Source organism: Kitasatospora sp. NPDC050543 (assembly GCF_044457565.1).
Lineage (GTDB): Bacteria > Actinomycetota > Actinomycetes > Streptomycetales > Streptomycetaceae > Kitasatospora.
On the sequence record NZ_JBITGZ010000002.1, the window covers coordinates 1 to 56,200 of the forward strand.

53 protein-coding genes, 2 rRNA genes and 1 pseudogene are annotated in these 56,200 nt (G+C 70.7%); 33 read left to right on the top strand and 23 right to left on the bottom strand.

Annotation, left to right across the window (positions count from 1 at the left end):
* From ACIBH3_RS02320 to ACIBH3_RS02350, 7 genes are all read left to right on the top strand, one after another.
* A 23S ribosomal RNA gene (locus ACIBH3_RS02320) occupies positions 1–93 on the top strand; the annotation flags it as partial.
* A gap of 87 nt (positions 94–180) precedes the next feature.
* Positions 181–297: ribosomal RNA gene (gene rrf, locus ACIBH3_RS02325) — 5S ribosomal RNA — on the top strand.
* Between the two features lie 247 nt (positions 298–544).
* Positions 545–628, top strand: coding sequence for a putative leader peptide (locus ACIBH3_RS02330; protein WP_396310341.1), 84 nt, complete (start codon positions 545–547; stop codon positions 626–628).
* A 365-nt stretch (positions 629–993) separates the two neighbouring features.
* Positions 994–2,040 carry an ABC transporter substrate-binding protein gene (locus ACIBH3_RS02335; RefSeq protein WP_396309958.1) on the top strand — a complete coding sequence of 349 codons (1,047 nt, stop codon included), beginning with the start codon at positions 994–996 and terminating at the stop codon, positions 2,038–2,040.
* A gap of 5 nt (positions 2,041–2,045) precedes the next feature.
* Complete coding sequence (locus ACIBH3_RS02340) at positions 2,046–2,909, top strand: ABC transporter ATP-binding protein (protein ID WP_396309959.1); 864 nt, start codon at positions 2,046–2,048, stop codon at positions 2,907–2,909.
* Positions 2,906–3,793: an ABC transporter permease gene (locus ACIBH3_RS02345; RefSeq protein WP_396309960.1), complete on the top strand. Its 888-nt coding sequence runs from the start codon at positions 2,906–2,908 to the stop codon at positions 3,791–3,793. The genes ACIBH3_RS02340 and ACIBH3_RS02345 overlap by 4 nt, the downstream gene beginning before the upstream one ends.
* A 98-nt stretch (positions 3,794–3,891) precedes the next feature.
* Complete coding sequence (locus tag ACIBH3_RS02350) at positions 3,892–4,803, top strand: TauD/TfdA dioxygenase family protein (protein WP_396309961.1); 912 nt, start codon at positions 3,892–3,894, stop codon at positions 4,801–4,803.
* Between the two features lie 115 nt (positions 4,804–4,918).
* Here ACIBH3_RS02350 and ACIBH3_RS02355 read toward each other — a convergent pair whose 3' ends face one another.
* From ACIBH3_RS02355 to ACIBH3_RS02365, 3 genes are all read right to left on the bottom strand, one after another.
* On the bottom strand, positions 4,919–5,056 hold the full coding sequence (locus ACIBH3_RS02355) for a hypothetical protein (protein ID WP_396309962.1): 138 nt from the start codon (positions 5,054–5,056) through the stop codon (positions 4,919–4,921).
* Between the two features lie 340 nt (positions 5,057–5,396).
* Positions 5,397–6,752 (bottom strand): LLM class flavin-dependent oxidoreductase, encoded by a 1,356-nt coding sequence (locus ACIBH3_RS02360; protein ID WP_396309963.1) that lies wholly within the window; start codon positions 6,750–6,752, stop codon positions 5,397–5,399.
* 175 nt (positions 6,753–6,927) lie between these two features.
* Positions 6,928–8,148, bottom strand: coding sequence for an ROK family protein (locus tag ACIBH3_RS02365; RefSeq protein ID WP_396309964.1), 1,221 nt, complete (start codon positions 8,146–8,148; stop codon positions 6,928–6,930).
* 223 nt (positions 8,149–8,371) lie between these two features.
* Between ACIBH3_RS02365 and ACIBH3_RS02370 the strand changes: the two genes are divergently transcribed.
* The 4 genes from ACIBH3_RS02370 to ACIBH3_RS02385 all read left to right on the top strand — a co-directional run bounded on the left by ACIBH3_RS02370 (position 8,372) and on the right by ACIBH3_RS02385 (position 12,915).
* Positions 8,372–10,987, top strand: a complete 2,616-nt coding sequence (locus ACIBH3_RS02370; protein WP_396309965.1) for a DUF4118 domain-containing protein — start codon at positions 8,372–8,374, stop codon at positions 10,985–10,987.
* Between the two features lie 29 nt (positions 10,988–11,016).
* Positions 11,017–11,697, top strand: a complete 681-nt coding sequence (locus ACIBH3_RS02375; protein WP_396309966.1) for a response regulator — start codon at positions 11,017–11,019, stop codon at positions 11,695–11,697.
* Positions 11,698–11,758: 61 nt separating this feature from the next.
* Positions 11,759–12,166, top strand: a complete 408-nt coding sequence (locus ACIBH3_RS02380) for an OB-fold nucleic acid binding domain-containing protein (RefSeq protein WP_396309967.1) — start codon at positions 11,759–11,761, stop codon at positions 12,164–12,166.
* A complete protein-coding gene (locus tag ACIBH3_RS02385; RefSeq protein WP_396309968.1) occupies positions 12,163–12,915 on the top strand; it encodes a DUF3159 domain-containing protein in 753 nt (250 codons plus the stop codon). Before ACIBH3_RS02380 ends, ACIBH3_RS02385 begins: the two co-directional genes overlap by 4 nt.
* Positions 12,916–13,029: 114 nt before the next feature.
* On the opposite strand, the gene ACIBH3_RS02390 is transcribed toward ACIBH3_RS02385, so the two are convergent.
* A complete protein-coding gene (locus ACIBH3_RS02390) occupies positions 13,030–13,701 on the bottom strand; it encodes a potassium channel family protein (protein ID WP_396309969.1) in 672 nt (223 codons plus the stop codon).
* Positions 13,701–14,369: a potassium channel family protein gene (locus tag ACIBH3_RS02395; protein WP_396309970.1), complete on the bottom strand. Its 669-nt coding sequence runs from the start codon at positions 14,367–14,369 to the stop codon at positions 13,701–13,703. Before ACIBH3_RS02395 ends, ACIBH3_RS02390 begins: the two co-directional genes overlap by 1 nt.
* Positions 14,370–14,606: 237 nt before the next feature.
* On the opposite strand from ACIBH3_RS02395, the gene ACIBH3_RS02400 reads away from it, so the two are divergent.
* Complete coding sequence (locus ACIBH3_RS02400) at positions 14,607–16,688, top strand: APC family permease (protein ID WP_396310342.1); 2,082 nt, start codon at positions 14,607–14,609, stop codon at positions 16,686–16,688.
* A gap of 422 nt (positions 16,689–17,110) precedes the next feature.
* Complete coding sequence (locus ACIBH3_RS02405; protein WP_396310343.1) at positions 17,111–18,406, top strand: class I SAM-dependent RNA methyltransferase; 1,296 nt, start codon at positions 17,111–17,113, stop codon at positions 18,404–18,406.
* Positions 18,407–18,537: 131 nt separating this feature from the next.
* On the opposite strand, the gene ACIBH3_RS02410 is transcribed toward ACIBH3_RS02405, so the two are convergent.
* The 4 genes from ACIBH3_RS02410 to ACIBH3_RS02425 form a co-directional block, all read right to left on the bottom strand.
* Entirely contained in the window at positions 18,538–18,669 is a 132-nt protein-coding gene (locus ACIBH3_RS02410) for a DUF6126 family protein (protein ID WP_396309971.1), read from the bottom strand.
* A 97-nt stretch (positions 18,670–18,766) separates the two neighbouring features.
* Entirely contained in the window at positions 18,767–19,114 is a 348-nt protein-coding gene (locus tag ACIBH3_RS02415) for an ArsR/SmtB family transcription factor (RefSeq protein WP_396309972.1), read from the bottom strand.
* A gap of 2 nt (positions 19,115–19,116) precedes the next feature.
* Positions 19,117–19,311 (bottom strand): hypothetical protein, encoded by a 195-nt coding sequence (locus ACIBH3_RS02420; RefSeq protein ID WP_396309973.1) that lies wholly within the window; start codon positions 19,309–19,311, stop codon positions 19,117–19,119.
* A 160-nt stretch (positions 19,312–19,471) separates the two neighbouring features.
* Positions 19,472–20,050, bottom strand: a complete 579-nt coding sequence (locus tag ACIBH3_RS02425) for a TIGR03086 family metal-binding protein (protein ID WP_396309974.1) — start codon at positions 20,048–20,050, stop codon at positions 19,472–19,474.
* A 73-nt stretch (positions 20,051–20,123) separates the two neighbouring features.
* Here ACIBH3_RS02425 and ACIBH3_RS02430 point away from each other — a divergent pair, with 73 nt between their 5' ends.
* Positions 20,124–20,927: a DUF6597 domain-containing transcriptional factor gene (locus tag ACIBH3_RS02430; protein ID WP_396309975.1), complete on the top strand. Its 804-nt coding sequence runs from the start codon at positions 20,124–20,126 to the stop codon at positions 20,925–20,927.
* A 39-nt stretch (positions 20,928–20,966) separates the two neighbouring features.
* Here the strand turns inward: ACIBH3_RS02430 and ACIBH3_RS02435 are convergent, their stop codons facing one another.
* On the bottom strand, positions 20,967–22,838 hold the full coding sequence (locus tag ACIBH3_RS02435) for a protein kinase (RefSeq protein ID WP_396309976.1): 1,872 nt from the start codon (positions 22,836–22,838) through the stop codon (positions 20,967–20,969).
* A gap of 497 nt (positions 22,839–23,335) precedes the next feature.
* Between ACIBH3_RS02435 and ACIBH3_RS02440 the strand changes: the two genes are divergently transcribed.
* Positions 23,336–24,040 (top strand): DUF3800 domain-containing protein, encoded by a 705-nt coding sequence (locus ACIBH3_RS02440; protein WP_396309977.1) that lies wholly within the window; start codon positions 23,336–23,338, stop codon positions 24,038–24,040.
* A 207-nt stretch (positions 24,041–24,247) separates the two neighbouring features.
* Here ACIBH3_RS02440 and ACIBH3_RS02445 read toward each other — a convergent pair whose 3' ends face one another.
* The 4 genes from ACIBH3_RS02445 to ACIBH3_RS02460 are packed head-to-tail and all read right to left on the bottom strand — an operon-like array spanning position 24,248 to position 29,385.
* The gene (locus tag ACIBH3_RS02445) at positions 24,248–25,405 is read right to left on the bottom strand and encodes a TniB family NTP-binding protein (protein WP_396309978.1); all 1,158 of its coding nucleotides are present in this window, start codon (positions 25,403–25,405) and stop codon (positions 24,248–24,250) included.
* A gap of 4 nt (positions 25,406–25,409) precedes the next feature.
* A complete protein-coding gene (locus tag ACIBH3_RS02450) occupies positions 25,410–27,539 on the bottom strand; it encodes a transposase (protein ID WP_396309979.1) in 2,130 nt (709 codons plus the stop codon).
* Positions 27,536–28,306, bottom strand: coding sequence for a TnsA-like heteromeric transposase endonuclease subunit (locus tag ACIBH3_RS02455; protein WP_396309980.1), 771 nt, complete (start codon positions 28,304–28,306; stop codon positions 27,536–27,538). The genes ACIBH3_RS02450 and ACIBH3_RS02455 overlap by 4 nt, the downstream gene beginning before the upstream one ends.
* A complete protein-coding gene (locus tag ACIBH3_RS02460; RefSeq protein WP_396309981.1) occupies positions 28,303–29,385 on the bottom strand; it encodes a TniQ family protein in 1,083 nt (360 codons plus the stop codon). Before ACIBH3_RS02460 ends, ACIBH3_RS02455 begins: the two co-directional genes overlap by 4 nt.
* Positions 29,386–29,575: 190 nt before the next feature.
* On the opposite strand from ACIBH3_RS02460, the gene ACIBH3_RS02465 reads away from it, so the two are divergent.
* Positions 29,576–29,815 carry a helix-turn-helix domain-containing protein gene (locus ACIBH3_RS02465; RefSeq protein WP_396309982.1) on the top strand — a complete coding sequence of 80 codons (240 nt, stop codon included), beginning with the start codon at positions 29,576–29,578 and terminating at the stop codon, positions 29,813–29,815.
* 696 nt (positions 29,816–30,511) lie between these two features.
* On the opposite strand, the gene ACIBH3_RS02470 is transcribed toward ACIBH3_RS02465, so the two are convergent.
* Together ACIBH3_RS02470 and ACIBH3_RS02475 are read right to left on the bottom strand one after the other, a co-directional pair.
* Positions 30,512–32,380, bottom strand: a complete 1,869-nt coding sequence (locus ACIBH3_RS02470; RefSeq protein WP_396309983.1) for an ATP-dependent nuclease — start codon at positions 32,378–32,380, stop codon at positions 30,512–30,514.
* A gap of 288 nt (positions 32,381–32,668) precedes the next feature.
* Positions 32,669–34,015, bottom strand: a complete 1,347-nt coding sequence (locus tag ACIBH3_RS02475) for a transcriptional regulator (protein ID WP_396309984.1) — start codon at positions 34,013–34,015, stop codon at positions 32,669–32,671.
* Between the two features lie 161 nt (positions 34,016–34,176).
* On the opposite strand from ACIBH3_RS02475, the gene ACIBH3_RS02480 reads away from it, so the two are divergent.
* The 8 genes from ACIBH3_RS02480 (at position 34,177) to ACIBH3_RS02515 (ending at position 41,745) form a co-directional block, all read left to right on the top strand.
* Positions 34,177–34,392: a hypothetical protein gene (locus ACIBH3_RS02480; protein ID WP_396309985.1), complete on the top strand. Its 216-nt coding sequence runs from the start codon at positions 34,177–34,179 to the stop codon at positions 34,390–34,392.
* A gap of 73 nt (positions 34,393–34,465) precedes the next feature.
* Positions 34,466–35,509, top strand: coding sequence for a UDP-glucuronic acid decarboxylase family protein (locus ACIBH3_RS02485; RefSeq protein ID WP_396309986.1), 1,044 nt, complete (start codon positions 34,466–34,468; stop codon positions 35,507–35,509).
* Positions 35,506–36,381 carry a glycosyltransferase family 8 protein gene (locus ACIBH3_RS02490; protein ID WP_396309987.1) on the top strand — a complete coding sequence of 292 codons (876 nt, stop codon included), beginning with the start codon at positions 35,506–35,508 and terminating at the stop codon, positions 36,379–36,381. The genes ACIBH3_RS02485 and ACIBH3_RS02490 overlap by 4 nt, the downstream gene beginning before the upstream one ends.
* Positions 36,378–37,934, top strand: coding sequence for a glycosyltransferase (locus ACIBH3_RS02495; protein ID WP_396309988.1), 1,557 nt, complete (start codon positions 36,378–36,380; stop codon positions 37,932–37,934). The genes ACIBH3_RS02490 and ACIBH3_RS02495 overlap by 4 nt, the downstream gene beginning before the upstream one ends.
* On the top strand, positions 37,931–38,575 hold the full coding sequence (locus tag ACIBH3_RS02500; protein ID WP_396309989.1) for a hypothetical protein: 645 nt from the start codon (positions 37,931–37,933) through the stop codon (positions 38,573–38,575). The genes ACIBH3_RS02495 and ACIBH3_RS02500 overlap by 4 nt, the downstream gene beginning before the upstream one ends.
* Positions 38,572–39,540, top strand: a complete 969-nt coding sequence (locus ACIBH3_RS02505) for a Gfo/Idh/MocA family protein (protein WP_396309990.1) — start codon at positions 38,572–38,574, stop codon at positions 39,538–39,540. Before ACIBH3_RS02500 ends, ACIBH3_RS02505 begins: the two co-directional genes overlap by 4 nt.
* Entirely contained in the window at positions 39,527–40,495 is a 969-nt protein-coding gene (locus tag ACIBH3_RS02510; RefSeq protein ID WP_396309991.1) for a phosphotransferase family protein, read from the top strand. The genes ACIBH3_RS02505 and ACIBH3_RS02510 overlap by 14 nt, the downstream gene beginning before the upstream one ends.
* A gap of 41 nt (positions 40,496–40,536) precedes the next feature.
* Positions 40,537–41,745, top strand: a complete 1,209-nt coding sequence (locus ACIBH3_RS02515; protein ID WP_396309992.1) for a DegT/DnrJ/EryC1/StrS family aminotransferase — start codon at positions 40,537–40,539, stop codon at positions 41,743–41,745.
* Here the strand turns inward: ACIBH3_RS02515 and ACIBH3_RS02520 are convergent.
* From ACIBH3_RS02520 to ACIBH3_RS02540, 5 genes are all read right to left on the bottom strand, one after another.
* Positions 41,735–42,796 carry a homoserine kinase gene (locus ACIBH3_RS02520; RefSeq protein ID WP_396309993.1) on the bottom strand — a complete coding sequence of 354 codons (1,062 nt, stop codon included), beginning with the start codon at positions 42,794–42,796 and terminating at the stop codon, positions 41,735–41,737. The two genes, ACIBH3_RS02515 and ACIBH3_RS02520, sit on opposite strands and share 11 nt — an antisense overlap.
* A 237-nt stretch (positions 42,797–43,033) precedes the next feature.
* Positions 43,034–43,747: a restriction endonuclease gene (locus ACIBH3_RS02525; RefSeq protein WP_396309994.1), complete on the bottom strand. Its 714-nt coding sequence runs from the start codon at positions 43,745–43,747 to the stop codon at positions 43,034–43,036.
* Positions 43,744–44,412, bottom strand: coding sequence for a restriction endonuclease (locus tag ACIBH3_RS02530; RefSeq protein ID WP_396309995.1), 669 nt, complete (start codon positions 44,410–44,412; stop codon positions 43,744–43,746). Before ACIBH3_RS02530 ends, ACIBH3_RS02525 begins: the two co-directional genes overlap by 4 nt.
* Positions 44,412–44,618: a hypothetical protein gene (locus ACIBH3_RS02535; protein ID WP_396309996.1), complete on the bottom strand. Its 207-nt coding sequence runs from the start codon at positions 44,616–44,618 to the stop codon at positions 44,412–44,414. Before ACIBH3_RS02535 ends, ACIBH3_RS02530 begins: the two co-directional genes overlap by 1 nt.
* Positions 44,619–45,022: 404 nt before the next feature.
* A complete protein-coding gene (locus tag ACIBH3_RS02540; RefSeq protein ID WP_396309997.1) occupies positions 45,023–45,157 on the bottom strand; it encodes a hypothetical protein in 135 nt (44 codons plus the stop codon).
* Between the two features lie 406 nt (positions 45,158–45,563).
* Between ACIBH3_RS02540 and ACIBH3_RS02545 the strand changes: the two genes are divergently transcribed.
* The 3 genes and pseudogenes from ACIBH3_RS02545 (at position 45,564) to ACIBH3_RS02555 (ending at position 48,390) form a co-directional block, all read left to right on the top strand.
* Positions 45,564–46,859, top strand: a complete 1,296-nt coding sequence (locus tag ACIBH3_RS02545) for an HNH endonuclease (protein ID WP_396309998.1) — start codon at positions 45,564–45,566, stop codon at positions 46,857–46,859.
* A 176-nt stretch (positions 46,860–47,035) separates the two neighbouring features.
* Positions 47,036–47,161 (top strand): annotated as a pseudogene (locus tag ACIBH3_RS02550) (metallophosphoesterase); the annotation flags it as partial.
* A gap of 116 nt (positions 47,162–47,277) precedes the next feature.
* Positions 47,278–48,390: a TniQ family protein gene (locus ACIBH3_RS02555; RefSeq protein WP_396309999.1), complete on the top strand. Its 1,113-nt coding sequence runs from the start codon at positions 47,278–47,280 to the stop codon at positions 48,388–48,390.
* A 35-nt stretch (positions 48,391–48,425) separates the two neighbouring features.
* Here the strand turns inward: ACIBH3_RS02555 and ACIBH3_RS02560 are convergent, their stop codons facing one another.
* A complete protein-coding gene (locus ACIBH3_RS02560; protein ID WP_396310000.1) occupies positions 48,426–49,604 on the bottom strand; it encodes a TniQ family protein in 1,179 nt (392 codons plus the stop codon).
* Positions 49,605–49,811: 207 nt separating this feature from the next.
* On the opposite strand from ACIBH3_RS02560, the gene ACIBH3_RS02565 reads away from it, so the two are divergent.
* Positions 49,812–50,054 carry a toxin-antitoxin system HicB family antitoxin gene (locus ACIBH3_RS02565; RefSeq protein WP_396310001.1) on the top strand — a complete coding sequence of 81 codons (243 nt, stop codon included), beginning with the start codon at positions 49,812–49,814 and terminating at the stop codon, positions 50,052–50,054.
* A complete protein-coding gene (locus tag ACIBH3_RS02570) occupies positions 50,051–50,473 on the top strand; it encodes a fic family toxin-antitoxin system, toxin component (protein ID WP_396310002.1) in 423 nt (140 codons plus the stop codon). The genes ACIBH3_RS02565 and ACIBH3_RS02570 overlap by 4 nt, the downstream gene beginning before the upstream one ends.
* A 10-nt stretch (positions 50,474–50,483) precedes the next feature.
* Here ACIBH3_RS02570 and ACIBH3_RS02575 read toward each other — a convergent pair whose 3' ends face one another.
* The gene (locus ACIBH3_RS02575) at positions 50,484–51,395 is read right to left on the bottom strand and encodes a GNAT family N-acetyltransferase (protein ID WP_396310003.1); all 912 of its coding nucleotides are present in this window, start codon (positions 51,393–51,395) and stop codon (positions 50,484–50,486) included.
* A gap of 238 nt (positions 51,396–51,633) precedes the next feature.
* Between ACIBH3_RS02575 and ACIBH3_RS02580 the strand changes: the two genes are divergently transcribed.
* From ACIBH3_RS02580 to ACIBH3_RS02595, 4 genes are all read left to right on the top strand, one after another.
* On the top strand, positions 51,634–52,650 hold the full coding sequence (locus ACIBH3_RS02580) for a RimK family alpha-L-glutamate ligase (protein ID WP_396310004.1): 1,017 nt from the start codon (positions 51,634–51,636) through the stop codon (positions 52,648–52,650).
* Positions 52,647–53,492, top strand: coding sequence for a RimK family alpha-L-glutamate ligase (locus ACIBH3_RS02585; RefSeq protein WP_396310005.1), 846 nt, complete (start codon positions 52,647–52,649; stop codon positions 53,490–53,492). The genes ACIBH3_RS02580 and ACIBH3_RS02585 overlap by 4 nt, the downstream gene beginning before the upstream one ends.
* A gap of 231 nt (positions 53,493–53,723) precedes the next feature.
* A complete protein-coding gene (locus ACIBH3_RS02590; RefSeq protein WP_396310006.1) occupies positions 53,724–54,572 on the top strand; it encodes a putative RNA methyltransferase in 849 nt (282 codons plus the stop codon).
* A 138-nt stretch (positions 54,573–54,710) separates the two neighbouring features.
* Complete coding sequence (locus tag ACIBH3_RS02595) at positions 54,711–56,156, top strand: AAA family ATPase (RefSeq protein WP_396310007.1); 1,446 nt, start codon at positions 54,711–54,713, stop codon at positions 56,154–56,156.
* Positions 56,157–56,200 lie beyond the last annotated feature (44 nt).

Consider the following 56,200-nt stretch of genomic DNA (forward strand, 5'->3'; position numbering starts at 1 on the left):
GGCTCCCAGTAGACGACTGGGTTGATAGGCCGGATGTGGAAGCCCTGTAAGGGGTGGAGCTGACCGGTACTAATAGGCCGAGGGCTTGTCCTCAGTTGCTCGCGTCCACTGTGTTGTTCTGAAACAACGACCCCACACCTAAGGCTACGGGTGTGGTGCGGTCGGACAGTTTCATAGTGTTTCGGTGGTCATAGCGTGAGGGAAACGCCCGGTTACATTCCGAACCCGGAAGCTAAGCCTCACAGCGCCGATGGTACTGCAGGGGGGACCCTGTGGGAGAGTAGGACGCCGCCGAACAATCATTCACAGAGAACCCCCACCCGATTCCGGGTGGGGGTTCTCTGCGTTTCTGGGCTCTGCTGCGTGCAGGGGTTCAGAAAGCACCGTCCGGCGCGGAACTGCGGCGCCGCCGGATCTCCGGGCGGCAGTGGGGCGGGTGCCGGATCCGGCCTCGGGATACCTTGCCGACCTGCCATCGGACCGGTTTCTTCCACCGGGTGAACATTCGTTGACCCGGTAGCCCGCCACTGCCAGGCTGTGACACGTGAGCCAATTCGAGCGCCTTGTGGGCCGCCTGCACGTCGATCTGCGACGTCACGCAAGCGCCATCTGTGCTGTCTGCCGCTGACTGACCGGCACCGCTGACCGGCACCTGCGCCGACGCGCAGTCGCGCGCACGCCTCACCGTCTCTGACAGTCGCTCACCAGGCCGCCATGGCCTTGCGCCGGTGCCGGTAGCCGTCCGCGCCCCTTCCCGGCCGCGTCCCGGCATTCCGTCCGCCCGCATGGCACCCCTCCGCTCCGGTCTCCCCCTCCCCGGCCCCTCTCTCCGGTCGCATCGTCGTACCCACACCCAGAACGCGTCCTCGCCCGCCCGTCGGCCCCGCCGGCACGCAGCCCCGCGCTGCGCTGCCATGGCGACCGCACGCGTACGGCGCGCTGCCCGTTCTGGTCGGCGTACCCGGTTGTGGCCGCCTTCGCAAAGGATCTCGCATGTCCGTCGTCGCCTCGCGCCGCCAGTTCCTCGCCCTGACCGCCATCGCTGCTGCCGCCGCTGCCTGCGGCGAGGCCACCGCGTCCGGCGGCGGAGGGGGCGGCGAGACCAGGAGACTCAGATACCAGGGATCGGTCGGGCAGGTGACACTCGCCGAACTCGCCGAGGATCTCGGCTACTTGGGTGATGTGAAGCTTGAGTGGGTCGGCAACACGATCAGCGGTCCGCAGGACATCCAGTCCGCGGCGACCGGCCAGACCGACTTCGGCGGCGCGTTCAACGGGGCCGTGGTCAAGCTGATCGCGGCGGGGGCGCCGGTGAAGGCGGTGATCAGCTACTACGGCGTGGACGCCAGTGTGTTCAGCGGCTTCTACGTGCTGGAGGACAGCCCGATCCGCACCGCGCGGGACCTGATCGGCAAGAAGGTCGGGATGAACACGCTCGGCGCCCACCACGAAGCGGTGCTCGACACCTATCTCCAGCGCAACGGCTTCTCGCCCGCCGAACTGGGCAAGGTCGAGCGGATCGTGGTCCCACCGGTGAACACCGAGCAGTCGCTGCGGCAGAAGCAGATCGAGGTGGCCGTGCTCGGCGGGATCCTGCGGGACAAGGCCCTGGTGACGGGCGGCATCCGGCCGCTGCTGAGCGACTTCGAGCTGCTGGGGGCCTTCAGCGCCGGCTCGTACGTGCTGACCAACAAGTTCCTCAAGCAGAACCCGAACACCTCCAGGACCTTCGTCACCGGTGTGGCCAAGGCCATCGAGTGGGCGAGGACGACACCGCGCGAGGAGGTGATCGCCCGCAGCGTGGAGATCATCAAGAAGCGCGGCCGCAATGAGGACACCTCGGCGCTCCAGTACTGGAAGTCCTTCGGCGTGGCCGAGCCCGGCGGGCGGCTCACGGACGGGACGTTCCAGGTCTGGATCGACTGGCTGACCACGCACGGCGATCTCAAAGCCGGCCAGATCAAGGCCGCAGCACTCTACTCCAACGACTACAACGGCTACAGCGCGGCCGCCGCCTCGCCTGCGGCCAGCGGGAGTTGAGCCCGATGACAGCGCACATCAGCTTTCGCGGGGTCACCAAGACCTTCCCCGTCCGCGGCGGGTCCGGTGGGTCCGGCAGGTCCCGCCGCGCAGGTGAGCCGGGTGGTCGCGGCCGGAGCACCGAGTTCACCGCCCTGGACGGCATCGATCTCGACGTCGGCGCGGGTGAGTTCGTGGCCGTGGTCGGACCGAGCGGCTGCGGCAAATCCACCCTGCTCGACCTGCTCGGCGGACTGGCCGCGCCCACCTCCGGCGAGATCCTGCTCGACGGCCGGCCGGTCACCGGGCCGGGGCTCGATCGCAGCATCGTCTTCCAGCAGTACGCCCTGCTGCCCTGGCGGACGGCTCAGGGCAACGTCGAGTTCGGTTTGGAGGCCACCGGGGTGCCCAGGCGCCAACGGGCGGCCAGGGCGAGGGAGTACCTCTCCCTGGTCGGTCTCGACGGCTTCGAGGAGCGCCACCCACACGAGCTGTCCGGCGGCATGAAGCAGCGCGTGGCGATCGCCCGCAGTCTCGCCTACGACCCCGATGTGCTGCTGATGGACGAGCCGTTCGCGGCGCTCGACGCGCAGACCCGCGAGTCGCTCCAGGACGAGCTGCTGCGGATCTGGCGGCGTACCGGCAAGACCGTCGTGTTCATCACACACGGCATCGAGGAGGCCGTCTACCTCGGCGGCCGGGTCGCCGTGCTCACCTCGCGTCCGGGCCGGGTGAAGGAGGTGGTCCCGATCGAGCTGGGTGAGCGGGCGGCCGGCCGGGACCTGCGCTCCAGCCCCGAGTTCGCCCGCTACCGGCACGAGATCTGGAGCCTGCTGCACGACGAGGTCAGCCGCGCCCAGCAGTTGGAGAGAGAGGTCAGCCAGGTATGAGCACCGATCTGAATCCCGCGCCGTTGGCCGTCCGGGACCGCCCGGTGACGGTGCCCGGGCCGGAGGTGGTGGTGACGGCCGCCCCGCCGCCCCGCACGCGCACCGCGTTCCGCCGGCTGACGGGGCTGTTGCTGGCCGGCGCGGTGAAGTCCGTGGCGGTGCTCGGGCTGTTGCTGCTGTGGGAACTCGCCCCGCGCTTCGCCCTGGTGGACCGCACGTTCCTGCCGCCGTTCTCGGAGGTCATGGCGGCCTGGTTCGAGCTGCTGCGCAGCGGCCAGCTCGCCGACAACGCCGGGGCCAGCCTGACCCGTTCGTTGAGCGGGTTCGGCCTGGCGGTGGTGATCGGGGTGCCGCTCGGTCTGCTGATCGGGTGGTACCGGCCGGTGGCCAACCTGCTGAGCCCCCTGCTGGAGCTGTTCCGGAACACGGCCGCGCTCGCGTTGCTCCCGGTCTTCGTACTGATTCTCGGGATCGGCGAGACATCCAAGATCTCGATCGTGCTGTACGCGTGCCTGTGGCCGATCCTGCTGAACACGATCAGCGCGGTGCGCAGCGTGGATCCGACGCTGATCCGGCTGGCCCGCTCGCTGGATCTGCCGGCGCACCGGCTGTTCCAGAAGGTGATCCTGCCCGCGTCGGTGCCGATCATCTTCACGGGCATCCGGATGGCCGGGGCGTTCTCGATCCTCATCCTGGTGGCCGCCGAGATGGTGGGTGCCAAGGCGGGGCTGGGCTATCTGATCAACGCCTCGCAGTACAACTTCGCCATTCCGCAGATGTACGCGGGCATCGTGACCATCTCCGCGATCGGGGCGGCGTTCAACCTGCTGCTGATCTCGCTGGAACGCCGGTTCACGGCCTGGCGCGCGCCGCTCGGCGGCTGATCGCGCATCGGCCCGATCCGGACCGCACGCCCCACGTCCCCCCATCGCCCCTTCTCCCCATCTCTCCATCCCGCCACATCTGTCTGAAAGGAAGTCCGATGGCCAGCACCTTCGAGATCCGCAAGATCGGCGGCCGGATCGGCGCCGAGATCCTCGGCTTCGACGCCTCCGCCGAGCTCGGCCCCGACACCGTGGGGCGGCTCAACTCCGCGCTGGTGGAGCACAAGGCGCTCTTCTTCCGGGGCCAACACCTGGACGACACGGGTCAGACCCGGTTCGCCGCGTACTTCGGCACGCTCACCACCGCCCACCCGACCGTGCCGGCGCTGGACGGTCGGCCCAACGTCCTGGCAGTGGACAGCGCGGACGGTGGCCGGGCCAACCGGTGGCACACCGACGTCACGTTCGTCCGTACGCCGCCCAAGGCGAGCACGCTGCGCAGCCTGGTCGTCCCGCCGTACGGTGGCAACACGTTGATCGCTAACACACAGACCGCCTACCAGGATCTGCCCGAGCCGTTGCGCGAGCTCGCCGACCGGCTGTGGGCGGTGCACACCAACGCCTTCGACTACGCGGAGGGCAAGCAGCTCGACGAAGCGGAGCAGGAGCGTCGGCGGGTGTTCACCGCGCGCAGGTATCGGACGGCGCATCCGGTGGTGCGGGTGCATCCGGAGAGCGGTGAGCGGGGTCTGTTCATCGGCGGGTTCGCGCAGTCGATCGTCGGCCTGCCGGGTGCGGAGTCCGGCGACCTGCTGCGCAGTCTGCAGGCCTACGTCACCCGGCCGGAGAACGTGGTCCGCTGGCGCTGGGAGGTGGGGGACCTGGTGCTCTTCGACAACCGTGCCACCCAGCACTACGCGCCGGACGACTACGACGACCTGCCGCGGCGGCTGCACCGGGTGACGGTGGCCGGCGATGTGCCGGTGGCGGTCACGGGAGAGCCGAGCTACTCGATCGAGGGCGACGACGCGGCGCACTACACGGGCACACCGGAGCCGGGCGCCGGCTGAGCCACCGGGTGAGGGCCGGCCGGGCCGCCCACCGCGTCACTCGCGGTGGGCGGCCCGGCCGGTGTCTGCGCCGGTGTCTGTGCCGGACCGTCCGATCGGAGGGTGCGGAGGCCGACTACGGGGAGCGCAGGTCGAAGGCGTCGGCCATCGCCCGGTACCCGGTGGCGTTCGGGTGCAGGTGGTCCTCGATGACGAGGTCGGCCCGAGCCCGCTCGGGGCGGTCCGGGGCGGCCAGGACCCGGTCGAAGTCCACGACGGCGTCGTACGTACGTCCTGGATGTCACGGATGGATTTCTTCGTTCGCGGGAGGAGGACCGACCGTTGCCACTCAGGGGCGGAGCGGTGCGCTCGGTCGTCACCGCACTGACGGAACGCGGCAGGACGATGTGACACGGGTGTCCCGGCCTGCGCGGTGGTGGTCGGAGTGCCCCCGTCCCGTCCCGTCGCGTACCGTCCCTCCCGTCCCGTGCTGTAACCGGCGCCGAGGCCAGGGGCGGACAGCACTGCGCCGCGAGCTCCGTCAGGATCTCGCGGCGCAGGGGCAGGTACATGCCTGACAGGTTGGTGCAGAGGCGCTCCGCTGCCGGGCCGGGCTACGCGGCGGCGTACCGTCCGGCGGGCCGGGGCAGGCCGTAGTGCTCGCGCAGGGTGCGCCCGGTGTAGCCCTCCCGGAAGAGACCGCGCTTGCGCAGGATCGGCAGCACCTGCTCGACGAAGTCGGTGAGACCGCCGGGCAGGACCGGCGGCATGATGTTGAAGCCGTCGGCCGCGCCCTGCCCGAACCAGGTCTCGATGTGGTCGGCGAGCTGTTCGGGGGTGCCCACCACCACCTGGTGGCCGCGCCCGCCGCCGAGCCGGCCGACGAGTTGGCGCAGCGTCAGGCGCTCGCGCTCGGCCAGGTCCCGGATCAGTTCGAAGCGGCTCTTGGCGCCGTTGATCTCGGCGAGCGGCGGCAGCGGCGGCAGGGGTTCGTCCAGCGGGTGGTCGGTCAGGTCGACGCCGAGGACGGTGGAGAGCACGCCGACCGCGCGGGCCGGGTTGATGAGCGCGTCCAGTTCCTCGTCCAGGGCCCGCGCCTCGGCCTCGGTCGAGCCGAGCACCGGGACGACCCCGGGGAGGATCTTCACCTGCCAGGGGTGGCGTCCGGCCTCACCCGCCTGCCGCTTGAGGTCGGCGTAGAAGGCCTGGCCCTCCGCCAGGGTCTGCTGCGCGGTGAAGACGGCCTCCGCCCAGCGGGCCGCGAAGGCCTTGCCGTCGGCCGAGGAGCCGGCCTGGACGAGCAGCGGGTGGCCCTGCGGGCTGCGCGGGATGTTCAGCGGGCCGCGTACCTGGAAGTGCTTGCCGACGTGGTCGATGTCGTGGACCTTGGTCTGGTCGGCGAAGGCGCCCCTTGCTCGGTCCAGGAGCAGCGCGCCGTCCTCCCAGCTGTCCCACAGGGCGGTGACGACGTCCAGGAACTCGTCCGCGCGCTCGTACCGGACGGCGTGTTCCTGGTTGGCGGAGCGGCTGAAGTTCTGGGCGGCGCGGTCGCCGGCCGAGGTGACGATGTTCCAGCCGGCCCGGCCGTGGCTGATGTGGTCGAGCGAGGCGAACTGGCGGGCCAGGTTGTAGGGCTCGGTGAAGCCGGTGGAGACGGTGCCGATCAGGCCGATCCGCTCGGTCACCGTGGCGAGCGCGGCCAGCAGGGTGAACGGTTCGAAGTGGCTGGTCAGGCCCCAGCCGCCGTCCGAGCGGGCCTCCACGCCGTCGGCGAGGAACACCGAGTCGAAGGACGCGGCCTCGGCCTGCTGGGCGAGGCGTTGGAAGTGGGCGATGTCGCCGGCCTGTTCCGGGTCGGTACGGGGGTGGCGCCAGGCGGCTTCGTGGTGGCCGACGCCCATCAGGAACAGGTTGAGGTGCAGCCGGCGCTCGCCCGGTTCCCGGGAGTCTTGGCGGTGAGAAGTGGGCATGACGGAACGCTCCAGGCTCGGAAGGCGGGAGAGGAAGGGAGGAAGGGAGGAAGGGGGGAAGGGGGGAGGAGGGGAGAGGGCGGAAGAGGGAGGGGGTGGTGTCGATTCTCCGGAGCCGGCGCGGGCCGGACAATGATTCACCAGGCCGTGGAATTAATGGGGCGTTGACCCGCCGTCATCGTGTGGCCGCCCTGGGCGCGCGGCGGGCGGTCCGCAGGTCCATCGGCCGCTGGTAGACGCAGTCGAGCACCCCGGCGCAGGCCGCCACCGCCAGCACGTCCACCCCGAAGCCGGTGGCGGTGACCAGCTGTTCGGGTTCGGCGTTGGAGCGGGCCCGGATCTGCTCGTACAGGTACGGGCGGAGGTGCGGTGCGACCGTCAGGGCGGCTTCGCTGATCACCAGGACCTCGGGGTTGAGCACGTCGAGCAGCAGGGCGGCGGCGGGGGCGAGCAGCAGCAGGCGTTCCTCGAACAGGCGCAGCGCGGCGGCGTCGCCGCCCCCGGCGAGGGCCAGCAGCAGGTCGAAGTCGGGGGTGGGGATGAGGCCCTGGGCGTGCGCGCGGCGGGCGATGGTGCGTTCGGAGACGGTCGCCTGGAGGCAGCCGGTGCGCCCGCACGGGCACGGCTCGGTGGAGCCGGGCACGGTGAGGTGGCCGATGTCGCCGGCCCGGGAGCGGCGTCCGCGCAGGACGCTGCCGCCGGTGGCGATGGCGGCGTCGACGACGTTCCCGACGAAGAGCTGCACCAGTTCGGTGGAGCCGCTGCCCGCGCCGAGGAGCAGCTCGGCCTGGGCCAGCGCGCGGGCGTGGCTGTCCACGTGCACGGGCAGCCGGGTGGCGTCCGAGAGCACCTCACGTACCGGTACGTCGTGCCAGCCCAGCGGGCCGTGCTCGATGACGACGCCGTGCTCGGAGTCCACCCAGCCGCCGGTGACCACGCCGAGGCCGAGCGGGGAGCGGCCGCCGGCCCGCCGGGTGAGGAAGCCCGGCAGGTGGTCGCGGATGGTGGCGAGGACGGCCGGGGCGTCGCCGCGCCGCGGGAGGCGTTCGTGTGCCACGACGCGTCCGCGCAGGTCGAGCAGGGCGAAGGTCAGCCAGGGGACGCCGATGTGCACCCCGCAGGCCAGGTGGTGGCGGGTGTCGATGTCCAGCGGCAGTTGCGGCCGCCCCGCGCGGGGTGGTCCGTCGGGTGCCGGGAGTTCGCGCAGCAGGCCCAGGCCGCCGAGGTCGGCGGTGTGGCGGGAGACGGCCGCCGGGCTGAGGGCGGTGGCCCGGCCGAGGGCGGCGCGGGTGAGCGGGCCGCCGGCCAGGACGGCGCGCAGGACGGCGCCGGCCCCGCCGCCCTCGGCGGGCGGCGCCGTCCGGCCGGGCGCGGGCGGTGCGACCAGGGAGAGCATGCGCTCGATGCTCCCAGCGGCGTGTTGCACCGGCGTGGCGGTGGCATGAAAGCAGGGGGTGAAGGGGCCCGGCGGCCGGCGGGCGCCCCGTCAATATGCCGCTAAAACTGCCTTGCGGGCCCCCTGATCTGCGGCGGATCGGCCGTCACGCCGTAGTCTCAAAGGGGGCGAGCGGGTGTTCGGGGGGTCGCCCCCCGGCGGAACCTGATCAAGAATGGTGCACATGGGACGCGGCAGGCTGCGGATCTACCTCGGGGCGGCTCCCGGGGTCGGAAAGACGTACGCCATGCTCGCCGAGGCTCACCGCAGGCGTGAGCGGGGCACCGACGTGGTGGTCGGTTTCGTGGAGCACCACGGCCGGGTGCACACCTCGGAGCTGATAGCCGGGCTGGAGGTGGTGCCGCGCCGCGAGCTGTGGCACCGGGACGCGCGGTTCACCGAGATGGACCTGGACGCGGTGCTGGCCCGCCGCCCGCAGGTCGCCCTGGTGGACGAGCTCGCCCACACCAACGTCCCCGGCTGCCGCAACGTCAAGCGCTGGCAGGACGTGGAGGAGCTGCTGGCGGCCGGGATCGACGTGATCTCCACCGTGAACATCCAGCACCTGGAGTCGCTGGGGGACGTGGTCGAGGGCATCACGGGGGTGCGCCAGCGCGAGACCGTCCCCGACGAGGTGGTCCGCCGGGCCGACCAGATCGAGCTGGTCGACATGTCCCCGCAGGCGCTGCGCCGTCGCCTGGCGCACGGCAACGTGTACGCGCCGGAGAAGATCGACGCGGCGCTCTCCAACTACTTCCGTCCCGGCAACCTCACCGCGCTGCGCGAGCTGGCACTGCTCTGGACAGCCGACCGGGTCGACGAGTACCTCCAGACGTACCGCGCCGAGCAGGGCATACAGCGCACCTGGCAGGCGCGCGAGCGGATCGTGGTGGGGCTCACCGGTGGCCCCGAGGGCGCCACGCTGATCCGCCGCGCCGCCCGGATCGCGGCCCGCGGCTCCGGCGGCGAACTGCTCGCCGTGCACATCTCGCGCTCCGACGGCCTGACCGGATCGGGCTCGGGCTCCCCGCAGACGCTGATCGAGCAGCGGGCGCTGGTGGAGAGCCTGGGCGGAAGCTTCCACACCGTGCTCGGTGACGACCCGGCGACCGGGCTGCTGGACTTCGCCCGCGGCGTCAACGCCACCCAGATCGTGCTCGGCACCAGCCGCCGCCGGGCCTGGCAGTACATCTACGGGCCCGGCGTGGGCGTCACCGTCACCCGCGACTCGGGTGACATAGACGTCCACATGGTGACCCATGAGCACGCCGCCAAGGGGCGCGGGCGGATCCCGGTCCGCAGGGTGACCGACCTGGGCCGCCCGCGGGCGGTCGCCGGGTGGCTGATCGGGGTGGGCGGCCCGCCGCTGCTGGCGCTGCTGCTCACCCATGTGAACGGTCTCGGGCTCTCCACCGACATGCTGCTCTTCCTGTCGGTGACGGTCTGCGCCGCGCTGATCGGCGGCCTGTACCCGGCCGTCGCCTCGGCGCTGGTCGCCTCCTCGGCGCTGAACTACTACTTCACACCGCCGCTGCACACCTTCACGATCTCCGAGCCGCAGAACATCCTGGCCGTGGCCATCTTCACCACCGTAGCCATCGCCGTCGCCTCGGTGGTGGACCTCGCCGCCCGGCGCACCCAGCAGGCGGCCCGAAGCCAGGCCGAGGCGCAGACGCTCAGCGCCCTCGCCGGGACGGTGCTGCGCGGCGCGCCGACCGGCGAGGGCGTGCTCACCGCCCTGCTGGAGCAGGTCCGCGAGACCTTCCAGCAGGACTCCGCCGCCCTGCTGGAGCGCGCCGACGAGCGCTCGCCCTGGCGCTGCACCGCCGCCAGCGGCCCGCAGCCGCCGGGCCGGCCGGAGGAGGCGGACGTCGACGTACCGGTGGGCGACAACCTGGCGCTCGTCCTGGCCGGGCGGGTGCTGCCCGCCGAGGACCGCCGCCTGCTCAGCGCCTTCGCCGCGCAGGCCGCCGTCCTGCTGGAGCGCCGCCGGCTGGCGGGGGAGGCCGCGGCCGCCCGCCGGGAGGCGGAGGGCAACCGGATCCGTACCGCGCTGCTGGCCGCCGTCTCGCACGACCTGCGCACCCCGCTGGCCGGCATCAAGGCCTCGGTCAGTTCGCTGCGCTCCGAGGACGTGGAGTGGGACGAGGCGGACGAGGCCGAGCTGCTGGCCGGTATCGAGGCCGGTGCCGACCGGCTGGACCACCTGATCAACAACCTGCTGGACATGAGCCGGCTGCAGACGGGCACCGTCACCCCGCTGATCCAGGAGACCGACCTGGACGAGGTGGTCCCGTTCGCCCTGGGCGGGGTGCCGCTGGAGGCGGTGAGGCTGGACGTCCCGGAGAGCCTGCCGATGATCCGCGCGGACGCCGGCCTGCTGGAGCGCTCGCTCGCCAACCTGATCGAGAACGCCGTCAAGTACAGCCCGGACGGCGTGAAGGTCCTGGTCAAGGCGGACGCGCTGGCGCCGGCGCGCGGCTCGCTGGGCGCGCCCCGGGACGGCGGCGGGCGGGTGGAGCTGCGGATCGTCGACCGTGGCCCCGGCGTCCCCGAGGAGGCCAAGGAGCGGATCTTCGCGCCGTTCCAGCGATACGGGGACGCACCGCGCGGCGCCGGCGTGGGCCTGGGTCTCGCGGTGGCGCGCGGCTTCGTCGAGGCGATGCACGGCAGCGTGGTCGCCGAGGACACCCCCGGTGGTGGCCTGACCATGGTCGTCACCCTCCCCGCCGTGGACCGGCCGCCCGAGGCCGCTCCCGGACCGGCGCCCGGGCCCGCGCCCGCCGCCTCACCCGCATGAACCCAACCACCCCGAAAGGCGGAGCCCGTATGACCCGGGTCCTCGTCGTGGACGACGAACCGCAGATCGTCCGCGCCCTGGTGATCAACCTCAAGGCCCGAAAGTACGAGGTCGACGCGGCCCACGACGGCGCGAGCGCCCTGGAGCTGGCCGCTGCCAGGCACCCCGACGTGGTCGTCCTCGACCTCGGCCTGCCCGACATGGACGGCGTCGAGGTGATCAAGGGCCTGCGGGGCTGGACCCGGGTGCCGATCATCGTGCTGTCCGCCCGGCACGCCTCCGACGAGAAGGTCGAGGCCCTGGACGCCGGCGCCGACGACTACGTCACCAAGCCGTTCGGCATGGACGAGCTGCTCGCCCGGATGCGGGCCGCGGTGCGGCGCGCCGAACCCGTCAGCGGTGAGGACGACTCGCTGGTGGTCACCGACAGCTTCACCGTCGACCTCGCGGCGAAGAAGGTCAACCGGGACGGCACCGACGTCCGGCTCACCCCGACCGAGTGGCACCTGCTGGAGGTGCTGGTCCGCAACGCCGGGCGGCTGGTGAGCCAGACCCAGCTGCTCCAGGAGGTCTGGGGGCCGGCCTACCGCACGGAGACCAACTACCTGCGGGTCTACCTGGCGCAGCTGCGCCGCAAGCTGGAGGCGGACCCCTCGCACCCGCGGCACTTCATCACCGAGCCGGGGATGGGCTACCGCTTCGAGGGGTGAGAGGTGGGGGCGGGGGTCGTGCGCCTGACGTAGGGGAGCCTGAAACCGGTACCCTTCCGACATGAGTGGTGACAACAGCAGCGACCAGCCGCAGGGCCGCTTCCGCCGAATGCTCAGCCGGTTGACCTCCTCCTCCGAGGAGCTCCAGGCCGAGGAACTGCGGCAGGAGAGCGCGGCTGAATCGGGCTGCACACCGATAGCCAGCTGCGGAGACCGCCAACTGGTCACCGTCGCCGGCACCCTGCGTACCGTGACCCTCCGACCACGGGCCGGAGTGCCCGCCCTGGAGGCGGAGCTCTTCGACGGCACCGAGGCCCTGGACATGGTCTGGCTCGGCCGGCGCTCGATCGCCGGTATCGAACCGGGCCGCAGGCTGGTGGCCAGCGGCCGGATCGGCCATGCACGCGGGCGCCGCGTGCTGTTCAACCCCCGCTACGAGCTGCGTCCGGTAGGACACGGGAGCGAATGAGCGTGAGCAACCTGCCCGGCGGCGAATCGGCCGCCCAGCTCGACCTGGCCAAGCCGGCCGAGCAGCCCGCCCGGACGAGTGCCCCGGAGAGCGCCGAGGAGGTCGCCGCCCGGGAGGCCGCCGCATCCCGGGAGGCCGCGGAGACCGTCATGCAGGCCTTCGGCGGCGTCCGGGGCATGATCGACATGACCCTGCCCGGCCTGGTCTTCATCATCGCGTTCAACATCACCCACCAGGTCTCCACCGCGGCGTGGTCCGCGCTGGGCCTGAGTGCGCTGTTCGTCGTGGCCCGGCTGGCCAAGCGGGAGACGATCCAGCACGCCTTCAGCGGCGTCTTCGGCGTCGCGATCGGTGCCTGGATCTCGATGAAGACGGGCAAGGCGGAGAACTTCTACCTGCCCGGCCTGCTGTGGAACGTCGGCTACTGCGTGGGCCTGGCGGTCTCCGCGCTGGTCCGCTGGCCGCTGATCGGCCTGATGCTGGGCCCGGTCACCGGCGAGATGTTCACCTGGCGCAAGGAGAACCCGGGCCGGCTGGCCGCGTACGTCAAGGCCACCTGGGCCTGGGTGGTCATCATGGGCATCAAGCCGGTGATTCTCTTCCCGCTGTACTTCACCGGCAACGTCAACCTGCTGGGCTGGCTCAAGGTGGCGCTCGGCATCCCGCCGATGCTGCTGGCCATGTACGTGACCTGGCAGATTCTGCTGAAGGCGCCGCCACCGATCAAGGCGGTCGTCGAGGACGAGTAGCGTCCTCAGCCACCCAGCCACCCAGCCACCGGGCCACCGGCACGGCGCAGAGCGACGCGGCAGGGGCCGTACCCGCACGGGTACGGCCCCTGCCGCGTGTTGCGGCCCCCGGGACTACTGGGCGCCGGAGCCCGGCGAGAGCAGGTCCTCCAGCTCCTCCTCGCGCTCCTGCGCGGCCACGAAGAGCAGCTCGTCGCCGCCCTCCAGGGTGTCGTCCTTGCCCGGCACCAGCACCCGGCCCTCGCGGATGATCGTCACCAGCGCGGTGTCGGCCGGCCAGGCGACGTCCCCGACCCGGGTGCCGACCAGCTCGGTGTCCCCGGCCAGGGTCAACTCCACCAGGTTGGCGTTGCCCTGGCTGAAGCGCATCAGCCGGACCAGGTCGCCGACGCTGACGGCCTCCTCGACCAGGGCGGACATCAGACGCGGGGTGGAGACCGCGACGTCCACGCCCCAGGACTCGTTGAAGAGCCACTCGTTCTTCGGGTTGTTCACCCGGGCGACCACCCGGGGCACGCCGTACTCGGTCTTCGCCAGCAGCGAGACGACCAGGTTGACCTTGTCGTCACCGGTCGCGGCGATCACCACGTGGCAGCGCTGCAGCGCGGCCTCGTCCAGCGAGGTGATCTCGCAGGCGTCGGCCAGCAGCCACTCGGCCATCGGTACCCGCTCCACCGAGATGGAGTTCGGGTTCTTGTCGATCAGCAGTACCTCGTGGCCGTTCTCCAGCAGCTCGCCCGCGATCGAGCGGCCGACGGCTCCGGCACCGGCAATTGCGACCCGCATCAGTGACCCTCTTCCTTCGGCCCCTGCGCGAACGCGGCCTCCACGGCGGTCACGTCGGAGCGGCGCAGGGTGACGTGCACCAGGTCGCCCTCCTGGACCACCATCTGCGGCGTGGGCAGGATGCCCTCGCCGAGCCGGGTGACGAACGACACGCGGGCGCCGGAGGCCTCCTCCAGGGCGCTCAGCCGGTGTCCGACCCACTCGGGCGCGTACGCGACCTCGGCGAGCTGGACGCTGCCGCTCGGGTCCTGCCAGAGCGGCTCGGCGCCGCCGGGCAGCAGCCGGCGCAGCATCTGGTCGGCCGTCCAGCGGACGGTCGCGACGGTGGGGATGCCCAGGCGCTGGTAGACCTCGGCGCGGCGGGGGTCGTAGATCCGGGCCGCGACGTTCTCCACACCGAAGTTCTCCCGGGCGACCCGGGCGGCGATGATGTTGGAGTTGTCACCGCTGCTGACCGCCGCGAACGCGCCAGCCTCCTCGATGCCCGCCTCGCGGAGGGTGTCCTGGTCGAAGCCGACGCCGGTCACCCGTCGTCCGTTGAACCCGGCACCGAGCCGGCGGAACGCCGTCGGGTCCTGGTCGACCACGGCCACCGAGTGGCCCTGTTTCTCCAACGCTCTGGCGAGGGCCGAACCCACGCGGCCGCAGCCCATGATGACGATGTGCACTGGGCGCTACCTCACCCGGTCCGTTGGGGTCTTGACCTGCGCAAACACCGCTCGTCATCCTTCCGCACCCCGCTGCTGGGGGTGAGCGTCCTCGTAGGGGCCTCGCATCGCAACTGGAGTGTTGCCCGCAAGCTCGTCATCCGACACGCTAGCCGGTCTCCCGAACACAGTCGCGACGAAGGGGGGGCCGTAAGTCGGAGCGACGAGGAACTACCCCTACGATTCCTTAACGTGCCTATGCCGACAGACCTTCCGAAACGCATCCTGATCGGGCGCGCGCTGCGCAGCGACAAGCTCGGGGAGACCCTGCTCCCCAAGCGCATCGCGCTGCCCGTGTTCGCCTCGGACGCACTCTCCTCGGTCGCCTACGCGCCCGAGGAGATCCTGCTGACCCTCTCCCTGGCGGGCGCCTCGGCGATCCACTTCTCCTGGCAGATCGGGGTAGTGGTCGCCATCGTGATGCTCGCGGTGGTCGCCTCCTACCGGCAGAACGTGCACGCCTACCCGAGCGGCGGCGGCGACTACGAGGTCGCCACCGTGAACCACGGCCCGAACTCCGGGCTGGTGGTCGCCAGCGCCCTGCTCGTCGACTACATCCTGACCGTCGCGGTGTCCACCACCTCCGGCGTGGCCAACGTGGTCTCGGCGGTGCCCGCGCTGCGCGGGCACGAGCTGGGCCTGTCGGTCACCCTGGTGATCGTCCTGATGGGCATGAACCTGCGCGGCGTGCGCGAGTCCGGGACGGCCTTCGCCGTGCCGACGTACGCCTTCATGGTCGGTGTCATCGGCATGGTCGGCTACGGCTTCGTGCGGCACTTCGTCTTCGGCGCGGAGATGCCCGCCGAGAGTGCCGGGTACCACCTGCTGCCCACGGCCGGCAACGAGTCGCTGGCCGGCTTCGCGATGGTGTTCCTGCTGCTCAAGGCGTTCTCCTCGGGCTGTGCGGCACTGACCGGCGTCGAGGCGATCAGCAACGGTGTGCCGGCCTTCCGCAAGCCCAAGAGCAAGAACGCCGCGACCACGCTGCTGCTGATGGCCTCCATCGCGGTGGTGATGTTCATGGGCATCATCTACCTGGCCCACCTGACCGGTGTGCAGATGGCCGAGGAGCCGGCCCAGCAGCTGGCCGGGGCGCCCGCCGACTACCACCAGAAGACCGCGCTGGCGCAGATCAGCGAGGCCGTCTTCAGCAACTTCACGCCGGGCTTCTTCTTCATCGCCGCCGTCACCGGCCTGATCCTGGTGCTCGCCGCGAACACCGCGTTCAACGGCTTCCCGGTGCTCGGCTCGATCCTCGCCCAGGACCGCTACCTGCCGCGCCAGCTGCACACCCGCGGTGACCGGCTGGCGTTCTCCAACGGCATCATCCTGCTGGCGCTGGCCGCGATCCTGTTCATCGTCGCCTTCGACGCCGACCCGACCCGGCTGATCCAGCTCTACATCGTCGGCGTCTTCGTCTCCTTCAACATGAGCCAGTCCGGCATGATCCGGCACTGGACCCGGCTGCTGCGCACCGAGACCGACCCGGGCAGGCGCGCCCACATGCAGCGCAGCCGGGCGATCAACACCTTCGGCCTGGTGATGACCATGGCGGTGCTGATCGTGGTGCTGGCCACCAAGATCAGCCACGCCTGGATCGCCATCGCGACGATGGTCGTGCTGTTCGTGATGATGAAGGCGATCCGCCGGCACTACGACCGGGTCTCGCGCGAGCTGGTCGCCGCCGAGGAGCCCGACGACGTGGTGCTGCCCACCCGGGTGCACGCCATCGTGCTGGTCTCCAAGCTGCACAAGCCCGCCCTGCGGGCCCTCGCCTACGCCAGGCTGGCCCGCGCCCACACGCTGGAGGCCGTCACCGTCAACGTCGACAAGGCCGACACCGAGGCGCTGCGCGAGGAGTGGGACGAGCGCGGCATCGAGGTGCCGCTGAAGGTGCTGGACTCGCCGTTCCGCGAGATCACCGGGCCGGTCCTCGACTACGTCAAGAACCTGCGCCGCAGCAGCCCGCGTGACGTCGTCTCGGTCTACATCCCGGAGTACGTGGTCGGCCACTGGTACGAGCACCTGCTGCACAACCAGAGCGCGCTGCGGCTCAAGGGGCGCCTGCTGTTCAAGCCCGGCGTCATGGTCACTTCCGTACCCTGGCAGCTGGAGTCGTCCGAGCGGCGCAAGCCGCAGAAGGCCTGGTCCGCCCCCGGTGCGGTCCGACGCGGTGAGCCTCGGCAGCCGAAGGCCGTAAAGTCGAATGTCTCAGGCTCGTCCGGCTCCTCCGACGCGACCGCCGCCTCCGCTGACTCCGGCAAGGACACCACTCCGTGACCCGCAACACCCCGCCCCGTTCCAACGGCAAGTCGGGCCAGCCCCGCAAGGGCGCCAAGCCCGGCCAGGTCGCCAGGCCGCGCTGGGGCGCCAAGCCCGCGCGGCCTGCCGCCACCGACCGTGACGGCTTCACGGCGCAGACCGCGCCGCTGGCGCCGGGTGAGGCCACCGCGCCCCGGGCCGAGCAGCCGCCGCGCGGCGACCGGCCGCAGAGCGACCGGCCGCGGGCCGAGAAGCAGCGGGCCGACAAGCCCGGGGCCGATCGGGCGCGCGCCGGGCGGCCCGCCGGCTCGGGCGCGCCGAAGGACGGCGGGGCCCGGCCGCGCAAGCAGGCCGTCCGCCCGCCCAAGGCGCTGCGTACCGCCGGCGCGCCCCGGCCCGCCAAGCCCGAGCCGGCCCCCCGGGGTCCGGGCGGCGACCCGCTGGTCGGCGAGCGCTACGAGGTCGAGGTCGGCCCGGTCGCACACGGCGGCGGGCACTGCGTGGCCCGGCACGAGGGCCGGGTGCTGTTCGTCCGGCACGCCCTGCCGGGCGAGAAGGTGATCGCCCTGGTCACCGAGGGCACCACCAAGTCCCGCTTCCTGCGCGCCGACGCCGTGGAGATCCTGGAGCCCGCCAAGGACCGGATCGCCCCGCCGTGCCCGTTCGCCGGCCCCGGCAAGTGCGGCGGCTGCGACTGGCAGCACGTCACCCCGGGCGGGCAGCGCAAGCTCAAGGTGGCGGTGCTCACCGAGCAGCTCGCCAAGCTGGCCGGCCTCACCCCCGCCGAGGCGGGCTGGGACGGCAGCGTCGAGCCGGTCGGCGGCAAACTCCCGGCGGGCGAGGTGCCGGCCTGGCGCACCCGCGTGCAGTACACGGTCGACCCGGGCACCGGAAAGGTCGGCCTGCGCAAGCACCGCTCGCACGACGTCCAGCCGATCGACCGCTGCCTGATCGCCGCGCCCGGCGTGACCGAGCTCGGCATCGAGTCGCGTGAGTGGCCGGGCGTCGCCTCGGTCGACGCGATCGCCGCCACCGGCTCCTCGGACCGCCAGGTGGTCCTGGTCCCGGCGGACGGCGCCCAGCTGCCGATCGTCGAGCTGGACAAGCCGGTCTCGATCTCCCGGATCGACGAGCACGACAACTTCCACCGGGTGCACGGGCGCACCTTCGTCCGCGAGGTGGCCGCCGGCCGTACCTGGCGGGTCAGCAACGGCGGCTTCTGGCAGATCCACCCCGAGGCCCCGGACACCCTGGTCGACGCGGTCCTGGACGGCCTGGACCCGCAGTGGGGCGAGAACGCCCTCGACCTGTACTGCGGTGTGGGCCTGTTCGCCGGCGCCCTGGCCGACCGGGTCGGCGAGGACGGCGCGGTCCTCGGCATCGAGTCCGGCAAGCAGGCCGTCCTCGACGCCCGGCACAACCTGGCCGCGCTGGAGAACGTCCGGATCGAGTGCGACAAGGTCGAGGCGCTGCTCCCGCGCACCGGGATCACCGCCACCGACCTGATCGTCCTGGACCCGCCGCGGGCGGGCGCCGGGCGCGAGACGGTGGCGCACCTGGTGGGCCTGGAGGCCCGCCGGATCGCGTACGTCGCCTGCGACCCGGCCGCGCTCGCCCGGGACCTGGCCTTCTTCCGTGAGGGCGGCTACCGACCGGTCTCGCTGCGCGCCTTCGACCTGTTCCCGATGACCCACCACTTCGAGTGCGTGGCCATCCTGGAGCCGATCGCGGCGTAGCCGGCCTGGTCGGCGGTGGACTTACGGCGGGCGGTGCGCGGGTTCATCCCGTGCACCGCCTTCGTGGTTTGCCGCGTTGCGCCCGCGTTGTTCCCGCGTCGGACCGCCGCGCGGGCCGGCGGGGGCCGGGCTCAGTGCCGGTTGCCGACGGCGAAGAGCAGGATCACGAAGCCGGCGAAGAGGTGGGTGCCGGCGATGTAGATCGAGGCGCGGATCAGCATCGCCTTGCGGCGGCTCTTCTCGTCCTTGGTGGCGTCGCTCATGGGTGGTCCGGTCCTCTTCGGGGCTGGCTGGCTGGTGGCCGGCAGGCGGGGGCGGTTGACCGGCTGCGCCGGGGCGTGGCGGGCGGGGCCGTCGCGCTCACCCGGCGGCCGTGTGGACGGCGTCGCCGCGCAGCTCGTCCAGCAGCTCACCCTGGTCGGTGATCATCTCGGTGAGGATGCCGCGGGCCGCGCGCAGCAGCTCCGCCACGTCGGGGGTGCTGAGGGCGTAGACGACCGTGTTGCCCTCGCGGGTGGCCGTCACCAGCTGGGTGCGGCGCAGGACGGCGAGCTGCTGGGAGAGGCTGGAGGCCTCGATGTCGATCTCGGCGAGGAGTTCGCGTACCGGGCGGGGGCCGTCCTGGAGCAGCTCCAGCACTCTTATCCGGGCGGGGTGCCCGAGTGTGCGGAAGAATTCCGCCTTGGCCTGGTACAGCGGGACCGCCATCGTCAGTCCTCTCCCTTCTCCTCTTCGAGGCTGTGCGGCAGCTCGATACCGTGCCCGGAGGCCAGACGCAGCAGCCCTGCCACCCGGCCCTCGTAGGCCTGGACGCCGTCGGCGTCCCCGGCCGCCCTGGCCGCCGCGAGCTCCGCGCGGGCCCGCGCGAGCTGCTTGCGAAGCTCCTGACCGAACATGTCCGTCATCGTCGACCTCCACACCGGGTGGCGCGTTCCAGGGCGCGGCGCGTTCCAGGTCAACAGCATCTATGGAGATGAAGAGTTCTTCAAGTCGTTGAAACGGCCGGGCCCGGCCACGGCCCGGTTCAGCGCGTCGTGGTCGGGCCCGGCGGGGCTGTGCGTGGCGTCACGACCTCCAGTGCGGGTCGCGCCCGCTCGTGGCCAGTGCCCGTTCGATGCTGGAGGCCGAGTCCGGCAGCGGGACGGGCGCGGCGAAGCCCTCGTACCGACGGTACGTCTCGGCGTGCTCCCCGACGGTCGCGAGGATCAGTTCGGCGAGCCCCTGCGAGCAGTGGAACTCCTGCCCGGTGGCCCGCGCGACGTCCCAGCCGTGCAGCACCGTCTCGGTGAGGAGCAGCGCGACGACCGAGGGTACGGGCAGCAGCGTGCCGCCGAGGTCGATCTCGCCCTCCCACACGGCCGGCTCCGACCAGGCGTCGACGGCACGGCGGAGCTGGGCGGCGTACGCCTCGGCCCAGTCGGGTGCGTCGGTGAAGTCCCGCCCGGTCAGTGCCTCGGGCAGCTGCGTGCGCCGGGCGCGGTGTTCCAGGCCGTGCGAGGTGTAGAGGATCCAGTGGTTCAGCAGTGCCCGGGTGTCGAACTCCTTGCACGGTGTCGGCGCCGGGAGCTGTTCGGCGGTGACACCCCGAGCGACGCGGGCCGCTTCCTCCGCGCTTTCGATCAGGTACGGGTACAGGTTCTTCATGCCGTCACGCTAGGAGGAGCCTGCCACCGCGGTCTTGAACAAACGCGACAGTGTGCGGCGCTAGCCTGGGGGCGTGATCAACCCGGAGATCGGGCGCGGGGTGCTGTACCCCGGCGCGCAGGCGGAGATCAGCAGCCTGACCAGGATCGAGCCCGCAGCGGGGCTGGCCCGTCTGGTGGAGTTCTACTGGCTGGTCCGCTGGGAGCTGCCGAGCGCGGCGGCCTACGAGACGAAGGTGCTGTCGCACCCCAACGTCCATCTGGTGTTCGAGGAGCCGAGGCCGCTGCTGTACGGGGTGGACCGGGGTCTGTTCGTACGTCGGCTGGAGGGGGCGGGCCGGGTGCTGGGGGTCAAGTTCCGCCCGGGCTGCTTCCGTCCCTTCGCCGCCGGGCCCGTGCTGCGCTTCGCCGACCGGCGGGTGCCCGCTGCCGAGGTGCTCGGCCCGGCGGTGGACGAGGTCGGCCGGGCCGTTCTCGCGGCCGACGACGACGGCGCGATCGTCCGGCCGGTCGACGCCTTCCTGCTCTCCCTGCTGCCCGCGCCGGATCCGATCGCCGAGCAGATCGCGGTGATGGTCGAGCGGATCGCCGCCGAGCCCGAGCTGGTGCGGGTCGATCAGGTCGCCGATCGGTTCGGCATCTCCGTCCGCCGGCTTCAGCGGCTGTTCGCCGAGTACGTCGGGGCGAGTCCCAAGTGGGTGCTGCGCCGGTCCCGCCTGCACGAGGCCGCGACCCGCGCGGACAGCGGCGACGGCGTCGACTGGGCGGCCCTGGCCGCCGAGCTGGGGTACGCGGACCAGGCGCACCTGACCCGCGACTTCACGGCCGTGGTCGGCGAGCCGCCGACGCGGTACGCGAGCGGTGGCGGGCGGCGCTGAGGCGGCGTGGTGTCCGCACCGAGCGGGGCCCCTCGCGCGTCAGCGGCTCACTGCCGCGGCCTGCACCGTGCCGCCGGGGAGCTTTGAGCCGTCGGCCGTGGTCAGCGTGCACATCACATACCGGAACCCTTTGTTCCAGCTGTCCTCGTCGTTCGTCCAGGATCCGAGGTCGTGGCCGTCGTGCTGGTAGGCCGCGTACTCCTGCGTGCAGAGTTTGTACGCGTCCGCCTCGCTCGCCGACTGGTAGGTCACGCCCGCGGGTGGCAGGACGAAGCCCAGGACCTGCTCCTGGTGCGGCACGTTGCAGTCGGCGAGGATGAGGCTGACGCTGTTCCCCTGCTGGTTCTGCGTGTCGATGCAGTCGCCGATCGACGTGTCGGCCAGGTAGATCTCCTGGCCGGTCCGGCGGAAGGTGCCCACCGGCCCCACGACTCCGGTGGACTTGCCGAACACCAGGCAGGGCATGGCGCGCACGCCGCTGTCCCAGCCCTGCTTGCTCGGCGGAACGGCATACGACTGGGCGTCCGCCAGCGCCTGGACGGTGGCCCGGAGCCGCGCATCGCAGATGGCGCTGCCGTTCTGCGTCGCGTCGTCCAGGGAGCTCACGTCGGCCGTGTCGACCACCTGACCGTCCGGGTTGTCCTTGACGCAGTCCAGGAGGCCGAGCTTGGGCAGCCCTTGGAACTTCGCGCCGTTCCACACGGCGGAGACGCAGTCGCCACGCTTCAGTTCCTGCTGCAGGCCCACGGCCTCCCCGTACGGCGGTACCGGGCCGGTCGAAGCCGTGGGCGAGGACGCGGCCGTGCCCGTGGTCGGGGGCGAGGACGTGTCCGAGCCGCCGAGCAGGGTCGCCCCTGCCCAGAGGGCGCCGCCCAGGACCAGTGCGGCGGCCACGACGATGGCCGCGGTACGGCCGGCCGGGATCCTGCGACGGGGTTCGGGTTCCGGTGGGCCCGGCGCGGGAGGCCGCTGCTGGACGGTCGGAGGTGGCGGAGGCGGAGGGGGCGTGGGGGTCACCACCGTCGGGGCGGGCTCGGGTGCCGCGGTGATCCCGGCGAGCTTCTCAGCCGCCTCCTCACCCGTCATGCGCTCCGCCGGGTCCTTGGCCAGCAGGCCCTGGAGGACGGGTACCAGGGGCCCCGTGACGTGGGCCGGCAGCCGAGGTTCCTCGAACAGCAGTGCGGTCAGGGCGGCGGCCTCGCTCTCCGCGTCGAAGGGGCCCTTGCCCGCGACCGCGAAGTACAGCGTGGCTCCGAGGGAGAACAGGTCGGACTCCGGGCTCGGCTCCGCGCCGCGCGCCCGTTCCGGGGCCAGGTAGCCGGGGGTCCCCACGATCCCGGAAGCCGAGGTGAGCCGCGGCTCACCCGAGGCCGGCTCCAGCGCGATGCCGTAGTCGGCCAGCAGCACCCCTCCCCCCTCCGCGGGGCGCGAGGTCCGCGGAGGGGGGTTCGTCAGCAGGATGTTGGCCGGCTTGACGTCCCGGTGCAGGATGCCGAGCCGGTGGCCCTCCGTCAGGGCATCGAGGACGGCCAGACCGATGCGCGCGACCTCCGGCGGCGGCAGCGGCCCGTGCTCGTGCACGACGGCCTCCAGGTCCGTCGCGCCGGGCACGTACTCCATGACGATCCACGGCAGGCCGTTCTCCTCGACGATGTCGTGCACCGTGGCGACATGCGGATGGGTCCGCAGCCTGGCGGCGTGCCGCGCCTCACTGCGGGCCCTGGCGACGCGCGCGCTCATCTCCCGCTCCGGCAGGCCCGGCGGGACGTCGATCTCCTTGAGTGCGACATCGCAGGCCAGCACCTCGTCATGGGCGAGCCAGACCCGCCCCATGCCCCCGGCGCCGAGCCGCCGCACCAGGGTGTAGCGCCCTGCGACCACCCGTCCGGCATCGTTCCCGGCTCCTGTCATGGGCAACAACGTAGGGTGCTCGAAATATCGGGGCAAATGGTGCATGGCGACCAGGTGACAACCCTGAGCGGCCGGCGGTGGCCCCGCTCGCTTCGGATGGCGCTCTCTCGGTCGGCCTCCGCTTCGCCCCCGTCGAGGCGAGGTGAAGCACTGCGAAGCGGCGGGGTGCGGGTGCGGGTTCGGGTTCGGGGTGTTTCGACACTGAAACCTCCGGTGCCGTCCGACAGCCGGCCAGGGGTGTCGGACGGCACGAATGACTTCAGTCGCCGAGCCGTTGACCTGGGAGCTGAAACCTTTCGTGCGGTGGATCTTGTGGCTTCCACCGCACGAAAGATTTCAGTGCGCACATGGTCATCTGAGGCAGGTAGTCAGCAGTCACGTTCGGTAATCGGCACGGCAGCCCTGGACGGGCGCCCTCCCGCCCTATCTGGGCTGAGCCGCGTGGGCCCCGACGTACGTCCGCGATGCTCACCACTCGGGAGGATTAACCTTGGTCCGTGCTGTTGACCTACGTTGACGAGAGCTACTCGGACACCGCGTACTACATCGCGGCCCTCCTGTGTCCTGACACCGAGGCGATCTCACTCGCCAAGGCTCTCGACAAGGTGGTCGCCGAGGCGGCGTGCTCCTACGACGTCCCCACAGGAGCCGAACTCCACGGCCACGACATCTTCCAGGCCAAGGGTCACTGGAAGAAGATGGGACCGCTGGTCCGAGCGAGGATTGGCGTCTACAACGGCGCCTTCCAGGCCGTAGCCGACCACGACGTAAAGATCATTATCCGCGGCGTCGACCTTGCTGGCCTCCAGAGGCGCTATGGCGATAACCATGACGCGCCTCACTCGATTGTTCTCACCCACCTGCTTGAGCGAGTCGAGGAGTACGCGCGTTCCAAAAACGAGTTCGCCTTGATGATCGCCGACGAGGTCCCCGGGCAGGACGGCTATCGCGATGAGCTGGCCTACTACAAGTCTGTGGGGACATGGGGCTATCGCGCGAAGCAGCTCACGCGCATCGTCGACACCATGCACTTTGCGCCGTCCCGGGCGAGCAGACTGGTGCAAGCTGCGGATCTCATCGCGTACCTCCACCGGCGTATCAGCAGCCAGTCGGACGTCGATGATCGCGCAAGGCGGGCCAACGAGAAGTTGTGGGAGCGAATCCAGCCGAAGGTCCAGCACAGCTTGACCTGGTACCCCTAGACGCACAAAGGCCCCGTCGCGTGGACGGGGCCTAGGGCTCACCGGAAGACTATGACGTCTCCCTGGCTCTAAGTTTAGCGATTTGCTGCTCGGTGGGAACAGCGGACAGCGTGTCCTGAGCCACTTTTGAGCCATCTGGACTATGCCTCACGGGGGCGCTGACCTGGCGCTTTAGTCCGTGATCACCTGTGGATTCCAAGCGAGGCTTCAGCTGGCGGCCGTCTCTCCGTCGTCAGGGTCGCTCGACACGATGGGCGGCTGGGGCTCCTCGTGCCATGAGGTGTCGTAGGTGGTCTGAGCGTTCTCGTTGATCACGATGCTGCTCATGAGCTTGCGGTCGACGGCTTCGGCGCCGGTCATGACGGCTTCGGCGGCAGACTCCCGGATCAGTTCGGCGAGCGAGCTGATGTTGCCTCCGGTGCGCTGGTGGAGGTACTTCCAGGCTCGCTTGAGAGTGCCGGGCTGGTGCCGGTAGAGCACGAGGGCGTCCTCCATCGACGCGATGACGCTGACCCAGTCAGCCTTGTCCTGCCGCGTCTCGATGGAGAACGGCTCGATGTGGAGCAGGGTGTTGCGGCCGGAGGTCTGGGTGACGCGGGAACCGCCGGCGCCTTCCAGGAACAGCCCGGAGTGCTTGAGGTCGACCCCGGTGTAGATGAAGGTGGCCGCGGTGTGGTTGGCGATGAACTTCAGGTGGTCGTTGACGACCTTGCCTTCCCTGAGCGAAAGGTCCATGAAGTGGGCGTCGTCGATGATCACCAGCTCCACGCCGCAGCGGCGCATCTCGTCCAGGAGCCGGTTGGTGATGGTGCTCTTGGTCGCGCCCGAGCGGTACCCCATGCCCATGTAGTCGGCCAGCGCGATGGACAGGTCCTTCGGGGTGGCCTGGGAGGGGATGTTGACGTACACGACGGGCGTGTAGTCGATCGAGCGGTTGTCGACGCGGTAGCTGCGTTCGAAGCGCTCGGGGAACTCCTGACGCAGGCTGTGCTCGAAGTCGTAGCCGAACATCTTGACCAGGGTGGACTTGCCCAAGGTGGCGGGGCCGTCGAGGACGATTCCGCGGCGGGCTCCGGCCGGCTGGTGGGCGTTGGTGACCATCCGGCGGCGGATCTGGTGGTGGATGGCTTCCATCTTGGCGGTGCGGACGATCACCAGGGCACTGTGGTGGGCGTTGCGGGCCTTGTTGTGGAGGCTCTTCTCCCGGGCGCTGAGCTGCTCATACAGCTCCAGGGAGAGCTTCTCGGGCTTGAGGGGCGGCTCGAAGTCGAGGTACGCGCGCCATTCCTCCTTCGTGCGGGGCTCGGAGAGGCCCGGGTGCTCGAAGTAGTGAGGTTCGTCGTCGGGGAAGGCTATGGCGGTCACGTGCTCAGTTCTCCTGGCGGGTGCGCGGGTTCCACACCGTCGCGGGCTGGATGGCGTCGAGATCGAGGTCGTCGTCCTCGTCCGGCAGGTCGGGGACGGCGTGCAGGCCGGTGATGGTGGGCTTGCGGGTTTCCGGAAGCGGAGCGGGCGGTGGCGCCGGCACGGCCGGGATGGAGCGCAGGGCGTCGGCGGCTTGTGCGTGGGCGCGGTGGCGGTCGCGAGTCCAGCGCTTGCGGGTTCCCTTGGTCCAGGTCTCGGGGGCGTCGGTGCGGTTCTGCAACTCCCGCAGCGCCTGGGCGATACTGGCCTGTTGGGAGGCGTCGGCTCCGCGTTGGACGAGCAAGCGCTTGGCTTCGCGCAGGGTGATGTCGGTGAACGGCTGCAGGTCGCTGAGCGCATGGGTCCACCGCAGCGTGTACCACTTCTTGTCGCGGGGGTTGTGGAAGTAGGCGTGCAGGAGATTGCGCGGGTCGTAGCGAATGGGCCACAGCTCGTTCGGGTAAGGCGACTTGGCCTTGCGGAACTGGTAGAGCACGTCGGCGTTGTAGACGAGGTGGTTGATCTCCACGCCGTAGGAGTTGATGACCCGTCCGCCGTTGTCGGCGATCGGCAGCAGTTCGTAGTACAGGTTCGGGTCCCTCGGGCAGTCGACGAAACCTGCTGAGCCCAGGGCCATCGCGTACGCCTCGTTCGGCGAAACCTCAAGGTCGGGGAAGCCGTAGAGGTGCAGTCCGGAATGCGGGTGCTGCTGGTAGACGGCCACGACATACTCGGCGAAGAACTCTGCGATCTCGTCGATGCTCCAGCGGGCCTGCTCTTCGACGGTGCGGCCGCGCGTGGCGACGTTGAAGCCCTTGTAGCCGGCGACGTGCATGGAGAACTGCTCGCGGATGGTGCCGAAGAGCCGTTCGATGTGTGGTTTGTCGGTGGGCTTGAGCTTGCGGGCGTCCTGGATGTCGATCTTCCAGGAGCGGCAGGCACGCCGTACCACGTCGGACTGGTAGGGCTTCCCGTGGTCGAAGAGCAGGGTCTCGGGATAGACGACCGGGCGGGCGGCGGCGTGGGCGAGTCGCTCGTCCAGCGAGAGCAGGCGCTCGTAGGGCACCCGGAGCATCGAGTAGCGCAGAGCGTCGGCCCATGCCGGGCGCATCGGCTCTGGCGTCATCACGTCTGCCAGCAGGAGGCCGATGTCGATGGCTTTGGTGCCGGCGGGAGTCAGTCGCCAGGCCAGGATCGAGCGGGTCGCCACGTCGAGTGCGATGGTGAGTTCGACCCCGTATGTGCTGTCGGTGGCGGCATCCCACGCCAGGACGTCGAGCGGTGTGGTGTCGAGCATGACGACCTGGCCGGGGCGGTGCGCGATGACATTGCCGAAGGTGCGGTCAGGCTGGTTGGCGGCCGACTGGCGCTGGTAGGCGGGATCGGAGGGGCGCCGGTCCAGCAGCGCCTTGACTAGGCGCCGGAAGGTGTCCTCCTTGGGCAGCAGTACCTCGCCCTCCCCGTAGTCGGCGTCGAGCCTGTTCTGGGTACGCCTCAGGAAGCGGGTGGTGACGGCGGAGGAACTGTCCATCCGCTCGGACGCCGACTGCTCGCGGATCGCCTGGATGACCCGCGGGTCGATGTTGCGGAACGGGTTGCGGATCCGGGCCTTGCGTCCGTCGACCAATGCGAACAGGCCCTTCTCGTCCCACTCGTCCAGCAGCTGCCAGATGCGGCGGGCGGTGAGACCGAGTTCCGCGGCCTTGGCCTCGATGCGTTCGGTCGCCGGAAGATCGGGGTCGTACTGCGGACGGGGCTCGCCGGCCAGGGCCTTCATCGGATCGCCGGAGCGGAAGCCCGTGGTGGCCTCCCACAGGTGGGCCTCGAGGTCCAGGGCCGCCTGACGTACCTCGCGGGGCAGGGTCGCCAGCACTCCGCCTGGATCCAACCCCACGTCCTTGCTCCCGGTGCCGGGCGGCGGCTCGGCATGAGCACGAAACGAGGGATCGGCCAGCAACTCGGAGAGCATGATGGTGATCCGGTGCCCGGTGACGGACCGCAGCCGAATCAGCGTGCCGTCGGTGGCCACGATCTGGTGGCGCTCGTCCTCGAACTCGATCCAGTCCTCGACGGCGATGCGGTAGCGCTGGTTCATCGCGTCCTTTCCGAATCAGGGGCAGCCCACACGTAGGTGTGGTCGCGAAGCGGCTGGTCGGTGTCGAACAGCAGGCGGTGGTGCCACATCAGGTGGTAGGCGACCGGACGCGCCACCTCGGGATCGCGGCGAAAGCCGACCAGGTCGCCGAGCGCGATTGGCCGGGTGGCGAGTGCGAGGATCGGACCGACCAGATCAGCGGTGGCGTTCAGCGGCCGGCGGTAGCCGCACAGCCACTCGACCGTTGCCCACAGTTGGGGGTCGGGATCACCGACCATGCGGTAGTCCCAACCGAGGTCCTGGCAGGCCTTCTCGGTACGCTGGGCCTGCTGAACGACTCGGGGCTTGGCCAGCTGCTGAGGATTCTTCACATCCAGCATGAGCACTGAGCCGTTGGTGCGCCGGACGAACAGGTCCGGGACGTGAGTCCACTTTCCCTGGGCGTCAACGCCTTCGAGGATGAAGGGCTGTGCGGAGAGAGCGGCAACCTGGGAGTCGAAGTCCAGCAGCTTCATCCACTTGGCTTCGAGGTAGCTCTCGTAGCCCAGGACGGTGTCGCAACTGGCGGCCCAGTACGAGCCGGGGGTGTGTCGCATCCCCACGTACGAGGGGATCTCGCGAGCGGGCAGGCAGTTCTCGAAGCGCACCGTGGCTGCCTGGGAGGCGGGTATCAGTCGCTCGGTCTGCTGGGCGTCGTAGTAGTGGATGAGCAGCTGGTCGGGCGCATTCCTGACCGGCCGCAGGGTCCGGGTTCTCTTCGGACTCACGTCCGTCCTTCCTGATGGGCCGTGTCGTGGACCGCTCCGATGGGCGGCTGCCCGCTGCTGTCCCCGCTCAGGCAGGCCGGGACCGTCAGAGAGTCCGGGACGGAGGGCTGCCAGCGGGCCAAGGCGGTGCTCATCGGAGTCCAGCTCGGGGCGAACAACAGTGGGGCCGTCAGTGCGAGGACGGCGGCTGCGTGCGCGGCAGTAGGCGGACTCATCCCGAGCTTGGTCCGTGCGCCGCCGTGGCGGGCACGCCGGCGCACGTCCTGGTAGGCCGTGAACGCCTCGGCGGCCTCGGGAGTCAGCGCCGGGCAGCCCGCCAGGTCGCTCGGCTCGGCACCCGCTCGGGCGGCAGCGGCCAGGTAGCGCAGGGCAGCGAAGAAGTCAGCCGTCGTCACCGCCTGCCCGGCGACCACGGCCGGGCCCCCGTGCGCGGCCTCCAGTACCAGCTCCTGCACGTCCGCGAGTTGCGCCGGAACCGTCACGGACGGAAGCTCGGCCAGAGCCTGATCACAAGGGATCGATCGCCGCCCGGAAGCCGCTGAGCGGCGGTTGTTGCACCGCCGCAGGCCCAGGACACCCGACCGGGTCGGCAGACCGCCTGGATGCCCGGAGTACGTGAGCCCGAGCCGGTCACCGCATATCGGGCAGGTGTCCACCAGCAGCACCTGGTGGACCGGACACACCGCCGCAAGTCCCAGGCGCCACCACAGCTGCCACACCGGACGCTCTCCCAGGCATTTCGGACACGCCCGGGTGCCGGTGAACAGCGCCCACTCGCGGTTGCTCAACCGCGTCACCGACGCCGGATCGGCCACGTCCAGCCGTGAGAAGTCCAGAACACCGTTGGCGTAGCGGGCCAGCTGCATGGACCGCAGCTCGATCTCGTCCAGCCCGGTCGCCGCCCCAATCCGGCGCGCACCCACCTCCGTCAGCGCCACGCCGTAGCACACCGGCCGCACCGCGCGGTCGCTCGAACGGCACTCCAGCCCCATCCGACGCGCGGTCTCACCAGGCGTCAGCTCCAGATCCACCGCGACCCGGTCCACCCACGAGGGGAAGGACTCCCCAGACACTGGCACCAACACAGAGGGGAGCCTGCGCGGGACTGCGGATGGCAGCCGCCGCACCCCGGCCCCGCTGGTTACCGGGGTCGACACGCTGGGATCAGGCAGCGGCTGTGCCGACGCGGACATGCGGCCTCCCCCAGGCGCAATAAATTGATCTTGTAGGAGACTTCCTACACATCGGACTGTACTACGGTTACTGCCCGTGGCGAATAGCGATTCAGATCAGGGCATCCCGGCCCAGCGCGTCCTCTTCGGGCGCCGCCTGCGGGCGCTTCGCGAGCGGCAGGGGCTGACTCAGACCGCCGTGGCGGCAGCAGCCGGCATGGACCGGTCCTTCTACATCGACCTGGAAACCGCTCGGCACAGCGTCTCGGTGGACCGCATCCCGGCCCTGGCGAAGGCGCTGGGCGTCGAGCCCCACGAGCTGTTCACCGAGGACTGAGCAGCTGCCTGGCATCCTCCCCGGGACACCGTCCGATCAGCTTGTCGCATTGTCTAGGGGGCTGAGCGTGCGACAAGCGGAGCTAACCCGCCGCGCCTTGCGCCAGCTTCCTGCCGCAACCGATCGGGCCGATCCCCCCGAGGGCCGAAAAGGCCCAGGCCGCTTCTTGGAACCTGGGCAGGATCTTCGAGCTCAGTCACCTCGGTGGCAGCAGCTAGCGCAAGGGTCGTCTCGTAAGGAGCTGCTGGCCCAGCGATTGCCTAAACCAGTTGACGCTCCCGAGTTCGCGTAACGGCGGGTCGAACTGGGAAGGAGCATTGGAGGGTCGCATCAATCTGGTCACCCACACGGATCAGAGCGATGATGAGCCAACGAGGTAAAGCCATGGGGATGGCAGCGCTGTGGCGTCAACACTGAGTCACTGAAGATCGCCCCAGCCTGCCGACTGTCAGTGCCGCGTGGGACTCTTTGCATGCAAGGTTGACGGGATCTAGCGGAGGGCATTGAGATGCGCGCCTTGGTCGTGCGTGTTCGGCACACAGATCCGCCAGCACCGTCCGGGTGTCGGTGGTGCGGCGAGGAAAAGATCAACCATGGGCAGCGTTGGGTCTCCTCCGTTGGCGTTCACGCCTGGGAGGCACCCACGCGCGCACAACGGCTCAGCAGGATGCAGGCGCGCCGATCACGCAGGACAGCTCACTCATCATCCACCCAGTAGTGCGGTTGCCCAGCGCCGCTAGCGATCTTTACCGCGCTCTTGAAAACCTTCACCAGAGAATCCGGAACGTCTGACGGTGCGCGCAGCCGCTGGGCCAGCGCCACCACCATGTCCTCCTTCGAGCGCGGGGGCTGCACGGAATCTTGGTACAGCAAGCCGTGAAGCTTCTTGCTGAACTTTCCCTCGGTGCGAAGCACTGCGACGTCATGCGACGTCCACTGCTTCTCATCGCTTCGAGGCCACTGTTCGTTCATCGTGTCGGCCCACTGGTTGTCACTGAAGACATCCTCCAGTTCGTTCGGGGCCCCAATGAACAGGCAGTCATCCTCCGCGAAGCCCTGCTTGAGTAGGCGGTCGTAGCTGAACTCCTTTTGCTTGTCGCGTGGCGAGTCAGCATCAACCATAAACACAACAGTGCGCTTGTGCTCCTTGAGGAACTTGGCGAAGTTGAGAGCGCCATCGTTCCCCCCACAAGCCCACAAAGCGATGCCGGCGGACTGGATCGGGTAGCCGAATGCGAGCTTGAACAAGGCTGGCAGGGCCGCATACTCGGTCGCACCCTCCACAGCTACGAAGCACTTCTCGTGCAGTAGGACACTGTTGCGAAAGCCCAGTGAGGCGGCCATGTTGGACAGAAAGCGACGAGTGTGCTCGTCGGTGTCACTGTTGCCGAGCGATTGGACGTAGGCCCGGCCGTCCCGACTGTTCAGGTGCACGATGTCCTGAATGTCCACACCGTCGATCAAGTTGAGCGAATGGGTGGCGACGATCACTGTGGAGTGCGAAGAGGACGCCGACGCCTTGATCATCTCCATGATCCGGCGCTGATGGTCGTAATCAAGGTGGGTGTCAGGTTCGTCATAGACGATGATCACGCCACCGCCGTCGAGGCCATCCGTGGCGTCAGCCAGCAACTGCTGACTGGCCTCCCATAGCGCCAAGGTGATGCGGCGCGACCTGCCAGCTCCCGCAGCGGTCAGTGGGACAGGATGTTGTCCGCGGGCCGAGGCGGCCAAGGAGACGCGACCGATCGCCGGCTTGAACTGGATCTGTGGCTCGAGGTTGAACTCGTCGAGAGCGCAACGTTCCTCGACAAGTTTCCGCAGCAGGGCGGCATCTTCTTTCAGTCGTTCTGAGAACTCGGCCTCGAGATCGGTGATCTTTTGCCGGGTTTCCTCGCGGAGAGTGTATTCGCGAAGCTTTGCCGTCAGGATGCCGCGAACGACAGCCTCCGGCGACTCAGCGGAGTCGCCTTTGAAGTAGAGGAGCTGCGGCAGGGCATCCTTCAGCTGCGCCGGGGCCTCGACCCAGTCCGTGACCTGCGTAGTGGTAGCCGAGTGCGTCTCCAGCAGCTCCAACCAACTCGCCTTGACGTTCGATTGGTCGTCGCGCAGCTTGAGGCCAGCATCGGTGGCGAGAGCGCGCAGATCCTGGGCCTTCAACGCCTGTAGATTCCTCAACTCAAGGCGTTCGGGAACCCTGGCTTGCCACTCGAGGTAGGTGCCTTCGCCTTCCACGTAACGACGGCGCACCCTGATCGGAGAAGTGGTCTGAAGCAGCTCCGCTTCAGAACGCGAAAGCTCGAACCGGGCTTCCACGGTGACAGCCCGAGGCTCTTCGTCGTCGCCGATGACAGGGAGTGCAGATCGCTCCCTGTCACCGACTGCGAACCGGGAGATGTCGCTGTCCTCGATGTTGCGCTCGCCCAGGAGGAACGCCAGCGCATCCAGCGTGGCCGTCTTCCCGCAGTCGTTGTGCCCCGTCAGGATGGTCTGCTTGTGGATGGGGATGCCAGGGACAGCGGCCAGGGAGCGGAAGTTGGTGACACCGAGCTCGACGAGTTGCACGAAGCTCCCTTGTCTTCACGGCACGACTATCTGGCGCGCGGTTGCAGCACACGTCGTGGGGAAACACATCCATCGACGGGTAGGTGGGAAAACTCTAGCGCCTTGTGAGCCATGGTCGTTCGGCGAACGGAGTGCTCCGCCCTGCCATTGAAGTGAGTCGCGGGACGAGCCGTGCCTTAGTCGTGGCCTGCTGCCACTGGTAAGCGGGGCTGCTGTGGTGACGTCCGCTCGCTCAGCGCAAACATGTATCAGGGACGAGCCGGGGGCGATCCCCGGGGTCGGTGCGTGTCACGCTGCCACGGCAGGAAGCGCGCGCAGACGCTCGCGGAACTCGGCGACGGCGGGTTCGGCGTAGTGGGGCTTGAGGTAGCCATCGAACTTGGTGAGGCGGTTGACGGCGCGCACGGAGTGGACCTGGGTTTCGAGGAGGCCGAGGCCGCGGTTGGCGGCGTCGAGGGCGCCGTCGAGGTCCTTGCCGGCGAGGCGGGCGGTGGCGAGGCGGCCCGCGCGGACGGCCTGGTCGCGGGGGACGGCGTGGTCGATGGACGAGGCCAGCGCGCTGGTGGCCCGGTCGAGCTGGCCGGAGCGGAGCATGATCTTGCCCTCGGTGGAGCTGAGCTGGGCGTCGCCGTACCAGGAGAGCCAACTCGGGAGCTGGTCGCCGCCGTTCCTGGACCACAGGTCGTGGGCGCGGTTGAGGGCGGAGCCGGCCTTCTGGTGCTGGCCGTCGCGGGACAGGCTCTCGGCGTGGTGGAGTTCGAGGTAGCTTCGGACGCCGGGCTGCATCGTGGCGGGGGTGTTGGCGAGGGCGGTCTCGACCTGGGCGACGCGCTCGGCGGGGTTGCCGGCGTCGGACAGGTGGACGCCCATCTCGGCGAGCAGGAAGCCGCCGAGGGCGTCGTCGCCGACGGTCTTGGCGGCGCGCAGAGCGCCGAGGTAGTACTGCTGGCCTGCTGAGCGCAGGCCGCTGTCGTAGGCCATCCACCCGGCGATGTAGTTGACCTGGGAGGCCAGACCGAGCAGGCGGGCTTCGACGGCTTCGGTGTGGCGGCTCTGCTTGAGCAGGGTCGTGATGATCGCGAGGTCGCCGCGGGCCTGCTCGATGAGGCGGGCACCGCCCATCTGCGCGTCCAGGCTCTGGAGGGTGGCGACGCGGGATTCGAGGGCGTCGACCATGGCGTCCGTCACCTGGTCGCCGTCCAAGGCGGAGGCGAAGGCGGGCGAGGCGGAGGCCCAGCTCGCGGCGACGGTGGCCATGGCGGCCCCGGTGATGGTGAGAAAGCCCCGCCGATCCATATGCCCACTCCTGACCAGTTCCACCAGTACGTCCACGGTACCGGCCTTCGTCCACGGCGCCGTGATGCCGGTCACTTCCCACACCGGGAGCCACCCCGGCCACGGATTGGCAACCAGCGTACGGGGATTGACGCCGAGAAGGTCAGCCAGAACGAACTGCGCGTCCGGCTCGGGCTCCTGCCCCTGCTCCCACTTCCACACCAGCGTCCGGTTGGTCGCCAGGTGGATCTTTAACGCGGCGCCGTGGTCGCGCATCATGCGCGCGAACTGGATCTTTCCCCAGCCGCGTAACCGCATCAGGTGGGTGAGCGGGTGGACTGCCAGAACGTCTGAGCTCATCTCAACCCCCGGCGATTCATGACCTGTTGGTGAGCGTACTGCTACCCGCTGTGGCGCGGACCGAGTCGAGCAGAAACCCCCCAGAAACGTTCCGAGTTGCGCTGCGGCACGGCGAACCTGTACCGGCCGCCCGGCCCCGGAAGCCGATGAGGGGAGGAGCCATGGAAGCAATCGAGAGGCCGCATCAGAGCCATCAGGGCAGGCACCGCGGCGCACACCGCGACCCGGTGGGGACCGCGCTCACCGCGCTGTGGGGCCTGGGCCACATCGTCACGCTCGCCCTGCTCGGGGTCGCCGCCGACCACCAGCTGAGCACCGATCACCCGGTCGCGGCACCGCCCGCACGGTCCCTTCCCGATCACGACCCAGCCGTCTGAAGCCCGGGCCCGCGCTGCCGCGACTGCCCGCAACGAAGCCGACACCCGCCCGAAGACTTGGAGGACAAGCACCGTGCCACACCTGCAAGCACCACTGACCCACCCGCGAGACCCCGCTGCCACGACAGCAGCCGCTGCCTTCGGCCGCCGTACCGCCGTCGTCACCGGTGCCGCCGGGTTCATCGGCTCACACCTGTGCGAGCGACTGCTGGGCCTGGGGGCGGAAGTGGTCGGCGTCGACAACCTGCTGACCGGCCGGCTCGACAACCTGGCGGGCCTGCGCTCGGTCGGCGGCTTCCGCTTCCAGGCCGACGATGTGACCCGGCCTTTCACGGTCGCCGGTCCGGTGGACTTTGTCTTCCACCTGGCCTCGCCCGCCTCGCCGCTGGACTACGCCCGCCACCCGCTGGCCACCTTGAAGGTCGGCGCGATGGGCACGCTCAACGCCCTGGAGCTGGCCGAGGCCAAGCACGCCCGGTTCCTGCTCGCCTCGACCTCCGAGGTGTACGGCGACCCGCTCGTGCACCCGCAGCCCGAGCAGTACTGGGGCAACGTCAACCCGGTCGGGCCTCGCAGCGTCTATGACGAGGCCAAGCGGTACGCCGAGGCGCTGACCTCCTGCTTCCAGCGCTCCGGCGGCACCCGCACCCGGATCGTGCGGATCTTCAACACCTACGGCCCGAGGATGCGCGCCGACGACGGCCGCGCGGTGCCCGCCTTCATCCAGCAGGCGCTGGCGGGCGACCTGATCACGGTTGCCGGTGACGGCAGCCAGACCCGCTCGCTGTGCTTCGTGGCCGACACCGTCGCCGGTCTGCTCGCCGCCGCCACGGCGGAGCACGCCGACCCGGTGAACCTGGGCAACCCGCACGAGATCACCATGCTGCAGCTCGCCGAGGAGATCCGGGCGATGACCGGCTCCGCCTCCGCGATCACCTTCGTCCCGCTGCCTGCCGACGACCCCAAGCGCCGGTGCCCCGACATTACCGCCGCCCGCGCCCACCTCGGCTGGGAGCCCACCACCCACCTGCGCGACGGCCTGCGCCAGACCCTCGACTGGGCCCAGCAGCACTTCCCCCGCCAGGCCAGCGCCACCACCGGAAGGAGCGCCTCGTGAACACCACCTCGCGCCCGCTGCCCGCGATCGTCTGCGGAGTCGACGACGGATACGCCCGCCCGCTGCGGACGCTGATGCACTCGATCGCCGCCGCCCACCCCGGCACCGTCGGCGAGCTTCGCCTGATCGTCCTCGACCAGCAGATCAGCGACACCAACCGGAACGCGATCGTGCGGGACGCCGCCCGCACCGGCCTGCGTACCGAGCTGCGGCCGGCACCGATGACCGACCCGCAGTACCCGGTCTCCGACTGGGTCAGCGGCGCCGTGTACGTGCGCTTGGCCATCCCGGAGGTCATCCCCGACGAGCGACGGGTGCTCTACCTGGACGCCGACACCATGGTGCTCGGCGACCTCCGGCCGCTGCTGCGGCAGTCCCTCGACGGGCGCCCGATCGGCGCGGTGCGCGACCCACAGAACCCGGTCATCGGCCGCGGCATCCAGCTGCCCGGCTGGGACGAGCTCGGCGTTTCGTACGGCCGGGACTACTTCAACAGCGGCGTCATGCTCATCGACCTCGAGCGCTGCCAGCGGCTCGGCGTCTTCGACCGCTCCCGGCAGTTCCTGTCCGAGCACCCCGACAAGGTCCGGTTCTGGGACCAGGACGCCCTGAACTGGGCCGTCGACGACAACTGGCAGCGGCTGGGCCGGCGGTGGAACACCTTCGCTATGTCGCCGCAGGCCGCCCAGCCCGGCTTCATCCACTACGCCGAGGCCGACAGCCCGCTCGCCCAGCTCCTGAAGGACGAGGAGACCGCCGCCCTCGTGCACTTCGCCGGCCCCGACAAGCCCTGGCAGGACACCTACCCGGTGGGCCAACTCCGGGACACCTACCGCCTGTTCCACGAGTACGTCGCTGGCGGCAGCGAGTGAACACAAAACGGCGCAAGCCGCTGTGGCGAAGCACGGCCTGGTGGATCGCCACCGCCGTGGCCGCGCGCAACGTCAACGGGCTGCGGCAAGTCCGCCGGACGCTGGCCTGGGCCGACCAGCCCGCGCTGACCGGGAACCAGAGAGCGGTGGAGCCGATGGTGCTGCACGTCATCATCCCGGTGCTGCGGGAGCAACAGCAGATCACCGCCGCACTGGCCTGGTTCGTCCCCCTCCTGCGCGACCTCCCCGGCTCGACGCTGACACTGGTGACCACCGCCCGTGAGGAGGCTGAGCGGCAGCACCTGGCCGCCCTGCTGGCGGGGGCGACGGCGGCCGACCTCACGGTGGAGCGCTTCCCGCAGCTGACCGGCGACGAGCTGGCCTCCCTCGGCAAGGCCCTGACCGGCACCGGCGAAGGCTCTCTGGCCAGGGCCGTGGCCGCCGAGGTGCTGTCCGGCTTCCCCACCACGGCGGACGTCGTCACGGCGGAACTCGCACGCCTGCCGGAGCCCGACCCGATGGTTCGGCACGTCCACTACCGAGGGGACGGGCGCAAGGCCGCGCAGGTGAATGCCGCCGTCGAACAACTCGCCACCGCCGAACCGGACCAGGAGTACGTCGCCGTCTACGACGTGGACTCCCGCCCGAGCCGCGAGCTGCTGGAGCGGACCGCCGAGTTCCTGGCCCACCGCCGGGCCGACGACGGCGAACTCCCGTGCGTCGTGCAGCAGTCCGCCCGCTTCGCCACCCAGGGCGCGGCCGGCGCCTGGTGGGAGCGGAGCCTGTGCCGAGGTGCCGCCCGCGCCCAGACTCTGTGGACTCTCCGCCGAGAGATCCCCAACCTTCGCCGGCACGCCGACGCCGTCCGCCGCCCGCACACCGGCCCTGGTCCGTCGGGGCTGGCCCAGACCGTCGGCCACGGGCTGCTCGTGCGTACGGACGTCTTCCGGCAAGTCGGGGGCTTGCCGACCTTCACCGTCCTCGACGACGTGGCCTTCGGCTACCGGCTCACCCTGGGCCGCGTCCCGGTGGACAGCCTGCCCTTCACCACCACCGTGCCGGCGGCCGAGTACGTGAGCGAGCTGCTGGCCCAGAGCGAGCGCTGGTTCCAGAGCTACCTCGACTACCCGCAGTGCGCCGCCCGCTGGCACGCCGAAGGTCGGGGCCGCCGCCGCGACCACGCGGCGGCCCTGACCATCGGCGCCTACCGGGGCACGGCCTGGCTGCTGGTCTCCCCGGCCACCGCGCTCTGCCTGACCCTCGCGCTCGGCCCGCGCACGCGGCTGCCCGTCCGGGCGGTGGCCGCGACGGCGCTCTGGGCGGCCGCCGTCGCACCGGTCCGCGCACTCGCCTCTGCTGAGGGTCGCCCCCTGACGGGGCGGGAGACCGCCCTGCGGAGCGCGGAGACGCTGGCCGGGCTCCTGCTTAAGAGCGTCGGCCCGCTGACAGCCCTCGGCCGCTGGGCGGTCACCGGCACCCGGCACACCGCGCTCGCCCCCAAGAGCAACCGCCGCACCGCCCCATCCACCACCACGGACAGGGAGTTCGCGTGATCCTCGGCATCGAGGGCGTCAGCTGCGTCGGCAAGACCACGCTGGCCGCCCAGCTCGCCCCCCACCTCAACTGGCCCGCCGTCATCCCCTGCTACTACCACGCCAGCCCCGACCCCACCCTGCTGCCGGCCCCCGAGCCGTTCACGGCCGAGCACCAGCTGGCCAACATTGCCCAGTTCCTGGACGTCGAGGACCTGCGGCTCGCCCGGACCAGGCAGGCCCACATCGAGGGCCGGGACGTGATTCTCGACCGCACTGTGGACACCCTCCTCGCCCACGCCCACGCCGTCGGCCGGATGCACGGCTTCGACTGCGACGACCAGGCCCGGCGCCTGGTCACCAGCAGGCCGGTGGCGATGCCCGACTTGACGATCGTGCTCACCGCCGACCCGGACGTGCTCGCCCGCCGGGCCCGCCTGCGCAAGGGGATGCCGGGTATCTTCTACGACCGCCACTTCAGCGAGCACTTCAACGCCTACCTCGCCCACCCGCTCGCCCAGGCCGTCGTCCTGCTCGACGCCGACTGCGGCTCGCCGGGCGACCTCACCGCCCGTGCCCTCGACCACGTCCACCGCCACCAGGCCGCCCAGCACCGGCCCAGCCCGGCCCCCAGTCCGCAACCGCTCAATGAGGCGTCGTGAAGGCCGCGATCATCGGCTGCGGCGCCATCGCCAGCCGCTGGGTCCGCTCCCTGCTCGCCGACGGCCGCATCGAGATCACCGCCCTCATCGACCCCGACCAGCAGGCCGCCCAGGCCCTGGCCATCCGCTACGGACTGAACTCGGCCTTCGCCACGACGCTTCCCGAGGCGCTCGCCCGGGCCCAGGCCGACGTCGTCGTCAACCTCACCCCGCCCGAACTCCACTACCCCGTCAGCCGATCGGCCCTCGCCCAGGGCTTGCACGTCCTGACCGAGAAGCCGCTGGCCCTGAACTTGCCCGACGCCCTCGACCTCGTCCACCTCGCCGAGGAACGCGGCCTGCTGCTGGCCGTCATGCACAACAGGGGCGCCGACCCGGACTTCCTCGCCTTCGCCGACACGGTCCGCTCCGGCGGACATGCGCCGTTCGCCGTCACCGCCGACACCCTGGTCACCCTGCCCGGCCCGGGCTTCCGCGCCGGCCAGCGCCTGCCCGTCACCACGGACCTCGCCGTCCACGCCTTCGACCAAGTCCGCGCGCTGATCACCGCGACCCCCACCGAAGTCACCTGCACCGAGACGGCGACCGGCTTCCTCGCGGCCCACAGCTCGATCGCCGCGATCACCGTCCACTTCGCCGACGGCTCCCTGTTCACCTACCGCGGCGGGTACATCGTCGACCCGGCCCTGCGGACCGACGCGAACGGCGACTGGCGCGTGGAGGGCCGGGGCTTCGCCGCAAGGTGGGCCCCGGACCCCAACCGTCAACGGAACGCGCCCGAGGCCGGGCCGCCCGCCTACCAGCGGTGCATCACCGCGATGGTCGACGCCCTCCACCAGGACGGCCGCCTGCCGGTGCCCGCCGCCGGCAACCTCGCCTCCATCGCGCTGCTGGACGCCGCCTTGGCCTCCGCCGCCCACTGCCGTCCCGTCCCCGTGCCGGAGGTGCCCGATGCCCGCCAGTGACACTGTGACCAGCCGCCCGCACCCGCTGCTGGTCGATGCGCTCGCCACGGCGGGCTTCGACGCCACCGACGCACGCTTCACCCCGCTCAAGTCCGGCACCGACAGCCTCCCCTTCGCGGCCACCACCCGCGACGGCCACCAGCTGGTCGTCAAGGTCCGCCGCGCGGGCAGCCGCTCGCGCTACCCGACCGCCGCCTGGGCCTCGGCCCGCATGCGCGAAGCCGGTGTTCCGGCCGCTGAGATCCTCTGGCACAGCCGAGAAGCGTGCGTGGAGACCCGCTGCCCCGGCCGCCCCCTCGAAGCCGAACCGCCCACGCCGCAGGACCAGGATGCGGCGAGGTGCGCGGGCGAGGTGCTCCGACGCCTGCACACCATCGAGGTCGGCAGCTTCGGCCAGCTCGACGGCCACGGCATCGGCCAACACGCCACCATCCAGGGCTGGTTCCTCAGCCTCGCGTCCCGCAGCATCCCGGGCATCGAGGGCATCGACCTGCCCGGGCTGCTACACAGGACCCGCTTCATCCTCGACGTCGGATCGGGCCGCCTGCCCCGCAGCACGCCCCGGCTCCTGCACGGCGACTGGGTCGGGCGGCACCTGTTCACCGACGATCGGCAGATCACCGGCGTCGTCGACTTGGAGAGCGTGCGCGGCGGCGACCCGCTGGCCGAACTCGCCGGCTGGTCTCTGCGCGAACCCGCCCCGATGACCGAGGCCCTGCTCGACGGCTACTTCGACGGCCCGATCCCCGCCGACCGCCTGCTGCCGCTGGTCCTGTTCCGCCTTCGCATCGCCTACTCGCTGCTGCACTTCCACGCCTCCTGCGACGACCAGGACATGGTCCGGCTGCGGGCCGCCCAGCTCCAGGCCGACCTCGACGACCTCGACCACGGCCACCTCGCCGCCATCCCCCGCATGACCCCCGACACCGACTCCGACACGCGACGCCGCCCGTAACCCCGCCCAACGTCCTGTTGCCCCTGCCCGGAAGGACACCCGTGAACGACCCCGCCGTCACCCTCCCGTTCCCCCGCGAGCCCAAGTACGGCCAGGCCGAGAAGGACGCCGTCCTCAAGCTCCTCGACGACGGCCACCTCTCCGAGATCAACCGCGGCCCGGCCACCAACGCCCTCGAAGCCGCCTTCGCCCGCCTCACCGGCACCCGCCACACACTGTCGTTCAACTCCGGCACCGCCTCCCTGCACGCCGCCCTCCACGCGGTCGGCGCCAGCCCCGAGGCCGGTGTCGCCGTCTCCCCGATGACCTGGGTCTCCGCTATCACCGCCGTCTTCCAGGCCGGCAGCTACCCCGTCTTCTGCGACATCGAGCCCGACAGCCCGAACATCGCCGCCACCGCCGTCGCCGAGGCCGCCGACGCCTGCTCGGCGGTCCTGGCCACCCACACCTGGGGCATCCCCGCCCGCATGGATCAGCTCACCAAGGCCACCGGCCTGCCGGTCGTCGAGGACTGCTCGCACGCCCACGGAGCCCTCTACCAGGGCCGAGCCGTCGGCTCCTGGGGCGCGGCCGGATGCTTCAGCCTCCAGGAGTCCAAGTCCGTCTCCGGCGGCGAGGGCGGCATCCTGACCACCACGGACCGCCAGGTCTACGAGCGGGCCCTCACCCTCGGCCACCACCCCGCCCGCCTCGCCGCCGAGCTCACCCTGCCCGAGCTGAAGCCATTCGCCACCACGGGCGCCGCCTACAAGTACCGGATGCCCGCCCTGTCCGCCGTCATCGCCCGCCAGCAGCTGCGATCGCTGCCCGACCGGATGCTGGCCGCCGAGCAGAATCTCGCCACCCTCCGCAAGGCGCTGGAGGAGTACGACGTGCCCCTGGCCTGGCCCGAGATCGGCGAGCTGTCGGTGCGTGGCTGGTATGGCACCCCGCTGACGATCGGCGTCCGCGTGCCGGACCCGGCCGAGCTGAGCAAGCGGCTCAAGGCCGCCAGCGTCCCCGTCCGCTCCCTGTACGAGGACTGGACACAGGCACCGCTTCTCCAGCGCCCCGAGCTCGCCGCCCGCTTCTGGCCGCACCTCGCACGCAGCCCCTACCGGCCGCCGACCAGGGACGAGCTGCCGAACTTCCACAAGGCGATGCGGCAGATGATCGTCCTCAAGGTGCCGCAGATCCTGGCCCCGGACTACATGGAGCAGGTCGCCGAGGCCCTCACCGCCGTACTGGCCCGGACCGTGGTCACGGCATAGCGGCGAACGCCTCCTGCACCACCTCGCGCCGCTCGGTCCACCAGGCCAGGAGACGCTCGGCGGGCAGGAACAGATGGTCGCACGAGTGGTCGTCACGGTCGTAGTGGAAGTCCAGCTGCCAGTAGTCCGACATGCGCTTCCACCACAGCCGCTGCACCGCGTCCGCCAGCGCCAGCACCGGGATCGGCACCACCGACCGGTAGCCGGCCACGAACGCGGAGGTCCGTTCCAGGTCGAGGAAGCCGTCCTCCCCGCCGAACTGCACGGTGGCGGTGCGGGCGACCTCCTCGCCGAACGGACGCACGCGGATACGGTCCCAGTCGATCACCCCGGCGATCTTGCCATCCCGCCACAGCACGTTGCGGTGCTGCATGTCACCGTGCGTCCAGCCCACCGGGCCGGCCGCCACCTCGGTGGTGGGGTGAAAGTGGGCGTACTTGTCGAGCAGGATCTTGCGCTCGCCCAGCGCCTGGGCCGCCTCGACATCGAAGGCCGTCGGGCACTCCAGGGCGGCGATCCGCGTGAGATAGCGGTCCGCTTCGACGCGCGCCCAGTACGGGGTGATCACCGAGGCTGCCGGGGGCTCCGATGCCGGCGGCAGCAGGCGGGCGGTCCGCTCGTCGTTCAGGCTCCGGTGGATCTGGCCGAGCAGGACACCGAGGTCTCTGGCCTGGTCGAGGGTGAGTTCCGTCCCTGGTTGGTGGCCGCCTTCCAGCCAGGGGATCAGGCAGTAGCCACGGTCTGCGACCTCTGCCACGGTCTCCCCAGAGGGGGTGGCCATCGGCCGCCCGACCGGGATTCCGGCGTCGGCCAGCTCGGACAGGACGGCGAGGTTGCGGCGGGCGAGCGGCAGCGGCACGTCCATGATCCGCTTCAGCGCGAACGCGCCGTCGGCCGTCTCCAGCCGCCAGTTGCCGTTCATCAGGCCGTTGGGCAGGAAGCGGCACGCCTGGACCTCACCGAGCCCGAAGGACTTGCCGAGGACCACCAGGTCCTCCTCGATGATGCTGTAGCGCGAGCCACACGAGGGGTCGTCCATCGCTTCCGTCACCCAATGCAGGCTAGCGGAGCACGCGGCCCTGCGAGGCCGGTTCAGTCCACCCCCACCCGCCCGGCCGCGCGCAGACCGGCACGGGCTCGCAACCCACTGGGTGTCCCCTGACTGTGCGGTGCCGTCGCGGGCCCGCTCCGGGGCTGGGGCGGGGCTTGCCTCTCACCTGCGGCGGGCCTTCTTGTGGTCGGAGTCGGAGGGGTGGCGCTTGGGCGCGGGGAGGTTGTCGATCAAGTCTCACAGCAGTCCGCCGCCGGCCGCCCACGTCTCCAGCAGATGCCGGTCAACGAGATGGATGCCGTGGGTGTTGCCCCACGGGATTGCCTTGGAGGAGAAGCCTCCGTTGGTGACGATGAGAGCGAACGTGGCGCCGTGGACGGGCTGGGCGGTGCCCTTCACCTGCTGGAGGACCGGGGTGCCGATCTTCTTTCCGGCGGCACCGTCACGCCGGTGTTTGACCTGGACGGCCCAGATCCGCCCGTCCGGGTCCACGGCCCGCACGTCGCAGGCGTCGTCCCCGCCGCCGCCGGTTCGCTCTGCTCGGAAGCCGTCGCGGCGCATCAGGTCCCGCACCGCGTACTCGAACCTGCGGTAGTGGAGGGCGTCGAGTTGCGCGAGGGAGTACTTCAGCCCGGTACGGCGGAGGCGCTCCTCCCACTTCTGGCGGCCCTCTCGCCGGTAGCCCCACACCGCGAAGAGGAAGCACGCCGGCCCCAGCACGGTGGTGGACGGCCACCAGATGCTGTCCAGCCAGTTGCCGAGCACCACGATTCCGGCGATCAGGGCCAACCCGCCCAGCACTGCGGTGGCCACCATCGCCACCTCCGGCCAGCCCCACGTGTCGTCCGGGGCCCGTTCGCCGGACGATCCCGTGGTCGCGCGCAGCGGCGCGCTGTCCATCGCGCCGTCCATCGACTCGGTGGCGAGCGCCGAGGCCCTGGCGCTCGTCATGCTGCCGCCCTGAGTCGACCGCGCCGGGACAGGTGCAGGAGGTCGGGCAGGGCGGTGCCGCCCTCGGCCCAGCGTCGCAGGGCCTCGCGGTCCACCCAGTGGATGCCGTGCTTGTCGCCCCACGCCTTGGCGTCGCGGGTGAAGGAGCCGTTGGTGACGACCACCGCGACATCGGCCCGGTGCACGGGCTGGGCGGTGCCCTTGACCTGGTACATCACCTGGGAGCCGACCTTGCCGCCGACCTTGGTGTGCTTGGCCTGCACGACGATCCGGCCCCACCGGGCGTCCTGGCCGATCACGTCGGCGGCCTGGTCACCCTGCTGGCCGACCTGCCGGGCCTCGATCCCATCGCGCAGGAGCAGGTCGCGCAGGGCGAATTCGAACTGCTTGTCGTCCATCGCGTCGAGCTGGGCGAGGCTGAGCCGCAGCGAAGCGAGCCGCTCGCGGCGCGCTGCTGCACCCACGCGCTGAATCCACCACCAAGCGGCCACACCCGCCGCGCCGAGAGCAGCCAAGGTGACGAGAACGGGAAGGCCGTCTGTGACCACCCACCGCAGGCCCTGCGCGGCCCACGACACCACGACGAGCACGATGATGACGGCGGCGATGTGTTCGGCGGTCGTACGTGGTGCTCGCAGTCCGAGCCGGCGGAGCTTTCGGCGCATCAGTGGCCCGCCGCCGGGGCGGAAGCCGGGGCGGTGGTGCCCGGGTTGGTGTTCGTGGTGGTCGCCGAGCCGCCGCCACCCTGCCCGTACAGCCACAGGCCGCCGACGACGAGCGCCGCGATCAGCCAGCCGCTGGTCTTGTTGATCCTCGGCCGCGGCTTGCGGCGGATGTGACCCTTCACGTAGGTGTATCCCTCGGGCACCATGCGATCCCCTCCCACAATGGCGCTCCGCCCAGCGCGGCCCGCCCCGGAGAATTGGTGTAGCAGCGGGCTCCGACAAAACCTGACGGATCGCCAACAACGATCATCGGGTGCAGCGTTAACCAGCCACTGGCCCGCCTGCCAGGGTCCAGCCCCCAGGGCGCGGCGCTGACCAGTGCCGATACCCCGGCATGCCGAGGCGGCTCGGCACCGCTGCGGTACCACGCCACCACGGGCACCGGGGCCTGCAGAACGTCGATCGCCTGCGGAGCGACGCGAATCGGCCCTGCGGCTTGCGCAGGCACCTCGGTCGGCGTAGATGGCGCGTTCACGGCGGCGCACGCCAGCGTATGGTTGCCGCGCGCTTGCGCCGGCAACTGCCTGTTGCAGCGGGAGCCGTGGCCGCCTCATGGTTTTCGGTGGGGGTCGAGAGCGACCGGTGCGAAGCTCTTTACTGCCTTGAAGCGTCGGCCGTCGGCCGCGGACTCGACGTCCGCCGAGGTGAGCCTGGCGAGTGGGCGCTCGACTGAAGTGCTGGCCACGACCGCGACGGCGGCGATGCCTGGCGGGCTCGACACACGCTGCGCCGCGAGATGGTCGACTCCGCCGCAGCCTCCCTCGACCCCGGCCACCTCTTCACCGTGGAACGACGCGAGGACTGGACGCCCCGGATCACCATCACCGGCCTTCGGCCCAGGCTCAGCGCCCCAGCATCCGATCCCCGTGCGACGCGTCGGCATCGTATCCGGCCGCGGCTGCCCGGGCACCGCCCCCGGGCTGGCGTTCATCACCGAGGCCAGCCGCGGCGGTTTCCAACCAGCCCCACCCGAGACGCACTGCAGCAAGGCGGTCTTCCGAGGAGTTCCTATTCTGATTGGGGTTTCATGTCCGCCCGCTGAGCTAACGTCAGCGCCCACGCCGCGCCCACCACCGAGAGAGAAGAGCCGCATGGCCGTCAGCAAGCGTCTCCGGTTCGAAATCCTCCGCCGTGACAACCACACGTGCCGCTACTGCGGAGCCACGGCCCCTGACGTGAAGCTGACAGTCGACCACGTCACTCCGACCGCCCTCGGCGGAAGCGACAGCCCGGAGAACCTCATCGCCGCATGTGAGCCCTGCAACAGCGGCAAGTCCTCACTCCCCGCTGACGCGGCCATCGTCGCCGACGTGGCCCAGGACGCCCTGCGCTGGGCGGCAGCGCTCAAGCAAGCCGCCGCCGAACTCGAAGCGCAGGAAGTGCCCAGGCTTGCCTACAGGAAGGCGTTCCAGCAGGCCTGGGAAACGTGGACGTACGAGAGCGGCGGCCAGCGCTTGTCAACCCCCCTCGACGAGAACTGGCGCACCAGCATCGAGCGCTTCCGGGTAGCCGGCCTGCCCGTATCGGTGTGGCCCGATATAGTCGAGACGGCCATGACGAACCCCACGGTCAAGCTGCCCAACGTTTTCAAGTACGTGTGCGGCATCGCGTGGCGCATGATCGACGGACTTCAGGAGCGTGCCAAGGCCATCGTCAGTGCCGAGGACAAGTTGGCCTCTGATGGCGATGAACGCGACCCGATCGCCGAAGCAGCCGTTGACGTGTGGGTCAACGAGTGGCCAGGCATCATAAGCAACGACCAGGGCCGGACCTTCTCGGCTAGCGTGGCGCGATGCCGCGAAGACGGTGGTGAGGAGCCCCATCGGCTCCTGCGGGGAGCGCAGTTCGCCGCCTGGTTCCACCTCACCGACGTCACCGAGGCTCTTGCAGCATTCGACCGTGATGAGGTGCTCGAGGCATGGTCGACATCCTGGCTGATCAAGGCGGGCGAGTGTCCGCCTGCCGATCTGGTCGACCGGGTCAAGGCCCAGTGTGACGAGCTGCTGAACGAAGGGGTGTACGTCGTTCGCGTCCTGCGGGCCGCCGTCTATGCAGGTGCGCATCGCTCCTCGAACCTCTATTTCGGCCTCGGCGAGGCAGAATTGGCGATTACCAAGAAGCCGGCGTTCTTCACCCGCATGTGCGAGATCTGGGCCGAGGCGTTCTTCTCCACTGCGATGCGGTGGCCGAGCCGGGACGAGGTCGGGGCCTTTCAGGACTGGGTGCTTCGAGCAGGCCGGGAGTACGAGTTCGCGGTTCAGGACCTGTTCACAGCCGCCTCTTGGGCGGGCGCGTACCAGGACTCTGACATCACGACCTGCCTGCCGTACTACGGCTCGACTCTGGAAGCGGCCGGTCGCCTTCCCCTCGGCGTGAGTGGTAGCTGATGCCCTGGATCCGATGTCGATCTGCGTCCAGCCCGCCGTCAAGGCGTACGGGGCGAACCAGGCGACCGGCTCCTAATCCGCTGTCATGTTGCCGATGTAGCGGATGACGATGGACCAGGACGACCGAGGATGCTCCATGACCACTGGATCCGGCCCCATAGCTCCAACAGCCGCTCCTCCACGCCAAGCGGGTCAAGGGCGTCTCCACCCACCGCGCCGGCGGCCGCCAGTCCCACCTCCACGTCTCGGCCGGCTGCGGAACCCACCGCTACACCCCCGTCCGCTTCGCCCCACTACGGTGAACGCTCGGTGTACGCCCCTTCGGTGACGGCTGGCCCGGCGTCGCTGACCAGCAGCGTTATCCGTGTCAGGGTGCCCAGACACATTGCGATCGGCAGACACGGGGAGAACGGTCACCATGCCGCAGGAGATGACGTCGACGGTGCCTCGGCGGTTGGCCTCGGTGCCGCTGCCGCTGGCAGGCGAATCACTGCACAGCTGGGTTGAGCACGTAGCGGCAACCTATGAAATCGGTCGCAAGCATGCCATGTCACTGCTCGGCCTGGAAGTGGAAAACAGTGCCGGCAGACGCCTTGCCTATCGCACCATCCAGCTCACCACCGCCCAAGCGGCCAACGTGAGCGCCGCCACCGGTCTGACCCTCGATGAGGTATTCGCGATGACGCTCAGCCCCTTGTATGTCGATGACAAGGGTCAGCGAATACCCGACCTGTGGATCAATGCAGGAGGGAGGAACAGTTTCCGCTCCACTAAGGTACTGGGAGGAGTCTGCCCGAAGTGCCTGTGCGAGAACGACAACCGGTGGCCTCTGCTCTGGTACAGGAGATGGTCGGTGATCTGCCTGGAACATTCCTGCTACTTGGTGCGCGAGTGCACTAACTGCGACGCGCCGATCCAGCCCTGGAGATTCCGGGACAGGAGTCCGGGCTTGTGTACAGGGCCGATGCCGGCGAGCCCGAGCCTCCGACGGCCCGCCACTGTCGAACACACCGGTACCCGCTGGTGTGGAAAGCCATTGAAGGACCTTCCGGTGCTTCGCACCCGTGACCGCGTCCTGTTGGAGATCCAAGCGTGGCTCAACACGTTGCCACTTGTCGATGGCCCAGGGCAGGAATGCGATCGGGCCGCAGAGGACGACTTCAACGTCCTACTCAAACTAGTCTCGTGGCACGCCGAGCCCCGCCACCTTGCCGGGGCCGACAAGGCCGTCCGTGAGGGCTTCCCCCGGCGAACTCGGTCCAGGAAGGCCACCAATTCCTTCCTTGGTCTTGGGATGGCCGGCATGGTCCGGATAGCGGGACAGTTGGCCATCTGCGAGGACATGGACGAGGCGACGCGATGGCTCCTGGGCGATGAGGAAGTGGATTCACCACGTCCGTACCCCGATCATCCGTGGGACGATAACGACATCTGGCTCTTCCTCATGGGGAGCCAGCGTCTCCAGCCGATCCTGAAGCTTTCGCTGGGGCCGATTTCCTATGAAAAACTCACCTGGCGTCGGGATCTCTGACCGGGCCAGCGGATCTGGAAGTTGTTGCGCATGATTCAGGAAGGCCAGCCGCGAGAAAATTCGGAATTCTCCTGCACTGCCTCTACGATCGACCTGATTCGCTCGCCGGAGTGGACAGGTGGCCGAGTGATCCAGGAGCGGCGGAGCGGTCGAACGGCAGGATTTGCCGGGCGCTTTCTGAGATCGGACAGTGAAAGGGCGGCCTGTAGAGGGTCGTCCGCGAAGACGATCTGGGATGCCACGCGCAAACACCCGGTGAGAACCAGCATTCCAGGGTAGAACCGATCCCTCTCCCTCATGAGCCTCCCGTGTTTCACGAAGTATCTTCGGGAAAAACAAGAAAAGGCGTCATGTATCACTGGATCGGCGCCGTCCAGATGCGCGGGAGTCGCTAGGAATAAGGCCATCACGGCGATTTCTGAGAGGTCTTGGAAGTCGGCGCGGGCTCGGTCGCGTGAAGCCTCACTATCGGCCTGGAGATGCTCGAGAAGCAGCTCCTGAAGTCGAATCAGCTCGGGATCCCGCAGCGGTGGTGCTTCGGCGTCCCGGAAGCGCCCAGGACAGCGAAGAGCTGGCTCGGCGCCTCGCTCCCGAGCAGCACGGCCACAGACCCCTCGTGCGAGGCTGACTTCGGCGGGCCGCACCTTTATGCGGCACGCCGGACAGATGGTAATCAGATAACACCTGTGAACGAGGCAGCAGAACACCCAGGGCAGTGACCAGGCCAAAGGCCCCCTTCCATCGTCGGCGGCAACGCACCCTGGGCAGAAGCGGAGCTCAGTGTGATCGATCCAGGGCCCGGCTGCGACACCGCGTCCGGACGACGAAACGGCACGCGTCGGGCTTGTTCGCAATGCCGTCCCCACGAAGCGGCCCAAGGTCAAGTTCCTGGCTTCGCTGCCCGACAGTCCTGTCGCGGCTTCGATCCGAGCCGTGGTCTCGTCATCCAGGCTGAAGACGGGCGAATGCGCGGAGGTGAGAGAGAGCCGGGCAGGCGCTTCGTCGGCGGCTATGACCCCGGTGGCCTGGGCGGCTTGGTCCCGGCTGACGTCGAAGTCAAGCGCGACCGCATCGAGCCAGCTTAGGAGAGACTCGCCGGGCCGAGGAAGCGGAACCGAGGACAGCCGTCGCGGGAGGGGGCGAGGCCACGGCAGGCCGGCGGCTGCAACGAGTGCTGGCCGGGTCTGCTGGGCACCCTCATCATGCGAGTTCACGCGTCACAGGATCCCAGGAAGCCCCGCATCGGAGATCGAACACTCCCTGTAGTCGGGAGGCACTCACTGAAACCTTCGGTGCGGTACTGAAGACCTACTGAAATGAATCTTGCGCCACTGAAGTCTTTCGCGCCGTCCGACAAGGGGCGTGCGGCGGGCGGTTCGCGCGCCCTTGTTGTGCTAGCGGTTCGGCGCTAGCTTGAATTCATGGGCAAGAAGCAGCTGAACGTCCGGGTGGACGCGACCACCGCGGAGATGGCCCGCGAGCGGGCGGAACAACAGGGGATCAGCATGAACCAGTACATCGAGCGGCTCGTCCAACAGGACATCGGTGAGGCCGGACGCGTCTTCGTGGACGCCGCCGCGCAGTTCATGAAGGAGTACGAGACGGCGTTCCTGGCCGAGTTCGGGGAGCGCTCCCCGGCCGACCTCCAGGACGTGCGTCGTTGAACCTGGAGATCGACCTCTCGTGGCTGCTCATGACCGCCGAGGAGTACACCCCCGGCGACCCGCAGGTCACCGACTACGGATCGCTGCTCGCGGCGGTCTCCCGGCACCAGGCCGAGATCTTCGACATCGCCGTCTACCCGGAGCCGCAGGACCGCGCCGCGGCCCTGATGCACCAGCTCATCCGGGTGCCCTCGCTGGAGCGGACGAACGAGCTGTTCGCCACCGCCGCCGCTTACGCCTACCTGGTCGCCAGTGGTTGCACGGTCGCGACCACCGCCCGTGAGGTGCGCAGCCTCGCTCGGGCCATCCGGGAGGGCAAGCTCGGGGTCGCCGGGGTGGCCGAGCGGCTGGCGGGCTGGGTGGTGGACGAGGCCGAGGAGGAGGAGGTCAGCGGGGAGGACGAGGACGACTCGGACTGAGCCCGGCGTGCTACTGCTCGTCCGGGGCGGTGGTGGGTGCCGGAGCGGCGGATTCCGCCGGTTCGGCGATCAGCGCCGTCGCGACGCGGCGGAAGCCGAGCCGGGCGTAGATCCGGGCGACGTCCTCGCTGTCGGCCGAGAGGAAGACGGTCGTCACCCCGTGCTCGCGGGCGTCCGCGACGAGCGCGGCCGTCACGGCCTGCGCCAGGCTGCGCCGGCGGGCGGCGGGCAGCGTCCCGACGCCGACGATCTCGGTGACCGCGCCGACCGGCTGGTGCTGGCCCGCGCAGAGTGCGACGCCGTCCTCGACGGCTGCCGCCTGTACGGTCAGCCCGGCCCTGATCCGGTCGGCGATGCGCTCCACCGCACCGTCGGCCAGGCAGGCGGCGACGGCTTCGTCCAGTTCGGTCGGGCCTGCCGTACCGATACCGGTACCGCGGTCCGCGAAGGCCAGGTTCGGCACGGCGACGGCGCTCGGCAGGGCCGGGTCGTCGGCGGCGAGCACGCCGACGGTGACGGAGGCGGCGGGCCGGCTCCGGGGCCCGTCCGGGTCCGGCTCGGCGACCAGGGCCATCAGCGGGTGCTCGTGCACGGTCAGCCCGGCTGCCTCGACGACGGTCCGCAGCCCCGGAGTGGTCTCGGCCACCCACTCGAAGCTCTCCGGTGCGCCGAGCTCGCGCTGCCGGGCCAACACCCGGCGTACGTCGTCGGCCGTCGCCTCCCGCCCGGTCCAGCCCAGGGTCGGCCGGGCGTAGTACGGCCAGCCCTGGCCCTCCCGGACGAACAGCGTCAGCGGGCCGAAGTCCTCGGCGCGGGCGCCCGGGCGGGGCACCGCGTCGTAGTACCGCTCCAACTGCTCCAGGCGCCCCGACTGCTCAAGCCGCTCCGACCGCTCGGGTCGGCCGGGTTCGTCGAGCGCCACAGAAGTCACCTCAGGAGTCATCCCGGCATCCAAGCAGAGCCCTCCCACGCCTGCCACCGGATTGTTGACAGGTTGTCGTGCGGACAGGGGCCCCGGGCCGGCCGGGCATTTCAGGCGCATTGTTGCCGAATGCTTACAGGCCGGGCGATCTTGCGTGGACGGTGCATGGCATCCTGGGGCGTCAACAACTCTGCCGGCGGATCGGCGGACGTCCGGGTGGGGATACGGGGATGTACCGATGAGACTCTGCTTCCTGGTGGAGGAACACTACCGGCACGACGGCATGCCGCTGGACGTCGTCCGCCAACTCACCGCCTGGGGCCACCGGGTCGAGGTGCTGCGGCCCGGCAACTCGCTCCTCGCCATCTCCGACGCCGTGCGCGCCGGCAGCCATGACGCCTGGGTGCTCAAGACCGTCTCCGGCGGCCCGGGGCTGACGATGCTGGAGGCCGCCGCGGCGGTCGGCCTCACCACGGTGAACGACGCCCGCTCGATCCGAGGGGTGCGCGACAAGGCGCTCGCCTCGGTGATCGCGAGCAGCCGGGGCCTGCCCGTCCCGGTGACGTACGCGGCGGCCCGCTGGGAGCGGCTGGCGGAGATACCCGCGTCCGAGTTCCCGCTGGTGGTCAAGCCCGCCGACGGCAGCTCGGGCCGCGCCGTCCGGCTCGTCGCGACCCCCGACCACCTGGCCGAGCTCGGCCCGGAGCTGGCCGGCGAGGGCCTGCTGATCGCGCAGCCGTACGTGCCCAACTCCGGTACCGACCTCAAGGTGTACTGCGTCGGCGGCGAGCTCTACGCGACCGAGCGCTGCTCGCCGCTGCATCCGGGCCGACCAGTCCGGGAGCGGCAGGTGCCGTTGACCGGTGAGGTGGCCCGGATAGCCGCAGAGGTGGGGTCGGTCTTCGGCCTCGACCTGTACGGGGTGGACATCCTGCTCGGCCCGGACGGGCCGGTGGTCGTGGACATCAACGACTTCCCGAGCTTCCGCCAGGTGCCGGACGCCGTCGAGCGGGTCGCCAGGGCGGTGCTCCAGTTGGCCCGGGCCGGCGCCGGCGTCGGCAGCGGCGGTGACGGCAGCGGCGGCGGCGGGGGTGGCCGGCCGCCCGCGCGGGTGCCCGTGCAGGCGGGGGCGGCGCTGCCGGAGGCCGTACACGCCGTCGCGGTGCAGGACACGGCGCGCGCCGGGGCTCAGGACGCAGAGCCGGCCGTCGCTCCGGCCGCGGCCTCGGCGGCCGCCGTCGGTGGCGCCGGATGAGGATCTGTCTGCTGACCGGGGACCCCGACCACCCCCTGCTGGCCGCCACCGCGGCCCTGCTGACGCCGGACCACCTGGTCGAGACCCGCGATCCCGCGGTGGGCGACGTCCTCGCGCCGGCGCCCGAGGACCTGGCCGACGTCTATCTGCTGAAGTCGCGTACGCCCCGGGCCCTGGCCCTGGCCCGGGCGCTGGAGGCGAGCGGGGCGCCGGTGATCAACTCGGCGGCCGCCACCGAACTCTGCCAGGACCGGACCCGGATGGCCGAGTTGGCGCTCGCCGCCGGGCTGCCGTTCGCCCGGACCCTGACCGCGGCCTCGGCGGCCCGGGTCCGCTGGGCGGGCCTCCCGCTGGTGGTCAAGAGCCGGCACAGCCGCCGCGGCGACCTGGTCGCCAAGGTGGACGATGCCGAGCAGCTGCGGCGGCTGGCCGCCGACTGGCCGGACGAACCGGTGGTCGTCCAGGACTTCACCCCGAACACCGGCTGGGACCAGAAGCTCTGGGTGATCGCGGGCCAGGTGTTCGCGGCCCGCCGCCGCTCCGAGCTGGCGGACGCCGCGCGTGGTCCCGCGCAGCCGTTCGATGCCGGCGACCTGCCGGCCGAGCGGCTGGAGCTGGTGCGCCGCGTCGGAGAGGTGTTCGACCTGGAGGTGTACGGCGTCGACCTGCTCGACGGGCCCGGGGCGCCGCTGATCGTCGACATCAACGCGTTCCCGGGCGTGCGGGGCCAGGTCGGCGCCCCCGAGGCGCTCGCCGCGCTGGCCCTGCGCACCGCGACGCTCGGTCCGCGCACCGTGGTGGCCGGGAGCCGCGCACCCGCGCCGGTCACCGCCGGGCGGTAGCGGCGGGTAGCTGCGGCGCGGCCCGCGCCGTTAGCGGCGGCAGCGGGCAGCGGGCAGCGGGCAGCGGGCAATGGGCAATGGGCAGGGGCAGCGGCGAGGCAGTGCCGGGGGCTGCCCGGCGGCAGGACGGCCACGCACGGGCGCGGTCCCGTCGGCGTACTCGTTACGCTTGAACCTTTCGGCAGGCCGGAGCCCTCGGCCGGTGGCCGGACCGGCGAGAGAAGACGGACGTTGCTGCAGGACATCGTGAGCTACCTGGCCTGCCCGCACTGCGCCCGGGAACTGGCGCTCGACGGGCGCACCCTGCGTTGCCCGTCCGGCCACAGCTTCGACCAGGCCAAGCAGGGCTACGTCAGCCTGCTGGCCGGCGACGCACACACCGGCACCGGCGACACCGCCGCCATGGTGGCCGCCCGCAGCGATTTCCTGGCCGCCGGGCACTACCGCCCGATCGCCGACGCGCTGGCCGAGGCCGCTGCCGCCGCCGCCCCGCAAGGGCTGGTCGCCGACCTCGGCGCGGGCACCGGCCACTACCTCTCGCACGTCCTGGACGCCCTGCCCGCCGGCCCCGGCAGTCCGGGCAACCCCGGCGCGGCCCTGGACATCTCCAAGTTCGCCCTGCGCCGCGCCGCCAGGTCGCACCCGCGGATCGGCGCGGTGGTCTGCGACGCCTGGCGGCCGCTGCCGCTGCGGGACGACGCCGCCGCCCTGATGCTCAACGTGTTCGCACCGCGCAACGGCCCGGAGATCCGCCGGGTGCTGCGCCCGGGCGGCATGCTGCTGCTGGTCTCGCCGACCCACCGTCACCTGGGCGAACTCGTCGGGGCCCTGGGGCTGCTCTCGGTCGACGAGGACAAGCAGCGCCGGATCGAGGAGAAGCTCGGGCCGTACCTGACACCGGGGGAGCGGTGGGAGGTCGAGTTCCCGCTGCGGCTGTCTGCGGCCGAGGTGCGGACGGTGGTCGCGATGGGCCCCAGCGCCTGGCACACCGACCCCGGGGAGCTGGACGCCCGGCTCGCCGCGCTGCCCGACCCCGCCGAGGTGACGGCCTCGGTGACGGTCGCCGCGTACCACCGCTGACGCGAGCCGGAGCGTCGCGGCGGCCGGCCGCGCTCCTGGGGCGACCCGTGGCCGGCCCTGCTCCTGGGGCGACCCGTTGGGATGAATCTCCTGAGCAGGCACGTTTCTGCCGCGATGGCGAAAGCTAACGTGCCCCGAGTGACCCGCGAAGCTGTCCACTCCTCCGCAGTCCCAGCCGCAGTCCCCGTGCCCGCCGGGCCGCCCGATCGGCCCGCGCAACGCCCGACCGTCGAGGAACTCCGGCTCACCTCCTTCAAGTCCTACCGGCGAGCCACCCTGGCACTGTCCCCGCTCACCGTCCTGCACGGGCCCTCCGGTGTCGGCAAGTCGAACGCGCTGGACGCCCTGGCGGTGCTCTCCCGGCTGGCCCACGGCGAGGAGATCGCGGGCTCCCTGGACGGCATCCCCGGTCTGACGGGCCCGTTGGCGCTACCGGTGCGCGGCGGCCTGATCGGCTGCGTACCGCACGGCCGCAACGCGATCATCCTGGGGTGCAGCGTGCGCTCCTGCGCCGGCTCGATCCGCCTCGAACTCGTGATCCGCACGGACGGCCCGGTCCGGATCGCCAGGGAGTGGCTGACCCTGGACGGGCGCACCATGGTGGAGACCGGGGAGCAGGACGTCCCGCACGGCAAGGTCAACGTCACCTGGCACAACGACACCCGCCAGGGGGACATCAGGGCGCCCTTCCCCAGCAGCAGTCTGATCACCGCGCAGATCCCGCTGCGGGTGGCCGGGTCGTCGACGGGCGAACGCAAGGTGCTGGCCGCCAGTGAGCAGCTGCTCACCGCGTTGCGCGAGGTCTTCGCGGTGCACCCCGTCCCGGCGCTGATGCGCGGCTGGACGCAGGCCGACCCGCAGGCGAAGCTGCTCGGTTCCGCCGCCAACATCTCGGCGGTGCTGGCCCGCCTCCAGTCCGAGTGCACCCGCCGGTACGGGCACCTGCTCAAGATCGTCCAGTCGGCCGCCCCGCACCCGCTGCTCGGCCTCGACGTGGCCCGGCGCGGGGTCGAGGGCGCGGAGCGGGTGATCGCCGTCTTCGACGAGGGCGTGCTCGGCCGGACCGGAGCCGACCAGGCCTCGGACGGCATGCTGCGGCACCTCGCCTTCGCCGCTGTGCTGTTGACCGGTGTGGGGGTGCTGGACGTGGATCCGCCGGAGGAGGTGCCTTGGGCGCACCGCCAGCTGACCGTGCTCGCGGAGGACCTCGGCGCCGGGCTGTCGGTCGAGCAGACAGCCTCACTGCTGCGCCTGGCCCGGGACATGTGCGACAAGCGGCACGTCCGGCTGCTGGCGGCGCTCCAGGAGCCCGCGGCGGCCAGGGAGGCGCTGGGCGAGGCGGGGGAGACGCCCGGGTTCACGCTGGTCGAGTGCCGTCGCGATCCGGAGTCCGGGCACAGCGTGTTGCGGCCGCAGGCGCCCCGGGTGCCGGCCCAGCTCGCCCGCGCGGCGGGGGAGGGCACGGTCGGGGTGGGGGTTCCCGGCGCGCCACAGGGTGCGGGCGCGGGGCCGGGGCCGGGGCCGGAGGGTGCGGGGTCGGTGCCGAGGGGTCCGGCGTCGGGTGGTCCGGCGTCGGTGCGGTAGACCTGGAGGGGTGAGCGACCGAGAGACACCACCAGAGTCAGCGC

Excerpts from the sequence above, each read along its gene's own strand:
- ACIBH3_RS02335 (WP_396309958.1), top strand. The coding sequence starts at position 994 with ATGTCCGTCGTCGCCTCGCGCCGCCAGTTCCTCGCCCTGACCGCCATC.
- ACIBH3_RS02340 (WP_396309959.1), top strand. The coding sequence starts at position 2,046 with ATGACAGCGCACATCAGCTTTCGCGGGGTCACCAAGACCTTCCCCGTC.
- ACIBH3_RS02345 (WP_396309960.1), top strand. The coding sequence starts at position 2,906 with ATGAGCACCGATCTGAATCCCGCGCCGTTGGCCGTCCGGGACCGCCCG.
- ACIBH3_RS02350 (WP_396309961.1), top strand. The coding sequence starts at position 3,892 with ATGGCCAGCACCTTCGAGATCCGCAAGATCGGCGGCCGGATCGGCGCC.
- ACIBH3_RS02360 (WP_396309963.1), bottom strand. The coding sequence starts at position 6,752 with ATGCCCACTTCTCACCGCCAAGACTCCCGGGAACCGGGCGAGCGCCGG.
- ACIBH3_RS02365 (WP_396309964.1), bottom strand. The coding sequence starts at position 8,148 with ATGCTCTCCCTGGTCGCACCGCCCGCGCCCGGCCGGACGGCGCCGCCC.
- ACIBH3_RS02370 (WP_396309965.1), top strand. The coding sequence starts at position 8,372 with ATGGGACGCGGCAGGCTGCGGATCTACCTCGGGGCGGCTCCCGGGGTC.
- ACIBH3_RS02375 (WP_396309966.1), top strand. The coding sequence starts at position 11,017 with ATGACCCGGGTCCTCGTCGTGGACGACGAACCGCAGATCGTCCGCGCC.
- ACIBH3_RS02380 (WP_396309967.1), top strand. The coding sequence starts at position 11,759 with ATGAGTGGTGACAACAGCAGCGACCAGCCGCAGGGCCGCTTCCGCCGA.
- ACIBH3_RS02385 (WP_396309968.1), top strand. The coding sequence starts at position 12,163 with ATGAGCGTGAGCAACCTGCCCGGCGGCGAATCGGCCGCCCAGCTCGAC.
- ACIBH3_RS02390 (WP_396309969.1), bottom strand. The coding sequence starts at position 13,701 with ATGCGGGTCGCAATTGCCGGTGCCGGAGCCGTCGGCCGCTCGATCGCG.
- ACIBH3_RS02400 (WP_396310342.1), top strand. The coding sequence starts at position 14,607 with ATGCCGACAGACCTTCCGAAACGCATCCTGATCGGGCGCGCGCTGCGC.
- ACIBH3_RS02410 (WP_396309971.1), bottom strand. The coding sequence starts at position 18,669 with ATGAGCGACGCCACCAAGGACGAGAAGAGCCGCCGCAAGGCGATGCTG.
- ACIBH3_RS02415 (WP_396309972.1), bottom strand. The coding sequence starts at position 19,114 with ATGGCGGTCCCGCTGTACCAGGCCAAGGCGGAATTCTTCCGCACACTC.
- ACIBH3_RS02420 (WP_396309973.1), bottom strand. The coding sequence starts at position 19,311 with ATGACGGACATGTTCGGTCAGGAGCTTCGCAAGCAGCTCGCGCGGGCC.
- ACIBH3_RS02425 (WP_396309974.1), bottom strand. The coding sequence starts at position 20,050 with ATGAAGAACCTGTACCCGTACCTGATCGAAAGCGCGGAGGAAGCGGCC.
- ACIBH3_RS02435 (WP_396309976.1), bottom strand. The coding sequence starts at position 22,838 with ATGACAGGAGCCGGGAACGATGCCGGACGGGTGGTCGCAGGGCGCTAC.
- ACIBH3_RS02450 (WP_396309979.1), bottom strand. The coding sequence starts at position 27,539 with ATGAACCAGCGCTACCGCATCGCCGTCGAGGACTGGATCGAGTTCGAG.
- ACIBH3_RS02475 (WP_396309984.1), bottom strand. The coding sequence starts at position 34,015 with ATGAGCTCAGACGTTCTGGCAGTCCACCCGCTCACCCACCTGATGCGG.
- ACIBH3_RS02480 (WP_396309985.1), top strand. The coding sequence starts at position 34,177 with ATGGAAGCAATCGAGAGGCCGCATCAGAGCCATCAGGGCAGGCACCGC.
- ACIBH3_RS02510 (WP_396309991.1), top strand. The coding sequence starts at position 39,527 with ATGCCCGCCAGTGACACTGTGACCAGCCGCCCGCACCCGCTGCTGGTC.
- ACIBH3_RS02525 (WP_396309994.1), bottom strand. The coding sequence starts at position 43,747 with ATGACGAGCGCCAGGGCCTCGGCGCTCGCCACCGAGTCGATGGACGGC.
- ACIBH3_RS02530 (WP_396309995.1), bottom strand. The coding sequence starts at position 44,412 with ATGCGCCGAAAGCTCCGCCGGCTCGGACTGCGAGCACCACGTACGACC.
- ACIBH3_RS02535 (WP_396309996.1), bottom strand. The coding sequence starts at position 44,618 with ATGGTGCCCGAGGGATACACCTACGTGAAGGGTCACATCCGCCGCAAG.
- ACIBH3_RS02545 (WP_396309998.1), top strand. The coding sequence starts at position 45,564 with ATGGCCGTCAGCAAGCGTCTCCGGTTCGAAATCCTCCGCCGTGACAAC.
- ACIBH3_RS02555 (WP_396309999.1), top strand. The coding sequence starts at position 47,278 with ATGCCGCAGGAGATGACGTCGACGGTGCCTCGGCGGTTGGCCTCGGTG.
- ACIBH3_RS02565 (WP_396310001.1), top strand. The coding sequence starts at position 49,812 with ATGGGCAAGAAGCAGCTGAACGTCCGGGTGGACGCGACCACCGCGGAG.
- ACIBH3_RS02580 (WP_396310004.1), top strand. The coding sequence starts at position 51,634 with ATGAGACTCTGCTTCCTGGTGGAGGAACACTACCGGCACGACGGCATG.
- ACIBH3_RS02585 (WP_396310005.1), top strand. The coding sequence starts at position 52,647 with ATGAGGATCTGTCTGCTGACCGGGGACCCCGACCACCCCCTGCTGGCC.